The 54,475-nt window shown below is 70.1% G+C and carries 58 protein-coding genes (2 of these 58 only partly in view); 30 read left to right on the top strand and 28 right to left on the bottom strand.

Annotation, left to right across the window (positions count from 1 at the left end; genetic code table 11):
* The 5 genes in view from LPW41_RS01645 to mnhG are tightly spaced (each overlapping or abutting the next) and all read left to right on the top strand, a layout consistent with a single transcriptional unit that may run on beyond the window.
* Window positions 1-176, top strand: the final stretch of a protein-coding gene (locus tag LPW41_RS01645) for a sodium:proton antiporter (protein WP_144830823.1). It extends 454 nt beyond the left edge of the window; only the last 176 of its 630 coding nucleotides appear in the window; the start codon falls outside the window, past its left edge; the stop codon is at window positions 174-176.
* Window positions 173-1,726: a Na+/H+ antiporter subunit D gene (locus tag LPW41_RS01650; RefSeq protein WP_144830820.1), complete on the top strand. Its 1,554-nt coding sequence runs from the start codon at window positions 173-175 to the stop codon at window positions 1,724-1,726. The genes LPW41_RS01645 and LPW41_RS01650 overlap by 4 nt, the downstream gene beginning before the upstream one ends.
* Complete coding sequence (locus LPW41_RS01655; RefSeq protein ID WP_144830818.1) at window positions 1,726-2,340, top strand: Na+/H+ antiporter subunit E; 615 nt, start codon at window positions 1,726-1,728, stop codon at window positions 2,338-2,340. The genes LPW41_RS01650 and LPW41_RS01655 overlap by 1 nt, the downstream gene beginning before the upstream one ends.
* Window positions 2,337-2,603, top strand: a complete 267-nt coding sequence (locus tag LPW41_RS01660) for a monovalent cation/H+ antiporter complex subunit F (RefSeq protein WP_144830815.1) — start codon at window positions 2,337-2,339, stop codon at window positions 2,601-2,603. The genes LPW41_RS01655 and LPW41_RS01660 overlap by 4 nt, the downstream gene beginning before the upstream one ends.
* Entirely contained in the window at window positions 2,600-2,980 is a 381-nt protein-coding gene (gene mnhG, locus LPW41_RS01665) for a monovalent cation/H(+) antiporter subunit G (protein ID WP_144830812.1), read from the top strand. Before LPW41_RS01660 ends, mnhG begins: the two co-directional genes overlap by 4 nt.
* Window positions 2,981-2,987: 7 nt before the next feature.
* Here mnhG and LPW41_RS01670 read toward each other — a convergent pair whose 3' ends face one another.
* The 3 genes from LPW41_RS01670 to LPW41_RS01680 form a co-directional block, all read right to left on the bottom strand.
* Entirely contained in the window at window positions 2,988-3,530 is a 543-nt protein-coding gene (locus LPW41_RS01670) for an SRPBCC family protein (RefSeq protein WP_230703945.1), read from the bottom strand.
* A 254-nt stretch (window positions 3,531-3,784) separates the two neighbouring features.
* Window positions 3,785-4,492, bottom strand: a complete 708-nt coding sequence (locus LPW41_RS01675; RefSeq protein WP_230703946.1) for an ABC transporter ATP-binding protein — start codon at window positions 4,490-4,492, stop codon at window positions 3,785-3,787.
* 32 nt (window positions 4,493-4,524) lie between these two features.
* Window positions 4,525-5,982, bottom strand: coding sequence for an ABC transporter permease (locus tag LPW41_RS01680; RefSeq protein ID WP_230703947.1), 1,458 nt, complete (start codon window positions 5,980-5,982; stop codon window positions 4,525-4,527).
* Between the two features lie 122 nt (window positions 5,983-6,104).
* On the opposite strand from LPW41_RS01680, the gene LPW41_RS01685 reads away from it, so the two are divergent.
* Together LPW41_RS01685 and LPW41_RS01690 are read left to right on the top strand one after the other, a co-directional pair.
* Window positions 6,105-6,839 carry a response regulator transcription factor gene (locus LPW41_RS01685; protein WP_144831977.1) on the top strand — a complete coding sequence of 245 codons (735 nt, stop codon included), beginning with the start codon at window positions 6,105-6,107 and terminating at the stop codon, window positions 6,837-6,839.
* Window positions 6,836-8,290: a cell wall metabolism sensor histidine kinase WalK gene (locus LPW41_RS01690; protein ID WP_154096989.1), complete on the top strand. Its 1,455-nt coding sequence runs from the start codon at window positions 6,836-6,838 to the stop codon at window positions 8,288-8,290. Before LPW41_RS01685 ends, LPW41_RS01690 begins: the two co-directional genes overlap by 4 nt.
* A gap of 220 nt (window positions 8,291-8,510) precedes the next feature.
* Here the strand turns inward: LPW41_RS01690 and LPW41_RS01695 are convergent, their stop codons facing one another.
* From LPW41_RS01695 to LPW41_RS01725, 7 genes are all read right to left on the bottom strand, one after another.
* Window positions 8,511-10,448, bottom strand: coding sequence for a YhgE/Pip domain-containing protein (locus LPW41_RS01695; protein ID WP_230703948.1), 1,938 nt, complete (start codon window positions 10,446-10,448; stop codon window positions 8,511-8,513).
* Entirely contained in the window at window positions 10,445-11,059 is a 615-nt protein-coding gene (locus tag LPW41_RS01700; protein WP_144830797.1) for a hypothetical protein, read from the bottom strand. The genes LPW41_RS01695 and LPW41_RS01700 overlap by 4 nt, the downstream gene beginning before the upstream one ends.
* A complete protein-coding gene (locus LPW41_RS01705) occupies window positions 11,056-11,661 on the bottom strand; it encodes a TetR/AcrR family transcriptional regulator (RefSeq protein WP_230703949.1) in 606 nt (201 codons plus the stop codon). The genes LPW41_RS01700 and LPW41_RS01705 overlap by 4 nt, the downstream gene beginning before the upstream one ends.
* A 330-nt stretch (window positions 11,662-11,991) precedes the next feature.
* Complete coding sequence (gene argG / locus LPW41_RS01710) at window positions 11,992-13,434, bottom strand: argininosuccinate synthase (RefSeq protein WP_154096987.1); 1,443 nt, start codon at window positions 13,432-13,434, stop codon at window positions 11,992-11,994.
* A gap of 80 nt (window positions 13,435-13,514) precedes the next feature.
* Window positions 13,515-14,192, bottom strand: a complete 678-nt coding sequence (locus tag LPW41_RS01715; RefSeq protein WP_230703950.1) for a peptidylprolyl isomerase — start codon at window positions 14,190-14,192, stop codon at window positions 13,515-13,517.
* 32 nt (window positions 14,193-14,224) lie between these two features.
* The gene (locus tag LPW41_RS01720; RefSeq protein ID WP_187358434.1) at window positions 14,225-14,950 is read right to left on the bottom strand and encodes a Pr6Pr family membrane protein; all 726 of its coding nucleotides are present in this window, start codon (window positions 14,948-14,950) and stop codon (window positions 14,225-14,227) included.
* Between the two features lie 53 nt (window positions 14,951-15,003).
* Window positions 15,004-15,951: a sugar kinase gene (locus tag LPW41_RS01725; RefSeq protein WP_154096985.1), complete on the bottom strand. Its 948-nt coding sequence runs from the start codon at window positions 15,949-15,951 to the stop codon at window positions 15,004-15,006.
* A gap of 121 nt (window positions 15,952-16,072) precedes the next feature.
* Here LPW41_RS01725 and LPW41_RS01730 point away from each other — a divergent pair, with 121 nt between their 5' ends.
* From LPW41_RS01730 to LPW41_RS01750, 5 genes are all read left to right on the top strand, one after another.
* On the top strand, window positions 16,073-17,440 hold the full coding sequence (locus LPW41_RS01730) for an ABC transporter substrate-binding protein (protein WP_144783530.1): 1,368 nt from the start codon (window positions 16,073-16,075) through the stop codon (window positions 17,438-17,440).
* Between the two features lie 71 nt (window positions 17,441-17,511).
* Window positions 17,512-18,387, top strand: coding sequence for a carbohydrate ABC transporter permease (locus LPW41_RS01735; RefSeq protein ID WP_150954133.1), 876 nt, complete (start codon window positions 17,512-17,514; stop codon window positions 18,385-18,387).
* The gene (locus tag LPW41_RS01740; RefSeq protein WP_144783526.1) at window positions 18,374-19,264 is read left to right on the top strand and encodes a carbohydrate ABC transporter permease; all 891 of its coding nucleotides are present in this window, start codon (window positions 18,374-18,376) and stop codon (window positions 19,262-19,264) included. The genes LPW41_RS01735 and LPW41_RS01740 overlap by 14 nt, the downstream gene beginning before the upstream one ends.
* A gap of 31 nt (window positions 19,265-19,295) precedes the next feature.
* On the top strand, window positions 19,296-20,459 hold the full coding sequence (locus LPW41_RS01745; RefSeq protein WP_154096984.1) for a mandelate racemase/muconate lactonizing enzyme family protein: 1,164 nt from the start codon (window positions 19,296-19,298) through the stop codon (window positions 20,457-20,459).
* Between the two features lie 10 nt (window positions 20,460-20,469).
* On the top strand, window positions 20,470-21,228 hold the full coding sequence (locus LPW41_RS01750) for a FadR/GntR family transcriptional regulator (RefSeq protein ID WP_144783520.1): 759 nt from the start codon (window positions 20,470-20,472) through the stop codon (window positions 21,226-21,228).
* A 1-nt stretch (window position 21,229) separates the two neighbouring features.
* Here the strand turns inward: LPW41_RS01750 and LPW41_RS01755 are convergent, their stop codons facing one another.
* Window positions 21,230-21,559, bottom strand: a complete 330-nt coding sequence (locus LPW41_RS01755) for an L-rhamnose mutarotase (RefSeq protein ID WP_154096983.1) — start codon at window positions 21,557-21,559, stop codon at window positions 21,230-21,232.
* Window positions 21,560-21,602: 43 nt separating this feature from the next.
* On the opposite strand from LPW41_RS01755, the gene LPW41_RS01760 reads away from it, so the two are divergent.
* Window positions 21,603-22,592, top strand: coding sequence for an aldo/keto reductase (locus tag LPW41_RS01760; protein ID WP_154096982.1), 990 nt, complete (start codon window positions 21,603-21,605; stop codon window positions 22,590-22,592).
* Complete coding sequence (locus LPW41_RS01765) at window positions 22,589-23,434, top strand: amidohydrolase (protein ID WP_154096981.1); 846 nt, start codon at window positions 22,589-22,591, stop codon at window positions 23,432-23,434. The genes LPW41_RS01760 and LPW41_RS01765 overlap by 4 nt, the downstream gene beginning before the upstream one ends.
* Before the next feature lie 3 nt (window positions 23,435-23,437).
* On the opposite strand, the gene LPW41_RS01770 is transcribed toward LPW41_RS01765, so the two are convergent.
* Genes LPW41_RS01770 through LPW41_RS01780 form a run of 3 tightly spaced genes read right to left on the bottom strand, consistent with a single transcriptional unit; the run spans window position 23,438 to window position 25,862 of the window.
* On the bottom strand, window positions 23,438-24,085 hold the full coding sequence (locus tag LPW41_RS01770) for a bifunctional 4-hydroxy-2-oxoglutarate aldolase/2-dehydro-3-deoxy-phosphogluconate aldolase (RefSeq protein ID WP_230703951.1): 648 nt from the start codon (window positions 24,083-24,085) through the stop codon (window positions 23,438-23,440).
* A complete protein-coding gene (locus LPW41_RS01775) occupies window positions 24,082-24,843 on the bottom strand; it encodes an SDR family oxidoreductase (protein ID WP_154096979.1) in 762 nt (253 codons plus the stop codon). Before LPW41_RS01775 ends, LPW41_RS01770 begins: the two co-directional genes overlap by 4 nt.
* On the bottom strand, window positions 24,840-25,862 hold the full coding sequence (locus tag LPW41_RS01780; protein ID WP_154096978.1) for a zinc-binding dehydrogenase: 1,023 nt from the start codon (window positions 25,860-25,862) through the stop codon (window positions 24,840-24,842). Before LPW41_RS01780 ends, LPW41_RS01775 begins: the two co-directional genes overlap by 4 nt.
* Window positions 25,863-26,308: 446 nt before the next feature.
* On the opposite strand from LPW41_RS01780, the gene LPW41_RS01785 reads away from it, so the two are divergent.
* Window positions 26,309-27,595, top strand: coding sequence for an adenylosuccinate synthase (locus LPW41_RS01785; protein ID WP_154096977.1), 1,287 nt, complete (start codon window positions 26,309-26,311; stop codon window positions 27,593-27,595).
* Entirely contained in the window at window positions 27,595-28,794 is a 1,200-nt protein-coding gene (locus LPW41_RS01790; RefSeq protein WP_230703952.1) for a beta-propeller fold lactonase family protein, read from the top strand. The genes LPW41_RS01785 and LPW41_RS01790 overlap by 1 nt, the downstream gene beginning before the upstream one ends.
* A 15-nt stretch (window positions 28,795-28,809) precedes the next feature.
* Here the strand turns inward: LPW41_RS01790 and LPW41_RS01795 are convergent, their stop codons facing one another.
* Window positions 28,810-29,934: an AI-2E family transporter gene (locus tag LPW41_RS01795; protein ID WP_154096975.1), complete on the bottom strand. Its 1,125-nt coding sequence runs from the start codon at window positions 29,932-29,934 to the stop codon at window positions 28,810-28,812.
* An 80-nt stretch (window positions 29,935-30,014) separates the two neighbouring features.
* On the opposite strand from LPW41_RS01795, the gene LPW41_RS01800 reads away from it, so the two are divergent.
* From LPW41_RS01800 to LPW41_RS01815, 4 genes are all read left to right on the top strand, one after another.
* On the top strand, window positions 30,015-30,320 hold the full coding sequence (locus LPW41_RS01800) for a chorismate mutase (protein ID WP_144830779.1): 306 nt from the start codon (window positions 30,015-30,017) through the stop codon (window positions 30,318-30,320).
* A 429-nt stretch (window positions 30,321-30,749) separates the two neighbouring features.
* Window positions 30,750-32,060 (top strand): glycine betaine/L-proline ABC transporter ATP-binding protein, encoded by a 1,311-nt coding sequence (locus LPW41_RS01805; protein WP_230703953.1) that lies wholly within the window; start codon window positions 30,750-30,752, stop codon window positions 32,058-32,060.
* Window positions 32,057-33,034, top strand: coding sequence for a proline/glycine betaine ABC transporter permease (locus LPW41_RS01810; protein ID WP_144830773.1), 978 nt, complete (start codon window positions 32,057-32,059; stop codon window positions 33,032-33,034). The genes LPW41_RS01805 and LPW41_RS01810 overlap by 4 nt, the downstream gene beginning before the upstream one ends.
* 137 nt (window positions 33,035-33,171) lie before the next feature.
* Window positions 33,172-34,077 carry a glycine betaine ABC transporter substrate-binding protein gene (locus tag LPW41_RS01815; protein ID WP_230703954.1) on the top strand — a complete coding sequence of 302 codons (906 nt, stop codon included), beginning with the start codon at window positions 33,172-33,174 and terminating at the stop codon, window positions 34,075-34,077.
* 66 nt (window positions 34,078-34,143) lie between these two features.
* On the opposite strand, the gene LPW41_RS01820 is transcribed toward LPW41_RS01815, so the two are convergent.
* From LPW41_RS01820 to LPW41_RS01830, 3 genes are all read right to left on the bottom strand, one after another.
* Window positions 34,144-34,323, bottom strand: a complete 180-nt coding sequence (locus tag LPW41_RS01820) for a hypothetical protein (RefSeq protein ID WP_144830766.1) — start codon at window positions 34,321-34,323, stop codon at window positions 34,144-34,146.
* A 116-nt stretch (window positions 34,324-34,439) separates the two neighbouring features.
* The gene (locus tag LPW41_RS01825) at window positions 34,440-35,084 is read right to left on the bottom strand and encodes a hypothetical protein (RefSeq protein WP_230703955.1); all 645 of its coding nucleotides are present in this window, start codon (window positions 35,082-35,084) and stop codon (window positions 34,440-34,442) included.
* Between the two features lie 137 nt (window positions 35,085-35,221).
* On the bottom strand, window positions 35,222-35,953 hold the full coding sequence (locus LPW41_RS01830; protein ID WP_144830759.1) for a YqjF family protein: 732 nt from the start codon (window positions 35,951-35,953) through the stop codon (window positions 35,222-35,224).
* Between the two features lie 47 nt (window positions 35,954-36,000).
* On the opposite strand from LPW41_RS01830, the gene LPW41_RS01835 reads away from it, so the two are divergent.
* The gene (locus LPW41_RS01835) at window positions 36,001-36,261 is read left to right on the top strand and encodes a DUF3253 domain-containing protein (RefSeq protein ID WP_230703956.1); all 261 of its coding nucleotides are present in this window, start codon (window positions 36,001-36,003) and stop codon (window positions 36,259-36,261) included.
* A 138-nt stretch (window positions 36,262-36,399) separates the two neighbouring features.
* On the opposite strand, the gene LPW41_RS01840 is transcribed toward LPW41_RS01835, so the two are convergent.
* From LPW41_RS01840 to purL, 4 genes are all read right to left on the bottom strand, one after another.
* The gene (locus LPW41_RS01840; protein WP_154096970.1) at window positions 36,400-37,173 is read right to left on the bottom strand and encodes a hypothetical protein; all 774 of its coding nucleotides are present in this window, start codon (window positions 37,171-37,173) and stop codon (window positions 36,400-36,402) included.
* Window positions 37,174-37,206: 33 nt separating this feature from the next.
* Window positions 37,207-38,196 (bottom strand): hypothetical protein, encoded by a 990-nt coding sequence (locus tag LPW41_RS01845; RefSeq protein ID WP_230703957.1) that lies wholly within the window; start codon window positions 38,194-38,196, stop codon window positions 37,207-37,209.
* Between the two features lie 155 nt (window positions 38,197-38,351).
* On the bottom strand, window positions 38,352-38,489 hold the full coding sequence (locus LPW41_RS01850; protein ID WP_164481587.1) for a hypothetical protein: 138 nt from the start codon (window positions 38,487-38,489) through the stop codon (window positions 38,352-38,354).
* A 54-nt stretch (window positions 38,490-38,543) separates the two neighbouring features.
* Window positions 38,544-40,883 carry a phosphoribosylformylglycinamidine synthase subunit PurL gene (gene purL / locus LPW41_RS01855; protein WP_230703958.1) on the bottom strand — a complete coding sequence of 780 codons (2,340 nt, stop codon included), beginning with the start codon at window positions 40,881-40,883 and terminating at the stop codon, window positions 38,544-38,546.
* 226 nt (window positions 40,884-41,109) lie between these two features.
* Here purL and LPW41_RS01860 point away from each other — a divergent pair, with 226 nt between their 5' ends.
* Window positions 41,110-42,105, top strand: coding sequence for a glycerate kinase (locus LPW41_RS01860; protein WP_230703959.1), 996 nt, complete (start codon window positions 41,110-41,112; stop codon window positions 42,103-42,105).
* 38 nt (window positions 42,106-42,143) lie between these two features.
* On the opposite strand, the gene LPW41_RS01865 is transcribed toward LPW41_RS01860, so the two are convergent.
* Window positions 42,144-44,465: an FdhF/YdeP family oxidoreductase gene (locus LPW41_RS01865; protein ID WP_230703960.1), complete on the bottom strand. Its 2,322-nt coding sequence runs from the start codon at window positions 44,463-44,465 to the stop codon at window positions 42,144-42,146.
* A 50-nt stretch (window positions 44,466-44,515) separates the two neighbouring features.
* Window positions 44,516-45,394: a formate dehydrogenase accessory sulfurtransferase FdhD gene (fdhD, locus tag LPW41_RS01870; protein WP_230703961.1), complete on the bottom strand. Its 879-nt coding sequence runs from the start codon at window positions 45,392-45,394 to the stop codon at window positions 44,516-44,518.
* A gap of 299 nt (window positions 45,395-45,693) precedes the next feature.
* On the opposite strand from fdhD, the gene LPW41_RS01875 reads away from it, so the two are divergent.
* From LPW41_RS01875 to LPW41_RS01900, 6 genes are read left to right on the top strand one after another with little or no spacing between them, the layout of a single operon-like run.
* Window positions 45,694-46,173 (top strand): Asp23/Gls24 family envelope stress response protein, encoded by a 480-nt coding sequence (locus LPW41_RS01875; RefSeq protein WP_144830734.1) that lies wholly within the window; start codon window positions 45,694-45,696, stop codon window positions 46,171-46,173.
* Window positions 46,170-46,358 carry a DUF2273 domain-containing protein gene (locus LPW41_RS01880; RefSeq protein ID WP_144830731.1) on the top strand — a complete coding sequence of 63 codons (189 nt, stop codon included), beginning with the start codon at window positions 46,170-46,172 and terminating at the stop codon, window positions 46,356-46,358. The genes LPW41_RS01875 and LPW41_RS01880 overlap by 4 nt, the downstream gene beginning before the upstream one ends.
* The gene (locus LPW41_RS01885) at window positions 46,355-46,747 is read left to right on the top strand and encodes a hypothetical protein (RefSeq protein WP_144830728.1); all 393 of its coding nucleotides are present in this window, start codon (window positions 46,355-46,357) and stop codon (window positions 46,745-46,747) included. Before LPW41_RS01880 ends, LPW41_RS01885 begins: the two co-directional genes overlap by 4 nt.
* Before the next feature lie 11 nt (window positions 46,748-46,758).
* Entirely contained in the window at window positions 46,759-47,328 is a 570-nt protein-coding gene (locus LPW41_RS01890; RefSeq protein WP_230703962.1) for a DUF6286 domain-containing protein, read from the top strand.
* On the top strand, window positions 47,325-47,912 hold the full coding sequence (locus LPW41_RS01895; protein ID WP_144830722.1) for a hypothetical protein: 588 nt from the start codon (window positions 47,325-47,327) through the stop codon (window positions 47,910-47,912). The genes LPW41_RS01890 and LPW41_RS01895 overlap by 4 nt, the downstream gene beginning before the upstream one ends.
* A gap of 20 nt (window positions 47,913-47,932) precedes the next feature.
* Window positions 47,933-48,820, top strand: coding sequence for an Asp23/Gls24 family envelope stress response protein (locus LPW41_RS01900; RefSeq protein ID WP_230703963.1), 888 nt, complete (start codon window positions 47,933-47,935; stop codon window positions 48,818-48,820).
* A gap of 207 nt (window positions 48,821-49,027) precedes the next feature.
* Here LPW41_RS01900 and LPW41_RS01905 read toward each other — a convergent pair whose 3' ends face one another.
* From LPW41_RS01905 to LPW41_RS01920, 4 genes are all read right to left on the bottom strand, one after another.
* Window positions 49,028-50,389: an ABC transporter substrate-binding protein gene (locus tag LPW41_RS01905; protein ID WP_154096964.1), complete on the bottom strand. Its 1,362-nt coding sequence runs from the start codon at window positions 50,387-50,389 to the stop codon at window positions 49,028-49,030.
* A 27-nt stretch (window positions 50,390-50,416) separates the two neighbouring features.
* On the bottom strand, window positions 50,417-51,358 hold the full coding sequence (locus LPW41_RS01910) for a carbohydrate ABC transporter permease (protein ID WP_154096963.1): 942 nt from the start codon (window positions 51,356-51,358) through the stop codon (window positions 50,417-50,419).
* On the bottom strand, window positions 51,358-52,254 hold the full coding sequence (locus LPW41_RS01915; RefSeq protein ID WP_307207706.1) for a carbohydrate ABC transporter permease: 897 nt from the start codon (window positions 52,252-52,254) through the stop codon (window positions 51,358-51,360). Before LPW41_RS01915 ends, LPW41_RS01910 begins: the two co-directional genes overlap by 1 nt.
* Window positions 52,255-52,471: 217 nt before the next feature.
* On the bottom strand, window positions 52,472-53,056 hold the full coding sequence (locus LPW41_RS01920) for a DUF1990 family protein (RefSeq protein WP_230703965.1): 585 nt from the start codon (window positions 53,054-53,056) through the stop codon (window positions 52,472-52,474).
* A 38-nt stretch (window positions 53,057-53,094) separates the two neighbouring features.
* Between LPW41_RS01920 and LPW41_RS01925 the strand changes: the two genes are divergently transcribed.
* Window positions 53,095-53,559: a GNAT family N-acetyltransferase gene (locus LPW41_RS01925; RefSeq protein WP_230703966.1), complete on the top strand. Its 465-nt coding sequence runs from the start codon at window positions 53,095-53,097 to the stop codon at window positions 53,557-53,559.
* Window positions 53,560-53,627: 68 nt separating this feature from the next.
* Window positions 53,628-54,475 carry the 5' portion of a gephyrin-like molybdotransferase Glp gene (gene glp, locus LPW41_RS01930; protein ID WP_230703967.1) on the top strand. It continues 349 nt past the right edge of the window, so only the first 848 of its 1,197 coding nucleotides appear in the window; the start codon lies at window positions 53,628-53,630; its stop codon lies beyond the right edge, outside the window.

The following is a 54,475-nucleotide window of genomic DNA, read 5'->3' on the forward strand; positions in this document are numbered from 1 at the left end:
TGCTGCACCAGGGCGACCTCTCCCAGCTCGTCGACGACGCCCCCGTCGACCGCGTCGCCGTGCGCCGCGATCGAGCGGGCCGTCCGACCGAGCCGCTCGCCCGAGAGGGCGATGAAACGGTCGAGGTCGACGAGAGCGACGCCCCCCGCGACCCCCAGGACGGTGATCGCTCATGAGCGCCCTCGTGCCCCTGCTCGTCGGCATCCCCCTCATCGGCGCCGCGATCAACCTCATCTTCGGCCGCCGCAAGAGGACGCAGATCGTGGTCTCGGTGGCCTCGCTCACCGCGGTGCTCATCCTGGGCGCGATCCTGCTGGTCGCGGTCGACACGAACGGACCGATCGCCGTCGCGATCGCCGCGTGGCAGATCCCGCTCGGCATCGTGCTCTACGTCGACGTGCTCGCGGCGCTGCTCGTGGTGGTGACGAGCATCGTGCTGCTCGCGGTGCTGCTGTTCTCGATCGGTCAGGGCGCGGCCGACAACGACGAGGACACCCCGGTCTCGATCTTCTACCCGGCGTATCTGATCCTGGGCGCGGGCATCTTCAACGCGTTCATCGCCGGCGACCTGTTCAACCTCTACGTGGGCTTCGAGATCCTGCTGGTCGCCTCGTACGTGCTGATCACCCTCGGCGGCACCGAGTCGCGCATCCGCACCGGCGTCGTCTACATCGTGGTGTCGCTGGTGTCGTCGATCCTGTTCCTCGCGGCGATCGCCATGGTCTACGGCGCCCTCGGCACGGTCAACATGGTGCAGATCAGCGAGCGCATGGCGCTGTTGCCGCAGGACACGCAGACGATCCTGCACCTGATGCTGCTGCTCGCCTTCGCGATCAAGGCGGCGGTGTTCCCGCTGTCGTTCTGGTTGCCGGACTCGTATCCGACGGCGCCCGCGCCCGTCACGGCGGTCTTCGCGGGCTTGCTGACGAAGGTCGGCGTCTACGCGATCATCCGCACCGAGACCCAGCTCTTCGTCGACAACGACATCAACTTCCTGCTGATGATGGTGGCGCTCGCGACGATGATCGTCGGCATCCTGGGTGCCGTCGCGCAGGCAGAGCTCAAGCGCATCCTGTCGTTCACGCTCGTGAGCCACATCGGCTACATGATCTTCGGCCTGGCGATCAACACCCCGCTCGCGGTGGGCGCGACGATCTACTACATCGTCCACCACATCATCGTGCAGACGACCCTCTTCCTCGCCGTGGGGCTCATCGAGCGCCGCGCGGGCAGCACCTCGATCCTCAAGGTGAAGGGCCTGATGCGCGCGGCGCCGTTGCTCGCCGTGCTCTACTTCATTCCGGCGATCAACCTGGGCGGTCTGCCGCCGTTCTCGGGGTTCATCGGCAAGTACGCCCTCTTCGACGCCGCAGCCCAAGTCGGGACGCCCGTGATGATGGTGCTCATCGTCGGCGGCATCGTCACCTCGATCCTCACGCTCTACGCCCTCATGCGGGCCTGGAACCTCTCGTTCTGGCGCGAAGACGACGACTCCGCCGAGACGACGGAGCGCATCGCGTACCTCGGCAACGCCCCCGCGGCCGCCATCTCGACCGAGCGGCGCACGATCCCGAAGATCATGACCATGGCGACGGCGGGCATGGTGATCGTGACGATCTCGCTGACGGTGTTCGCCGGGCCCCTTCTCGATGCCTGCCTCCGCGCGGGTGAGCGGATCTACAGCGGGGTCACCCTCGTTCAGCTGCAGGATGCGGAGGGCGAATGATGAGCCCGACGCGTCGCGCGCAGATGTCGCTCTTTCTGCACCAGTTGCCGCTGCTGGTGTGGCTCGTCGCGCTCTGGATGCTGCTGTGGGGGCAGTTCACCTGGCTCGCCCTCATCACCGGGCTCGTCATGGCGGTCTTCGTCACGCGCGTCTACCGCCTGCCCCCGGTCGAGCTCTCCGGCCGGATCAACCTCTGGTACGGCCTGATCTTCGTGCTCACCTTCATCGGAGCGGTCGTGAAGGGGTCGCTCATCGTCGCCTGGCAGGTGCTCGACTTCCGGCGTCCGCCCGGGGCGGCGATCATCGCCGTGCCGCTGCGCGTCGACGACGACGTGATCATGGCCCACACCGCGGTCACCGCCTCGCTCATCCCCGGGTCGTTGATCGTCGACGTCGATCGCGAGAACCGCACGCTCTTCCTGCACACGATCGGCGTGCGCGACGAGAACGACCTCGAGCACCAGCGCCGTGTCGTGCTCGGGTGGGAGGCCCGCATCACGCGAGCCGTCGGCTCGAAGGAAGAGATGCAGGAGCTGCGCGCGAAGATCGCCGAATCCGAGGCCGACGCCCGTCACGGCGTCGAGACGCCGCGCGACGGGAGGACCCTGACGTGAACGCACTCGTGGTGGTCATCCTCATCGTCTTCGCGGTCGCGGCCGTGCTGGCGCTCATCCGCCTGGTGATCGGCCCGTCCATCCTCGACCGCGCGGTCGCCGCCGACGTGCTGCTGACCGAGGTGCTCTGCATCCTGGGTGCCGACATGGTGATCAACCACCACACCCGGTCGCTCCCGGCGATGCTCGTCATCGCCGCGATCGGCGTGTTCGGATCCATCGCCGTCGCCCGCTTCGTGGCGCGGAAGGAGAACCCGCGATGACCATCGAGTCCGTCCTCGACACGGTCGCGCTCATCCTCGTGCTGATCGGCGCGCTGCTCTGCCTGACCGCGACCATCGGCCTGCTGCGCTGGCCCGACGTCCCCTCGCGCCTGCACGCCGCGACGAAGCCCCAGGTGCTCGGCGTGCTGCTGATCGTGGTCGCCATCGCGCTGTCGCAGCGCACGTGGGAAGCGGTGGCCTTCGGCATCCCGATCATCCTCATCCAGTTCGCGACCGCGCCTCTCGCCGCGCACATGGTCGGCCGCGCGGCCTACCGCAACCGCACCACCGACGAGAAGAACCTCTACGTCGACGAGCTGCAGCACCGGACCGAGCAGCCGGGGTCGACCGGAGCCCAGTCGCGTCCCGAGAGCTGACGACCGCTCAGACGTCGGCCTGCTGCACGTCGCGCTGCGCGCCCGGCGACGGTGTGCCCTCGACCGGGTCGGGCGTCGTCGTGCGGTGATCGAGCTCACACGCCTCGCGCTCTTCGCGCCGCCCCTCGGCGAGGAAGGCCAACCGGTTCAGGCACTCGTGATTGCGGGCGATGAGCAACGGCTTCCACAGCAGCGAGGGGAGGACCGCGGCCGCTCCCGACACCGGCTCCTCGACGATCGTGACGGCGGTGCCGAACTCGTGCGGGCGGGCGTCGATGCGGATCACGCCACGCCCCAGGATGCCGGCCTCGGGCCGCAAACGTATCCGGCGCGGCGGATCCCACTCGACGATCTCGGTCTCGTCGTGGATCATCACGGGCCAGACCCCCAGGGAGTGGTGGATCTGCGACCCCTCCTGGGGCCACTCCTCGTCGACGTCGCGCATGCGCGCCGCCCCCACCACCCAGACGGGATAGAGCCAGCCGTCGGAGAGCACGGCGAACAGGTCGTCGGGCGTGCAGCGCATGAGGCGGGTGTTGCGGGCGGCCATGGCATCCCTCCGGTCGGCGTGGTTCGACTGTAGGGGGCGGGCGTCGAACGCGGCGAACCCCTTGACCGGGGGGCGGGTGGGGGCCGGTCCCTTCGACAGGCTCAGGGACCTCGGGTGAGGCTCAGGGGCCTCGGGTAAGGCTCAGGGACCAGGGGGGAGAGGTCGCTGAGCCTGTCGAAGCGGCCGGACCGGGGCAGGACGGGGAAGACCCGGGGCCCCGCGCAGGGGGGAGGCGGAGCCCCGGGTCGGTCTGATCAGGCGCGTGTGATATCGGTCACGACACCCCTGTCGAGGCGCAGACGCCGGCGGGCGCGGCGGGCCACGGCCGAGTCGTGGGTGACCACGATCAGGGTCAGCCCCTCCGCGTTCAGCGCCTCGAGCACGTCGAGGATCTCGTCGCGCATCGCCTCGTCGAGGTTGCCGGTCGGTTCGTCGGCGAGCAGCACCCGGGGCTGCTTGGCGGTGGCGCGGGCGATCGCGACGCGCTGCTGCTGCCCGCCCGAGAGCTCGCCGGGGCGGTGGTCGGCCCGATCGGCGAGACCCACCCGCGTCAGGGCCTCGGTCACCCGGCGCCGGCGTTCTGCCCGGTCGAGTCCGAGCGGTTCGAGGCCCATGTCGACGTTCTCGGCCGCGGTGAGGGTGGGAATGAGGTTGAACCCCTGGAACACGAAGCCGATCTCCTCGGCACGCAGACGGGAGAGCTGCGTGTTCGAGGCGCGGGCGATGTCGATCTCGCCGAGCACGACGGCGCCGCTCGAGGGACGGTCGAGCGCGCCGAGCATCTGCAGCAGGGTCGACTTGCCGCCGCCGGTCGGCCCCTGGATCGTGACGAAGTTTCCGGCGTCGATCTCGAGGTCGACCCCCGCGAGGGCCTGAACGGTGCGCTCGCGCTGACGGTAGGTGCGCGTGACGCCCTCGAGGCGGTAGGCGGTGGCGGTGCGGGTGGGAACGGTGAGGCTCATGGTCTGTCTCCTTCGAAGGGGGTGGATGCCGCTCACGCGACCGAACGCAGGGCTGCGGCAGGGCTGAGGCGAGCGGCTCGCCACCCGCCGAACGCTCCCGCGAGCACGCCGCCGAGCACCGCGATGCCGACCGCGGCGAGCACGACCGCGGGGGTGATCGGGGCGTTCAGCACGACCTCGGTGGCCTGCGCCGCCGCCTGTCCGAATCCGCCGCCGGCCCCGCCGCCCGGGCCTCCCGCGCCGCGGCCCGGCCCGCTCGTCGTGCTCGCGGCGACCGAGAGGGTCGGCGAGATCACGTTCACCAGCAGGATGCCGCCGAGCCCGAGGATCAGACCCGCGACCCCGCCGAGCAGGCCCTGCGCGAGCGACTCGCCCGCGACCTGGCGCACGATCCGGGCGTTCGACCATCCGATGGCCTTCAGCGTGCCGAACTCGCGGGTGCGACGCGCGACGCCCGAGATGGTGAAGAGCACGGCCAGCGCCAGCGCGACCAGCAGCACGACCAGAGAGAGCCACGTACCCAGGTTCGAGATCATCGACGACGCGCTCGAGAGCGAGCCCGAGACGGTGGAGGCGAGCTGGGACTCCGAGCTGACGGTGGCCTCGGGGAGTGCGGCCGCGATCCGGCTCTGCACCGCGTCGATGGCATCCGACGACTCCGCCTGCACGTACACGGTCGACACCACGTCGCCCACGCCCGCGAGCGACTGGGCGATGTCGAGGGGGAGGTAGACGTTCGCGGCGGTGTCGGCGTCGGCCGAGGCCGAGGCGACGATCCCGACGACCTGCACGGCGGTGCCGGCGACCTCGACGGTGTCACCGACGGCGAGGCCCGCGCTCGCCGCGTAGGTCGCATCGACGACCGCGACGTCGCTGCCCACGTCGTCGCCGGTCAGGGCGCGGCCCTCGCTCACGGTGACCGCCGACAAGGGCCCGACGGATGCCGCGGGGTCGACGCCGAGCACGCTGAACGAGTCGACGCCGAAGCTGCCGCCGCCCTGTCCGTCTGCCGGGGGTTGCCCGCCGCCGTCGGTCGGGGCGGATCCTGTCGTTCCCGTCTCGGTGCCGCGCTGCGGGATCTCGCCCGAGAAGGTCATGTTGGTCAGCGACAGGGCACCGGTCGCCGCCGAGACGCCGTCGATGTCGGCGACGGAGGTCACGGTCGGGGCGTCGAGGGGCGCGCGCTGGCGCTCGGCGACGAGACGTGACTGGTCGAGGGTCGTCGTGCCGTCGGTGGTGGTGCCGTCTTGAGCGCCGAAGTCGAAGCGGGCTCCGCCACCCTCGCCCGGTTGCGTCTGCGCACCGGTGACGGTGAGATCGGTGCCCACGCCGTAGACCGACGACAGCGCCTGCGTCTGCGCGTCGCGCACTCCCGCCGAGAGGGCGTTCACGACGATGACGAGCGCGATGGCGATCGCGAGTCCGACCGCGACGATCACGGTCTGCTTGGTGCGGCCGGCGAGTTCGCGCCGGAGGTACGTGCCGTACATGGGTCTCCTTCCGGACGCGGGGTGCGGCCGTCGGAGCGAAAGTAGGAACGCGACCCTCACCGCCCCCTCACGGTTTCTATGAAGGACGTATGACGCGGTGGCACCGCGTCGCGGGAGCGTGCATGCTGGCATCCGTGACCTCCCGCCCTGCCCCCCTCGCCCGCCCCGACGGCTCGCCGATCCGCGCGCTCGTCGTCGACGACGAGGCGAACCTCAGCGAGCTGCTGCGCATGGCGCTGCAGAACGAGGGCTGGGACACCCGCACGGCAGCGAGCGGTCAGGAGGCGTTGAACGTCATCCGCGACTTCGAGCCCGACCTGATGGTGCTCGACGTCATGATGCCGGGGCTCGACGGAATGGGTCTGCTCGCACGCGTGCGAGCCGCCGGCAACGACGCCCCCGTGCTGTTCCTCACGGCGAAGGATGCCGTGGAGGACCGGATCGCGGGCATCTCGGCCGGCGCCGACGACTACGTCACGAAGCCCTTCAACCTCGAAGAGGTGGTCGTGCGCCTCCGCGGCATGGCCCGCCGGCACGTGGCGGCCGTCGCCGACGCCGACCCGCGGCTGCGCGTGGGCGATCTGAGCCTCGACGAAGACGCGTACGAGGTCGAGCGCGGCGGCATCCCGATCAAACTCACCGCGCGGGAGTTCGAGCTGCTGCGCTACCTGATGCAGAACCCGCGCCGGGTGCTCAGCAAGGCGCAAATTCTCGACGAGGTGTGGAGCTACGACTTCGGCGGCGACGGAAGCGTCGTCGAGATCTACATCTCGTACCTGCGCAAGAAGATCGACACCCTCGGCGACCCGCTGATCCACACGGTTCGCGGCGTCGGCTACACGATCAAAGCCTCATGACCGTCGCGCCCCGCACCGCGCGCCCGCGCCGGTGGACGCTGCGGCGCACGCTCGTCGTCGGCACGAGCGTGCTCGTCGCGCTCGCCTTCGTCATCATGAGCGTCGCCACGATCGTGGCACTACGCTCGTTCGCTTTCGACCGACTCGACCAGCAGGTGCGCGAGAGCCTGTCGTTCGTGGCGGGCTCGTCGCGGTTCGACGCGGGATCGCGGCCGCCCGCGGGCGGGTCGGGCGGACCCGCGCCGCGCATCGGGTCACTGCAGGCCGTCGTCGCCGCCGACGGCACCGTCGAGCGGTCGGGCTACACGCGATCGGACGGCACCGAGGTCGCCCTCACCGACGATCAGGTCGCCCGTCTGACCACCGCGATCGCGACCGACCGGCAGCCCTCGAGCGTCGATCTCGGCGGCGACCTCGGCACCTTTCGCGTCGCGGGAGCGCAACGCGACGGCACGACGGTGTTCGCCGGGGAGTCCGAGGCCGACGTCAGCGCGACCACCTCGGCGTTGACGGTGATCCTCGCGGCGGTCGGGGCCGTCGTGCTCGTCGCCGCGATCCTGGGCCTGTCGCTCTTCGTGCGTCGCAGCCTGCGGCCCCTCGAGCGGGTTGCCGATGTCGCCCAGCGGGTCTCGACGCTTTCGCTCGACGCGGGAAGCGTCGACATCGCCGACCGCGTCGAACCGCCCGACACCGACCCCGCCACCGAGGTGGGCCGGGTGGGGGCGTCGCTGAACGACCTGCTCGCGCACGTGCAGCGCTCGCTCGACGCACGCCAGTACAGCGAGGAGCAGCTGCGCCGCTTCATCGCGGATGCCAGTCACGAACTGCGCACGCCCCTGGCCAGCATCCGCGGGTACGCCCAGCTCTCCCTCGGTGAGGACGCGCCGATGACGCCGACCCAGGCGCGGTCGTTCGACCGGATCGAGTCGGAGGCGCAGCGCATGGCCTCGCTCGTCGACGATCTGCTGCTGTTGGCGCGATTGGATGCCGGACAGCCCCTGCGCCGCGACGAGGTCGAGCTGACACTGCTCGCCGTCGACGCCGTGAGCGATGCGCAGGCGTCGGCGACGACGCACGAGTGGCGGCTCGACGTGAGCGAGGACCTCATCGAGGTGACCGGTGACGAGAACCGCCTGCGGCAGGTGGTGGCGAACCTGCTGCGCAACGCCCAGACGCATACCCCGGCCGGCACGCGGGTGACCCTGTCACTCGCTCGCGACGGCGCCGACGCGGTGCTGAGCGTGACTGACACCGGACCCGGGATCGACCCCGCCGTCGCGGAGCGCCTGTTCGACCGCTTCGCCCGCGCCGACGACGCACGCAATCGCGACGAGGGCAGCACGGGCCTCGGCCTCTCGATCGCGCAGGCGATTGTGACCGCCCATGGCGGGTCGATCACGGTCGACAGCGTGCCTGGTCGGACGGTGTTCGAGGTGCGTCTGCCCGCGTGAGGCGGGCCGGGCGCGGGAGGCGAGGTGGCTGAGCTTGTCGAAGCCACCGGGGTGCCGCGCGGGGCGGGGGACAGGTGGCTGAGCCTGTCGAAGCCACCGGGACCACGCGGGGCCGGTCCCTTCGACAGGCTCAGGGACCTCGGTGGGCTCAGGGACCTCGGTGGGCTCAGGGACCTCGGTGGGCTCAGGGACCTCGGTGCACGAGGTCCCGCCCCGCGCCTCAGCCGATCAGGCTCGGCTGCAGGTCGCGCAGCGTGCGGTGATGTGTCATGCGCGTCACGCCGATCGCCGCCAGCAGCACGCCGCCGACCATCCACGCGCCCAGCACCAGCAGGTCGGGGCCGACCCGCGTGAGGTCTCCGCCGTACATGACCTGCCGCATGGCATCCACCACGTACCCCATCGGCAGCACGTGGTGCAGCGCCGCGAGGGGCGCGGGCAGCGTCTGCCAGGGGAACGTGCCGCCGGCCGTGACGAGCTGCAGCACCATGAGCACGAGTCCGAGGAACTGACCGACCGAACCGAGCCACACGTTCAGCGCGAGCACGATCGCCGCGTACGTCGCCGAGGCGAACAGCAGGATGCCGAGGGCCGCCCACGGATTCGCGAACGAGAACTGCAGCGCGATTGCGAGCACGGTGAACAGGCCGACCATCTGCAGGGCCCCGAGGCCCGCGGGCGTGAGCCAGCCCGCGAGCGTCACGCGGATGGGGGAGCGCAGAGCGGTGATCGCGCGCTTCGACACCGGCTTGACGATGAGGAATAGCGCGTAGATGCCGATCCAGCCGGCCAGGGCCGCGAAGAACGGCGCCAGACCGGCGCCGTAGTTCTGCGCCTTGGTGACCGAGCTCGTGCCGACCGCGACCGGGTCGGAGATCGCTGCGGCCTGCGCTTGGCGCGTCGCGTCGTCGGAGTCGGGGATCTGGTCGACACCGGCGGCGAGCCCGTCGCGCAACTGCGTGGCTCCGGTGGAGAGCTGTCCGATGCCGTCGTCGAGCTGGGTCGCGCCGTCGCGAAGCTGGGCGGATCCGTCGCGCAGCTGAGAGGCTCCGGATGCCGCGGACGCCGCGCCATCGGCGAGAGCCGAGGCCCCGTCGGCGGCGCTGGCGGCTCCGGCGGCCACGGTGGCGCTTCCGGATGCCACCTGGCGCGCGCCGTCGTCGAGCTGGTTGATCTGCGCGACGGTGTCCTGCACCCGCGTGTTGGCGCTCTGCAGGCGGTCGCCGACGGGGTCGAGGCGCGAGAGGATCTCGTTGACGCGGGCCTTGTCGAGCCCGGCGTCGGTCAGGGCCTTCGCGATGTCGGAGCGCGCCTGCGGAAGCTGGGCCGCGGCGTCGCCCGCGATCGAGCCGACCTGGCGGGCGGCGGCGTCGATGCGGTCCACACCGCCGGCGACCTGCTGGGCGCCGTCGGCGACGCGGGCGGATCCGTCGCGCAGCTGCGCGGTGCCGTCCTTCAGCTGGGCGGCGCCGGCCGACAACTGTGCGGTTCCGTCGGCGAGCTGGGCGGATCCGTCGGCGAGCTGCGTCGAGCCGCTCACGAGCTGCGATGATCCGTTCTTCGCGGTGCCGAGACCGTCGACCAGTTGCGTCGCGCCGGTCGTGGCGTCGACGAGCTGCACGCGGATGGTGTGCAGAGCGTCGAGCAGGGTGAGGCCGGCCTCGTCGACGACCTTCTGCGCGACGGAGGCCTGAATGCGCGCCACGGCCTGGGTGCCGATCGTCGACGCGAGGTAATTGTTGGCGTCGTTGGTGCGCAGCTCGATGTCGGCCTGGCGCGGGCTGTCGCTCGAGAGCGAGGCGACGGCATCGGTGAAGTCGGAGGGGAGCGTCACCACGAAGTCGAAGTCGCCGCGCTGCAGGCCCTGGTCGGCCTGCTCGGTCGAGACGCGATGCCATTCGAAGGTGTCGCTGTCGAGCAGCTGGTCGGCCGCTTCGTCGCCGAGGTTGCGCTCGGCTCCGTTGACCTGTGCGCCCTGGTCGTTCACCACGAGGGCGACCGGCACGCTCGAGAGATTGCCGTACGGGTCCTGGTTGGCCCACAGGTAGAGCCCGCCGTAGAGGATGGGCACGGCCAACAGCGCGATGAGCGCGATGACCGACATGCGGGTGGAGGTGAGCCGTCGCAGTTCGGCCGTGATCATCTGGGGGATCTTCATCGCGCGGCCTCCGCGGTCTCGTCGAGGGCGTCGATCGCTGTGCGCGAGGCGTGCCCGGCCACCACGAGCACGGCGTACCCGCGCTCGGCGAACTCCTGTGCGATGCGCCACCAGTCCAGCGGCTCGCCGCCGTGGCGGTCGGGGGCGACCAGTACGAACCCTTCGACGTCGGTGCGGAGCGCGGCGAGCTCGAGCAGCAGGCGCACACGGGCCGCGGGCTCGACGTTGCCGATCGGAAGACCCGCGATCGCGTCGAGGCCGATGCCCTCGAGCCACCGCGCCGCGGCGAAGGGGGTGGGCGCGTGCCCCGCGAACATCAGCTCCTCGGCGACGACGCCGGTGACGGTGACGTTCGCCTCGGGCTCCGACACGATGGGGGCGTCGACCAGGGCGACGCGGCGGCGGAGGGCGCCGGCATCCGCTCGTCCGTCGATCGTGACGGAGCCGCTGTCGATCTTCATGCGGCCGGATGCCACGAGGCCCAGCACCGTGGGGCGCTGCTCGGTCTCGGCGACGACGAGCGTGGCCGAGCCGGTCTCGAAGGCGGTGGTGGTCTCGGGCAGCACGCTCTGCGCGCGGCCCTTCGCCACGGCGGTCAGGACGATTCTCACTGCGCCTCCATATCGGGGTGCTGCTCCAGCAGAGCGCGCGCTTCGGTCCACGAGAGCCCGGCGATGCCGAGCACGGCGCACACCGCGATCGAGCGGGCCGTCGAGGAGCCGGCGTCCACCCGGGCGACGACCATGCGGCCGGTCTCTTCGAGCAGGCGCGCGAGGGTGGGCGCGGGAAGATCCGTGCGCAGTTCGCCGGCGTCCTGCCCGCGGCGCACGATCGCGACGATGCGACGGCGGAGCGGGGCGAGTGCGGCGGAGGTCTCGGCGAGGTGCGCGTCGTCGAGCGCGAGGGCGGCGGCGGCCTGCACGTGGGCGGCTTCGCGCCAGAGCTCGGATGCCAGGCGGGCGAGCGCGACGCGGGAGTCGGCGTCGTCGATCTCGTCGGCGATGGCGTTGAAGCGGGCGGCTCCTGCGGCGATGACCTCGCGCACGATCGCGTTGCGGTCGTCGAAGTGGCCGTAGAGGGCGCGGCGCGAGAGGCCGGCGCGGCGGGCGATCGTGTCGATCGAGGCGCGCGGGTCGTGGCCGATGGCCGCGGTGGCGGCGCTGAGGATGCCGGCGCGGTTCTCGACGGCGTCACGGCGGGTGGGGGTGCTCACGGATGACCAGTGTACGCCGAAAGTGCACGCGGGTGTGCAACTTATCCGCGGAAGTGGCTGAGCTTGTCGAAGCCCCCGGGCGGATGGTGGGGGATCGGGCGGAGGTGGATGAGCTAGTCGAAGTCACCGGGCGGCTGCAGTGGGGCCCGGTCCCTTCGACAGGCTCAGGGACCTCGGTGCTCGCGGGTGCGGGGGTCCGGTCCCTTCGACAGGCTCAGGGACCTGGGTGCGCGGCTCAGGGACCTCGGTGAGCAGTGGGGCAGAGGTGGCTGAGCCTGTCGAAGCCACCGGGCCGATGCGGGCGCCGCGGGCTCTCGTCGAAAGGTGTCGTCAGTCGGTGCCGGAGTCGAACGCGGCGCCTTCGCCCGCGGCATCCGTCGCGTCGGCGAGGCGCTCGCCGGCCGCGTCCAGCGGCGCGGCCGACTCGGTGATCTCCTGCGCGCCACCCGCGGTGACGTCGCCCACGAGCTCGCCAGTGGGTCCGCCGAGCAGGCCCATGGCGGCGTACTGCTCGAGACGCGCGCGCGAGTCGGCGATGTCGAGGTTGCGCATGGTGAGCTGGCCGATGCGGTCGACCGGGCCGAACGCCGCGTCGCCGACGCGCTCCATCGAGAGCTTCTCGGGCGAGTACGACATTCCGGATGCCACGGTGTTCAGGATCGTGTAGTCCTCACCGCGGCGCAGGCGCACGGTGACCGACCCGGTGATGGTCGACCCGACCCACTTCTGGATCGACTCGCGCAGCATGAGCGACTGCGGCTCGAGCCAGCGGCCCTCGTACATGAGGCGACCGAGGCGGCGACCCTGCTCGTGGTAGGTCGCGAGGGTGTCTTCGTTCAGGATGCTGTTGACCAGACGCTCGTAGGTCAGGAACAGCAGGGCCATGCCCGGGGCCTCGTAGACGCCGCGCGACTTGGCCTCGATGATGCGGTTCTCGATCTGGTCGCTCATGCCCAGGCCGTGGCGGCCGCCGATGGTGTTGGCCTCGCGCACGAGTTCGACGGGGTCGGCGAAGCGCGTGCCGTTGATGGCGACGGGGCGACCGGCCTCGAACTCGACGGTGACGTCTTCGGTCTCGATCTCGACCTCGGGGTCCCAGAAGCGCACGCCCATGATGGGCTCGACGATCTCGAGCGAGACGTCGAGGTGCTCGAGGGTCTTGGCCTCGTGCGTGGCGCCCCAGATGTTGGCATCCGTCGAGTACGCCTTCTCGACGCTGTCGCGGTAGGGGAAGTCGTGCGCGACGAGCCACTCGCTCATCTCTTTGCGCCCGCCCAGCTCGGTGACGAAGTCGGCGTCGAGCCAGGGCTTGTAGATGCGCAGCGCGGGGTTGGCGAGCAGGCCGTAGCGGTAGAACCGCTCGATGTCGTTGCCCTTGTACGTGGAGCCGTCGCCCCAGATGTCGACGCCGTCTTCTTTCATCGCGCGCACGAGCAGGGTGCCGGTGACGGCACGGCCCAGCGGCGTGGTGTTGAAGTAGGTGCGTCCGCCCGAGCGGATGTGGAACGCGCCGCACGCGAGGGCGACGAAGCCCTCTTCGACCAGCGCGGTCTTGCAGTCGACCAGGCGCGAGACCTCGGCGCCGTACTGGGTGGCGCGGCCCGGGATCGAGGCGATGTCGTCTTCGTCGTACTGCCCGAGGTCGCCCGTGTAGGTGCAGGGCACGGCGCCCTTGTCGCGCATCCACGCGACGGCCACCGAAGTATCGAGACCACCCGAGAAGGCGATGCCGACGCGCTCGCCGACGGGAAGGGACTGCAAGACCTTGGACATGCCCTCGATTCTAGAGCGGAGGGATGCCGAGCCCCGACTCCGGGGGAGGATCGGGCGCCCCGAAGCGATGGGGAGGAGCGTCAGCCGATCGTCACGGCGCTGATCGTCACCGGGGTGGCGGGGGCACCGTCGGGCGAGCCGCCGGCCGCACCCGCGGCCGCGATGTTCTTCACGACCTGCAGACCCTCGGGCGACATCGTGCCGAACACCGTGTAGTCCGGGGGCAGCTTGGAGTCGGAGTAGACCAGGAAGAACTGGGAGCCGTTCGTGCCGGGGCCCGCGTTCGCCATCGCGACCGTGCCCGCGGGGTAGGTCTCGCTGCCGTCGAGCTCGTCGGAGAAGCGGTAGCCGGGGCCGCCACGGCCGGTGCCGGTCGGGTCTCCGCACTGCAGGACGAAGATGCCCTGGGTGGTGAGGCGGTGGCACTCGGTGTTGCTGAAGTACTGCTGCTGGGCCAGCGAGACAAAGCTCTCGACCGTGCAGGGGGTGCGCTCGCCGTCGAGGGTCATCGGGATCGCCCCGGCCGAGGTCTCGAGCGTCGCGTCGACCGTGCCCGTGGGGCGCTCGGTGCCCGCCGCGGGCGGAGTCACGTCGACGGACGGCTGTCCCGAGGCGGGGTAGGAGCACTCGCCCGAGGCCGTGCTCGCGCTGGACGCGCTCGCCGCGGGTGCGGGGGCGGACGACGTGCCACCGGCGCAGCCGGCGAGCAGGAGCAGGGCGGAAGCGGCGAGGGCCGCAGACATCAGTCGAGTGCGCACGGGTTCCAGGGTAGGACGTCGACCCCGACTCATCAGGGCCGCGCGCGCGTCGCGGGCGTCGGGTCGATCGGCATCCGGATGCCACGTGCCCGACCGATCGCGACGACACCGACCGCGAGGGCGATGATGGCCACGGCGATGACGACGATGTAGACCGCGACGCTGCCCCATCCGCCGGTGTTCGGATCGAGGAAGGGGTACGGGTACCAGAAAGGCGCCCCGGTCGTCGGATTCGTGATCAGGGGCGCGCGCAGGAGCGTGTAGACGATCCACACGATGGGGAAGATCGCCGCGGCGAACGCCGCCGACCAGGCCAAGCGGCGCCGCGTCGGCCCGAGCAGCACGTCGAGCAGCAGGAAGAGCGGACCCCAGACGTGCATGACCTCGTTCGACCAGGGCACGGTCTCGGGCTGGAGGGGGATGCCGCGCAGCAGCAGGTTGTAGACGATGCCGGTCACGATCATGTACGTGGAAACGAAGGCGAGAGCGGTCGCGAGGGCCGGCGTATCGACCTCGACCCGCCGTCCGCGCGCGAAGAACCGCACGCCCAGGAGCGCCAACACGACGGCCGACGAGACGTTGGACAGGATCGTGAAGAAGCTGAAGAAGTTCGCGGTCACGGTCGCCACGTCGCGGTCGCGCGCCACCGCCTCGGTCACCGAGGACGAGAACTGCGCCCCCACCGCGACGAGGATGAGCACCGCGATCGCCACGCGTGCCGCGTTCCACCCGGTCGCCCATCCGCGCGATCTCTGCATCGCCCCAGGGTAGTGAGCGAGCGAACGCGGGGGCAGGGGTTGCGGCGGTCGGCTCAGCGCTCGACGGGGTCCGCTCCGCCCAGCAGCGCCAGATCGGCTCGTCGGGGCAGGCTCTCCCAATCGCCCGGCCCGAGGCACGCGAAAGCGCCGCAGCGTACGCCCAGCGACACGCGTTCGGCGAGAGGAGAGCCGTCGAGGAGGGCCGCGAGGTACCCCGCGACGAAGGCATCGCCCGCGCCGACGGTGTCGACGGGATCGATCCGCACGGCGGGAGAGTGCGCGACCGTCTCGCCCTCCCGGGCGAGAGCGCCGGCGGCTCCACTCTTGACCACCACCTGCGAGGGCCCGAGCGCGAGCAGCTCGGCGGAGAGCGCCAGGGCGTCCCGCTCGTCGTTTCCGAGCAGGAGTCGTGCTTCGTCGTCTCCGGCGAAGACGAGATCACTCGCTCGAGCGAGGTCGAGGTACAGCGCGCGCGGGTCGCGTCCGGCCCATAGGGACGGTCGGTGGTTCACGTCGAAGGCCACGGTGACACCGTTCGCCCTCGCGCGGGCGACCACCGACAGGGCGGCCGCACGGGCCGAGTCCGAGAGCGACGCCGTCACGCCGTTCACCAGCACGACCGAGGCCGTCGCGATCTCGTCATCGCCCACGTCGCTCGGGGCGAGGGCGCTGCCGGCACTTCCGCCACGGTAGAACGTGACGCGGCTGTGCGCGGGTGTCCGTCGTTCTTTGAGCATGAGGCCCGTGGCCCGGGTGCCGTCGACGATGGCCCGGGTGCACACACCCTCGCCACGGATCTCACGCTCGATGCGCCGCCCGAGCGCATCATCGCCGACGCGTCCGATCCACGTCACGTCGACCCCGAGCCGCCGCAGACCGATCGCCACGTTGCTGTCGGCGCCCCCGATGCCCACACGCGCCCGCGAGACGGTCTCCCACCCGCCGAGGTCGTCGCCACGGATCAACCCCATGGTCTCGCCGAATGTCAGTACGGATGCCATCTCACTCCCTCGTGATCGTCGTTGCACGTTCGTGATGTTCTCGTCTTGCTTAAACGTATGACGTATGTTCTATGCTAGCGTACGGTCACCCGACCTCGTCGAAGAAGACAGGAGCTTTGCAATGCCGCAGCACTTCCCCGGCGCTCGCCGCCGCCTCGCCCTCGCCGGCGGTCTCGCCGTCGTTTCCGCCCTCGCGCTCAGCGCGTGCAGCCCGGCCTCGAGTGGGGGCGACGCCGACACGCAGTACGGCTTCACCGCCGCCGAGCAGGACCCGTCCAGCGCCATCACGGTCTGGGTGGATTCTTCCCGTGAGCCCATCGCGAAGGCCTTCGAAACGGCGAATCCCGACGTCAAGCTCAACATCGAGACCTACGACGGAGGCTCGGGCGGCTCCGGATCGTTCCAGCAGAAGGTCGCTCTGTTCGACCAGTCGGGCGAGGGGTGGCCCGACGTGGTCTTCTCGAGCCAGCAGAACGACACGTCCTGGGCTTCGAAGGAGAACAACGGCGTCCAAGCGTTCGCCGCTCCCCTCAACAAGGGGCTGATGGACCAGAGCTTCCTCGACGGTTTCACCAAGGGCGCACTCGGCCCGATGACGGTCGACGACACCGTCTACGGCGTGCGCAACGACCTCGCCCCGGTGGTGTTCTGGTACAACAAGGCCCTGTTCGACCAGTTCGGCTACACCATCCCCACCACGTGGGAGGACTACAAGACGCTCAGCGACAAGGTCGCCGCCGAGCACCCCGGCTACATCCTCGGCTCGGTGGGCGATTCGTTTCAAGCGCCCTACGTCTACTACTGGGGTGGCGAGGCTCCGATCTTCGAGGCCTCCGGCGACACCTTCACGTCGAACTTCTCCGACCCGAACTCCGAGAAGGTCACCGACCTCATCGACCACATGCTCGCAAACAAGACCCTGGTCACCGACAGCGTCTTCGGCACCGACTTCGTCACGAAGTACAAGGACAAGCTGCTCGGCATCCCCGGCCCGGCCTGGTACTCGGGTGCGCTGTTCCAGAACGACAAGAGCCTGAACTACACGGCCGGTACCGTCGGCGTGGGACAGGCTCTCAGCTGGTCGGACGGTGACAAGGTCACCGGCAACGTCGGTGGTGGTGTGTGGTACGGCTCGAGCCACTCGAAGAACCTCGACGCCGTCAAGAAGTTCCTCACCTTCGTGACCAGCTCCGACGACGCGGTGAAGCTGGCGGCAGGTCTGCCGGCCTATCAGTCCGCAGCCGACGCGTGGCTGAAGGAGCAGGCGGCGAGCAACTTCTACGTCGGCGACTTCCAGAAGAACATCTCCGGGGCGGCATCGTCGGTGTGGCAGGGCTGGGGCTACCCGAGCTTCAGCATCGAGGCCGCCTTCTCCAAGGTCGTTCTTCCGGCCATCACCGCGGGTAAGACGGTCGCGAGCGTGACCGACGCCTGGCAGACGGAAATGGACAATCAGGCGCAGGTGCAGGGCTACACGGTCGCCAAGTAAGCGCCCTCCTCCCTCGGGCTGGCCGCAGCCGAACCGCGCTGCGGCCAGCCCTCACCCGAACGGAAGTGACCATGCTCTCCCTACGTCGAGCCCAATCGACGTTCGCCTACCTGATGATCGGTGGCTACGTCCTCCTGCTCCTGGCGTTCGGGGTCTTCCCGACCCTGTACGCCGCCTTCCTCGCCTTCACCCGCGACGGCGCGTTCGTGTGGTTCGAGAACTTCCAGCGCGTCGTCGCCGACTACCGCTTCCTCCCCGCGGTCGGACATGTCGCCGCGTTCGTGGCCATCTGGCTCACCAGCCTCGTGATCATCGTCGTGATCCTCGCGGTCATCGTGCACGCGATCCGCGTCCGCTGGCTCTCGTCCGCCGCTCGGTTCATCTTCTACATCCCCGGCGCGCTCGCCGGAGCGTCGAGCGTGCTCCTGTGGTTGTTCATGCTCGATCCGACGGTCAGCCCGGTCAGCGGCTTGCTCCGCGCCCTCGGGTTCAACACCTTCGTCGACGTGGTCGGCAACGAGGGGAACCTCCCCGTCGTGTTCACCGTGATCGCCTTCTGGGCGGGCGCCGGCGGCTGGATCGTCATCATGTACGGAGCGCTGAACAACATCAGCGTCGAGGTCATGGAAGCCGCGCGGATCGACGGCGCCGGACCGATCGCCACCGCGTGGCACATCCAGATCCCGCTCCTGCGCAAGTGGATCTCCTACATGGCCGTCATGTCACTCGCGGCGGGCACCCAACTCTTCGTCGAGCCGCGGGTGCTGTCTCAGGCCAGCAAGGGGGTCGTCGGCCTCGACTACTCCCTGAACCAGGTGGCGTACCTCTACGCCTTCCGCCAGAACGACTTCAACGGCTCGGCCGCCATCTCGCTGCTCCTGCTCGTCGTCGCGGCCGGTCTCGCCGCCTTCTTCGTCTTCCGAGGAGGACTCTTTGAACGCGACTAAGCGCGCCGTGACCCCCGCCCGTTTCCTGGGCCGGTCGCTGGTCACCGTCGTCATTCTGTTCTTCGCGGTGGTCTTCGGCCTGCCGATCGTGTGGCTGCTGCTGGCCCCGACCAAATCCTCCACCGAACTGACGGGCCAGCCGCCCTTCAGCTTCGGCTCGTTCGCCACGATCGCCGACAACTGGGCGCGGCTCGCCGAGTTCCAGAACGGCGTCATCTGGCAGTGGACCGGCAATGCCGCGTTGTACACGGGAGTGGCGCTCGTGCTCACCCTCGTGGTGACGATTCCCGCCGGCTACGCCCTCGCCATGACGAAGTTCCGCGGGCGCGGGGTTCTGCTCGTCGTGACGCTCGTTGTCATGCTCATCCCGAACACCGCTCTCGTCCTCCCGGTCTTCCTCGAGATGAGCGCCCTCAAGCTCGTCGGCACGCCGTGGGCCGTCATCCTGCCCTTCTCGTTCTTCCCGTTCGGGGTGTACCTCACGTACATCTACTTCACGACGAGCGTGTCGAAGGATCTGCTCAACGCGGCGCGTATCGACGGCGCCAGCGAACTGCGCGTGTTCCGGTCCGTGGCGCTCCCGCTCGCGACGCCCGTGATCGCGCTCGTGGGGTTCTTCAACCTCGTCGGCAACTGGAACAACTACTTCCTGCCGTTCGTGATGGAGCCCGGCCGCAAAGCGCCCATCCAGGTGGGTCTCGCGGAGCTGCTGTCGAACGTGCCCCTGTTCAATCCGACCTCCGCCGCCTCGGTCACGCTCGACCTGCCCGTCATGGCGCTGGCGACCCTCGTTTCGGTCGCGCCCATCCTCATCGTGTTCCTCTTCTCGCAGAGGTTCCTCGTCGAGGGCATGACGGCCGGCGGAACCAAAGAATGACCCCGCAGCGCGGGATGAAAGAAGCACAGCCATGAAGATCACCGGCTACCGGCTCATCAACACCACCCTCGACTGGGGTCGCCCGGTCGGCGACGTCAACGGCTTCATCGAGTCCGGTCGGACGGCTCTGCCGATCGTCGTCGTCGAGACCGACGAAGGCATCGAGGGCATCGGAATGGGTATGCACGACGGCATCCCCCAGCTCTTCGAGGCCGTCGAGGGCGAAGATCCTCGTGCGACGTCGTCGCTGTACGACCGGATGATCTCGCGCATGTTCAAGAACGGTCACGGTGGGGCGGTCTTCGGCGGTATCGGCGCGCTCGACTCGGCCTTCTGGGACATCAAGGCGAAGGCGGCCGGCCAGCCTCTCTGGCGTCTGTTGGGCGGGCGCGACCGTTTCGTTCCGGGGTACGCCTCGGGGCTGGACATCGCCCTGAACGCAGAGGGGCTCGACGCCTACTACCTCGACATGAGCGAGCGCGGCTTCACGTCCGCGAAGCTCAAAGGCGGGCGCGATGTCGCGCACGACGCCGACCGTCTCGCCCTCGTGCGCGACATCCTGGGGCGAACGACCGATGAGCCGCTGCTCATGCTCGACGCGAACGAGTCGTGGAACCTGCCGCAGGCCGTGCGGTACATCCGGCACCTCGAAGAGACCGTCGAGCTCTCGTGGATCGAGGAGCCGTTGCGTCGGTGGGATGCCCAGGGCCTGCGTCGTCTGCGCGACACCATCGCCCCGGCGGTGGCGACCGGCGAGAATCTCACCGGGCTCGAGCAGTATCGGCAGCTCTTCGACGCGCAGGCGGTCGACATCGTCCAGTCCTCCGCGGTGTGGGGCGTCACGCACGCACTGCGTGTGGCGATCGCCGCCCACGCGCGTGATCTGCCGGTGAGCCCCATCGGGATGACGTCCAACTACGCGGTGGCGAACGTCGCGACGGCTCTGCCGAACCATCTCCTCACCGAGGTGACGTCGCCGCGGGTTCCGGACGGCGTGAGCGTCGACTTCGAGATCGCCGAGGGCGGTCTGGTCCTGGGGGACCAGCCCGGTGGCGGTGTCGTGCTGGACTCGTCGGTCCTCGACGGGACGACGAATTTCGTGTGGGGCGGGGCCGGTGGGCCGCACGTGCGCAGCAGTCGAGCGGGGCTGGAACTGGGTGTGCGCCTCCCGCCCCGGGAGACGGCGCCGGAGTAAAGTGCTCATCATGCCCTCCGCCCCCTTCGATGCGCAGCTCGCGAATCCGAAGCGGGGCCAGATCGACCGCATCGGCGTGCGTGTGCTCGAAGAGATGGTCGAGATGATCGTCACTGGCACGGTGGCGGTGGGCGAGTTCCTTCCCCCCGAGCAAGCGCTCTGCGACGAATTCGGCGTCAGCCGCACGGTCATCCGCGAGTGCATCAAGCGCATTCAGGAGAAGGGGCTGGTCGTCGTGGCTCAGGGTCGCGGCACCCAGGTGCGTCACTTCAACGACTGGAACGTCCTCGACCCCGATGTTTTCGACGCGCTGGTGCGGCACGACGAATCCCTGGGCGTGCTCGACGAGGTGAGCGTGGTGCGGGCGGCCCTCGAGGGCGTGATGGCGAGCGAAGTCGCCAGCAGCGGGAACGCGGATTCCCTGCTCGTGATCCGCGGTCACCTCGAAGACATGCGTCGGTTGCAGGACGACAACCCGGCTTTCCTCGAGGCCGACAAGGACTTCCATCTCGCCACGATGTCCGCCAGCCGGAACCGCATCGCGGCGACCATCGCGCGTTCGTTCTTCGTGCGGCCCCGGCAGTCGCTCCGCTGGGAGGGGAACAACCCCGAGGATGCCGTCGAGCGCACGCTGACGGAGCACGAGCGGGTCTTCGCCGCCATGGAGGCGGGAGACGCCACCGCCGCTCGAGTCGCGATGGAGGAGCACATCCTCGGCTCGTGGCGTCGCCGCCGACTGCCCGACGGCGATCACCACCTCCACCCCTGAGTCAGTCGAGGTGGAAGACCTCGGGTACCGGAAGCCACGCTCGAGGCCGCGCTCCGTCGACGGGAACCTGGAGCGTCGCCATCAGGTCGTTCCAGCGCACGCACGCGGGAACCCGATCGATCGCCGCGAGGTCGCCCTCGTAATTGTCTCCCTCGTATTCCCAGTACGAGAACAGCAGGGTGCCGTATCGGTAGATGGAGTAGTTCCGGATGCCGGCGGCCGAGATCGCGGCGAGGACCTCGGGCCACACCTCTCGGTGATGCCTTTCGTACTCCTCGATCGCCGACTCGCGAAGACCGATCACCGAACCGCTGCGCTGCACCTTTGCCATAACAGACATACTACGTATGATTTTATCGAACAAGGGAGTTTCCATGACCGCGACCCGTCTCTCGCGCCTGCCTTTGACCCCTCTCGGCGTGGGGGGAGCGCAGTTCGGCAACCTCTTCCGCGAGACCACCGACGAAGAGACGGTCGCAGCCGTCGACGCGGCGTGGGAGCGCGGCATCCGGTACTTCGACACCGCTCCGCACTATGGGCTGGGGCTCTCGGAGAGACGTATGGGCGCCGCCCTGCGGAACCGGCCCCGCGACGAGTACGTCTTGTCGACCAAGGCCGGTCGGCTGCTGGTCGACAACCCCGCCAGGCGGGGCGAGCTCGACGATGACGGCTTCATCGTCCCCGCGGCGACGAAGCGCGTGTGGGACTTCAGCCGCGACGGAATCCGGCGATCGATCGACGAGAGTCTCGAGCGGCTCGGTGTCGACCGGATCGACATCGCCTACCTCCACGACCCCGACCAGCACTGGGAGTCCGCGTCCACCACGGGCATCGAGGCCCTCCGGGAACTGCGCGACGAGGGCGTCGTCGGTGCGATCGGTGTCGGGATGAACCAGGCCGAGATGCCCGCCGCATTCATCCGGCAGTGTGACATCGACATCGTGATGATCGCGGGGCGCTACACGCTTCTCGACCGCACCGCGGAACGCGAGCTTCTCCCGTTGGCTCTGGAGCACGACGTCGCCGTGGTGGCCGCCGGCGTGTACAACTCCGGCCTGCTCAGCTCCGCGGTCGTCCCGGAGGACGCGCGCTTCAACTACGCGCAGGCGCCGCAGGCGCTCATCGACGGAGCGCGCGACATGGCGGACCTGTGCCGCGAGTACGGCGTCACCCTCCCCGACGCGGCCGTGCAGTTCGCGCTGCGCCACCCCGCCGTGCGCTCCGTCGTCCTCGGGGCCAGGACCGTCGATCACATCGTCAGCGGGGTCGACCGGGTCGAGGCCGAGATCCCCGGGGAACTCTGGGAGCGCTTGGACGCACGGGCCGCCGCGCTCGCCGCTGCGACCGAGGCCGCCGAACGATGATCATCGACTCCCACGTCCACGTCTGGGATCTCGAACGCGTCCCCTACGACTGGCCGGATGCCTCGGTGCCGCAGATCCATCGCACGATGGCGGTCGCGGACCTGGGGCCGACCCTCGATGCGCACGGCATCGGCGGCGTCGTGCTCGTCCAAGCCGCCGACACGGCGGCCGACACCGACAACATGCTCGACCAGGCGCGCCGCGACTCGCGCGTGCGCGGAGTCGTGGGGTGGGCCGACCTGGGGGCTCGGCCGGACGCCTTCGCCGAGCAGCTCGGGGCATTGCGCCGGCAGCCCGCGATCGTGGGCCTGCGCAACCTCATGCACGTGAAGGGCACACGCGGGTGGATCCTCGGCGATCACCAGGTCGAGAACGTCGCACAGGTCGCGCGCGCGGGTCTGGCCCTCGACGTCGTCACGTCGGCGCACGACGAGATCTCCGACATCGTCCGGCTCCGTGATCGTGTCGCGGACCTCCGGATCGTGCTCGACCACCTCGGCAAGCCGCCGGTGGGTGGGTGCGCCCAGGAGCGACGGGAGTGGCGGGCGGCCCTCGCTGATGTCGCCGCCGACGAGCGGAGCGTCGCCAAGCTCTCGGGTCTGTCGTCGTCGGTGGGGCCGCTCGATGCATGGACACCCGCCCAGGTGGCGCCGTTCATCGACGACGCGCTCGATGTCTTCGGCCCGAACCGGCTGATGTACGGCGGGGACTGGCCGGTCGTCATCCTCGCGGGCGGCTACGAGCGCGCCTGGAGCGCGATCGCCGACGCGATCTCTTCGCTCGGCGAAGACGAGCGCGCCGCCGTGCTCGGTGCAACGGCGGCGCGCGTCTACGGACTCTGAGCCCTACCCGGCGCGGCGCGGCGCAGTGATCTCCGTCGCCACGAGCGCGGAGACGGCGGCGGACGCGGCCTTCTCGATCGCCCCCGCGTCTTCCGCGGCCACCGCCAACGGGGGAGCGACCCACGAACCGCTGACGGCGGCGATGGAGGGATGCCGGAGGTACTCCGCCGCATTGCCGTCGCCGATTCCACCGCTGGGGACGAATCGCACGCGGGGGAAGGGGGCCGCGAGGGCGCGAATCGTGTCGAGGCCGCCCAGACGATCGGCCGGGAAGAACTTGACGGTGTCGATTCCCATTCGCAGCGCTCGCTGGAGCTCGGTGGCCGTGGCGACCCCGGGCAGCGATGCCAGGCCCGCCGCCCTCGTCGCTTCGACGACCTCCTCGTCGAGCCCGGGGCTCACCACGAAACGCGCTCCCGCGGCCGACACCGCAGCAACCTCCGCGGCAGTGAGCACCGTGCCCGCGCCGACGATCAGACCGGTCTCGCGGGACAGGGCGGCGACGGCATCCCTTCCCGCATCCGTGCGGAGAGTGACCTCGACGCAGGTGATCCCCGCGCGCTCGAGGGCGTGCCCGGCGACGAGCGCGGCCGAGACGGAGGGGGCGGTGAGGACCGTGACGATCTGCACACCGTCGAGCACCGACGTCATCGAGCGAGCCATCCGCCGTCGACGGCGAGGACGATGCCCGACACGTAGGCCGCCGCGGCCGACGCGAGGAAGACCGTGGCCCCGCCCAGGTCGTCGGCACGACCCCACCGCCCGGCCGGGATGCGCTCGAGGATGCTGCGCGAACGGTCGGGGTCGTCCTGCAGCGCCTGCGTGTTGTCGGTGGCGATGTAGCCCGGCGCGATGGCGTTCACGGTGACCCCGCGACCGACCCACTCGTTGCTCAGCGCGCGCGTGAGGCCGGCGATGCCCGACTTCGCGGCCGCGTACCCGGGGACGGTGATGCCGCCCTGGAAGCTCAGCAGGCTCGCGGTGAAGATGACACGCCCGTCGCCGCGGTCGAGCATGGGGCCTGCGAGCTTCTGCGTGAGCGCGAAGTGGCTGGTGAGGTCGACGTCGATGACACGTCGCCACGCGTCGAGAGGATGTTCGGCCGCCGCGGCGCGTTCGATCGTGCCGGCGTTGTTCACGAGGATGTCGATGTCGAGACCGGAGAGCTCCTCGCCGAGGGCGACCACGGCGTCGACGTCCGAGAAGTCGGCGTGGCGGGCCGTGAAGCGGCGGCCGTGCGCGGTGACGGCCTGCTCGACGGCGCTGCCCTCGGGCAGGGGGCGGGATGCGACGGCGATCACGTCGGCCCCGGCCGCGGCCAGGGCGTCGGCCATGCCCAGGCCGATGCCCCGGGAAGCGCCGGTGACGACGGCGGTGCGACCCGACAGGTCGAACGGCGAGGCGCTCATGCGTCGGCCTGCACGTCGATGAGGACCTTCAGGGCGCGCCCGCTCTGCAACTCGGCCAGGGCGTCGGTGACACCGGTCAACGGGTACACCGAGGTGATGACCGCCTCGGCGTCGATGGCATCCGAGTCCAGGAGTTCGATGGCGCGCTCGAAGTCGATGCGCTGATAGACGCGCGCGCCGAGGAGGCGGAGCTCGCGCCAGAAGACGCGCTGCAGGTCGATTTCGCGCGGCGTCGGGTGGATCGCCACGATGACGATCGTGCCGCGCACGCGCGCGAAGGTGGTCGCCGAGCGCACCGCGGCGGCGGCCCCCGACACCTCGAAGACGACGTCGGCCCCGGCGCCGCCGGTCCATTCCTCGACCCATGCCGTGGCGTCCGTGGCGCTCGGGTCGACCGTGGTGAAGCCCAGCTGTTCGATCATCAGGCGACGGGCGGGATCCAGCTCGAGCACCACGATCTCGGCCCCGGCCTGGCGGGCGACCGAGGCGATGAGCACGCCGATCGGACCCCCGCCGATGATGACCGCGCGATCGCCCGCACGCAGCTCGGAGCGGCGCACGTCGTGCACGGCCACGGCGACGGGCTCGATGATGGCCGCGGTGCGCAGCGACAGGCTCGCCGGAAGCGGGACGAGAGTGGATGCCGGCACGGTCCAGGTCTGCTGGAGGGCGCCGGGGGAGTCGATGCCGATGAAGTCCAGGTTCTGGCAGATGTGCTGGTTGCCGTTGCGGCACGCGGGGCAGGTGCCGTCCCAGTCCAGGGGCATCACGGTCACGCTGTCGCCGACGTTCCACCCCGTGACGTCGGTCCCGAGCGCGCGGATCGTGCCGCTCATCTCGTGACCGAAGACGAGCGGTCGCGAGACGCGGGCGTCCATCGAGCCGTGGATGATGTGCAGATCGGTGCCGCACACCCCCACATAGGCGACGTCGATGACGACGTCGTCGGGTCCGGGATCGGTCGGGGTGGCGTCGGTGACGGAGACGACTCCGTCTCCGGTGTACGCGGCTGCGCGCATGGCTTCTCCTTGGGTTGTCAGATGAAAAGGACTCGGGTCCGGTGGGGGCGGCATCATCACGACGATGTCGCCGCGGCGAGCGTCGCCGGAGCGTGCGCGACCCCGCGACAAGGCCGTCGATGTGGGCGCCCGGTCCGCTCGAGCAGCCGGGACGCGAGAGGAAAGACGATTGCCTCGATGCCACCGCGGTCGTCGCGCGTGGTCTCGAGCGGAGCGCGCGTCGGTGTGACGGCGTCGGTACGGGGGAGGTCGGTCGGCCGCGTCATCGGGGTCCTCCTTCGTCCTGCGCGGAAAGCGCGAGCGGTGGATCGGCAAAATCATACTACGTATGATGCTTAAGTCTTACGATCTCCTCGGGTCTACCGCGAGCGACCGCGCGCACAGGCCGTGTCGGACCCGCTCGATAGGATGGGGTGTACCGCCGGAATCAGACGCGAGGAGCGCACATGCCCGGAATCGTGATCGTCGGCGTCCAGTGGGGCGACGAAGGCAAGGGCAAGGCCACCGACCTGCTCGGTGAGCGCACCGACTGGGTGGTGAAGTTCAACGGCGGCAACAACGCCGGGCACACCGTCGTCATCGGCGACGAGAAGTATGCGCTCCACCTGCTGCCCAGCGGCATCCTGTCTCCGGGCGTCAACCCCGTGATCGGCAACGGCGTCGTCGTCGACCTCGAGGTGCTCTTCAACGAGCTCGAGGCGCTCAATGCGCGCGGCCTCGACACGAGCCGCCTGAAGATCAGCGCCAACGCGCACATCATCACGCAGTACCACCGCACGCTCGACAAGGTCACCGAGCGCTTCCTCGGCAAGCGCATGATCGGCACCACCGGTCGCGGCATCGGTCCGGCCTACGCCGACAAGATCAACCGCGTCGGCATCCGCGTGCAAGACCTCTTCGACGAGAACATCCTTCGTCAAAAGGTCGAGGGCGCCCTCGACCAGAAGAACCACCTGCTGGTGAAGATCTTCAACCGCCGCTCGATCACGGCCGACGAGGTCGTCGACGACCTGCTCTCGTACGCCGAGCGCGTGCGCCCCATGGTCGCCGACACGTCGCTGCTGCTCAACGACGCGCTCGAGGCGGGCGACGTGGTGGTGTTCGAGGGCGGCCAGGCCACCATGCTCGACATCGACCACGGCACCTACCCGTTCGTGACCTCGTCGTCGGCGACCGCCGGTGGCGCCTCGACAGGCTCGGGCGTCGGCCCGAACCGCCTCGACCGCATCGTGGGCATCGTCAAGGCCTACACGACGCGTGTCGGCTCCGGCCCCTTCCCGACCGAGCTGTTCGACGAGAGCGGCGACTGGCTGCGCTCGCGCGGGTTCGAGTTCGGCACGACCACCGGGCGCCCGCGCCGCGTCGGCTGGTATGACGCGCCCATCACGCGCTACGCGACGCGCATCAACGGCATCACCGACCTCGTGCTGACCAAGCTCGACATCCTCGGCGGTCTCGAGCAGATCCCCGTGTGCGTGGCCTACGACGTCGACGGCGTTCGGTACGACGACCTCCCGGTCAACCAGACCGACTTCCATCACGCGAAGCCGATCCTCGAGAACTTCCCCGGCTGGAGCGAAGACATCTCGTCGGCCCGCACGTTCGAAGACCTGCCGCAGACCGCTCAGGACTACGTGCTGGCGCTCGAGAAGATGAGCGGTACCCGCATCTCGGTCATCGGCGTGGGCCCCGCCCGCGACCAGGTGATCGTGCGCCACGACCTCATCGACTGATGCGTTTCTGGGTCGGCGCGTACGCCTCCGACGCGGGCTCGGCCGAGGGCATCGGCATCCTGCAGGCGGGCGAGGCCGACGCGCAGAGTGCCGGTGGCCCGCTGGGCATGGTCAGCACGGCCGTGGCCGCGCCCGGCTCGCCGTCGTGGATCGTGACGCACCCGACGCACGACCTTCTCTATGCGGCCCTCGAGTCCGACGGCACGGTGCAGGCCTACCGGCGGACGTCCGAGACGCGGCTCGCGGCGGTCGGCGCGCCCGTCGACGCGGGTGCCGCGGTGTGTCACGTCGCCGTCTCTCCCGACGCGTCATTGCTGATCGCGAGCTGCTGGGGCGACGGACGCATCGTGCGCATCGACCTCGACCCCGCCGGGCGACCGTCCCGCCCGCAGATCGCCGCCGAGGCGGTCGACCCGTACGGCTCGTCGACCGAGGGGCCGACCCTCTCGACGGGCGCACGTGTCTCGGGCGCGGTCGTGCCCGATCTGGCCGCGGCCGCGCGCGCGGTGCGCGAAGCGGTCGGCGAGGAGTTCTCGCACCTCGTGCCCGGCTACGACGACGCGCCCGAGACGGATGCCGAGTCGGAAGAGGCTCTCGCGGGGGAGCGCGTCTCGCGGGCCCACCAGGCCACGTTCCTGCCGGGCGGCCTCATCGCCACCACCGACATGGGTCTCGACCTCGTGCGGTTCTGGCGCTCCGGCGCCCAGGGCCTGCGTCTGGTGCAAGAGGTCGTGCTGCCGAAAGGCAGCGGACCACGACACGGTCTGTGGCATCCGTCGGGCTTTTTCTACGTCGTGACCGAGCTGAGCCGCGAGGTCTTCGTGCTGGGTGCCGACCGCGAGGGACGCTGGAGCGTCGTGTCGGGGGAGCCGCTGCTCGGTTCGCTCGAGACCGACACCGCCGCGGAGCTCAGCATGGGCCGCGACGGAACGACGCTCTACGCCGGTGTGCGCGGCAGCGACACCGTCGGCGTCCTGTCGGTGCGCGGCGGCGGCGAGGCCCTGCAGCTGCTCGCGCTCGCCGAAACCGGCACGCACTGGCCCCGACACCACGTGGTCGTCGACGACATGCTGCTCGTCGCGGGTCAGCTCGCCGACGAGATCGTCTCGCTCCCGCTCGACGCCCGCACCGGGGTGCCCGGTCGCGTGCGCCACCGCACGCCGTCGCCGTCGCCGACGCGGCTGCTGCCCCGGCGCTGAGCCGTCGCGCGCGGGCTACTTCTTCGCGTCCTGGCGGGGGATGACGATCTGCTTGATGATCAGCAGAACCGAGGCCGTCACCGGGATCGCGACGAGGGCACCGAGCAGGCCGAGTAGCGTGCCTCCGACGAGTGCGCCGATGACGACGAGCGCGCCGGGGATCGAGATCGTGCGGTTCATCACGCGGGGCGTGAGGATGTATGCCTCAACCTGCATGTACGCGAGATAGATGACCGCGAACCACAGACCGGCCGTCGGGCTCACCAGCAGGGTGAACAGCGTCGCCGTCGCCCAGAAGAGCACGGAGCCGACGAGGGGGATCAGCGTGATGCCGAAGGCGAGCGCTGCGAGCAGGGCGGCGAACGGCTGCTGCAGGATCGTCAACACGATGAACGCGAACACCGCGTTGCACAGGGCCAGCACGACCATGCCGGCGAGGTAGCCACCGACCGAGTCGGTGATCTGCCCCGTCATGTCGGCGACGGTCTCGCGGCTTCGAGCGGGGCTGAGGCGCACGAGGCTGTTCTTCATCTTCGGCAGCGAGGCGAGGAAGTACAGGCTCAGGACCAGCACGATGATCGCGCCCGAGATGAACTCGCCGATCCCGATGCCGACCTGCAGGAGGCCGCCGCCGATCGCGGCGATGTTCGACGGGTTCGTGGCGAAGTTCTGGATCTCTTTGAGGATGTCGCCGAGGCTGTCGCCGAAGTTGGTCTCGACCCAGCGCACGGCCTCGCTGTCGATCAGGTCGTTCACGAACGAGGGGATGTCACCGACGAACTGCTCGACCTGCCGCACGACCGGCGGGATCAGCAGCCAGAGCGCCCCCGCGAGGATGACGGCCAGGCCGCCGAACACGATGACGATCGACCACGCGCGCGAGAGCCCGCGGCGCACGAGGAGGCGCACCAGGGGGTCGAGCGCGAGGGCCACGAACAGCGCGATCGCGATATAGATCAGCACCGTCGAGAGCTTGCCCAGAGCCAGGGCGAGAAGAAGGGCGGTCAGACCGCCGAGCGTGAGGAAGAACCCCGCCGCATAGGGCCGTGACAGCGCCGACCACATCGGTCGGTCGCGCGAGGTGGACGCCCCGGCGTCCGCGCCTTCGGCGGTGGGGTCGGGGCGCGTCGATCGGCTCATGGTGCCACTGTAGGACTCCCTGGGAGCCGCGCTCGGGGGCGCGCGCGGCGCGGTAGGGTCGGAGCGATCTGGGAGGCCACATGACCGACGCCGACGCTTCGACCATCCTGCAGGGGCTGCGGGGCAGCATCGACAACATCGACGCCGCGTTGATCTTCTTGCTGGCCGAGCGCTTCCGCTGCACCAAGCAGGTCGGGGTGCTCAAGGCGAAGCACGGCATGCCGGCATCCGACCCCGCCCGCGAAGAGCAGCAGATCGCTCGGCTGATGCGTCTGGCCGAAGACGCCGACCTCGATCCGGTCTTCGCCGAGAAGTGGTTCAACTTCGTCGTCGCCGAGGTCATCCGCCACCACCGCTCGGCCGCGGAGCAGCCCGCCGCCGACTGACGCCCCGCCCGGTTTGGCCCTGCCGCCGGGCGCGGAAGGTTCCGGATGCCACATCCCCGAGCCTTCGCGCAAGAGGCGTCGCGACACGCCCGGGCCTCGAGCAGCGACGGTCGACCCCCACCACCGGACCGCACCGATTCACACGTGCGCGCGTGCCACACGGCATCCGGGATCTCAAGCCGACCGGCGATTTGCCAGGCGATCCATGGGCGTGAAACCTTGGTGGAGGCCCTTGACGGGGCCGCCCACCCGACCAGTCCGCGGTCGCCGGTGACGACTCGGGGGAGTCGAACCGGTGAGCGTACGGTCGGCGGCCTGGGCGCCGGATCCGATGTCCGGCGCTGACGCGCTCCTCCCCCCGGAGAGCGCAGACGGCTGCCACCCGGGCGTGACCGCTGCGGCCACCCGAAGGCCGCTGAGGTGCACACAGTGACCCACCCGCCTGCCCTATCGACACCCGCCCTTGCGGCGAAGAACCTGTTCAAGGTCTTCGGCCGCGCTCCTCAGGCCGCCGTCGAGAAACTTCGCGCCGGTTCCTCGCGCAGCGAGGTCTCCGAGCAGGGGACCGCCGCCGTGATCGACGCGAGCTTCGAGGTCCAGCCCGGCGAGATCTTCGTCATCATGGGCCTGTCCGGCTCCGGCAAGTCCACGATCATCCGCATGCTGAACGGCCTGCACGAGGCCACCGCGGGAACCGTCGAGGTGCAGGGCGACGCCCTCACCGGCGTGAGCTCGTCGCGTCTGCGCTCGCTGCGCCGCGACCGTCTCGCGATGGTCTTCCAGCACTTCGCGCTCCTCCCGCACCGGACGGTCGCGGCCAACGTCGCCTACCCGCTCGAACTGCGCGGCGTCGACAAGGCCGAGCGGCTCGCGAAGGCGAACGAGATCCTCGCCCTCGTGGGCCTCGAGGGCTGGGGCGACAAGCTCCCCTCGGCGCTGTCGGGCGGAATGCAGCAGCGCGTCGGCATCGCCCGCGCCCTCGCCGCCGACACCGACGTGCTCCTGATGGACGAGGCGTTCAGCGCCCTCGACCCCCTGATCCGTCGCGAGATGCAGGAGCAGTTGCTCGAGCTGCAGCGCACGCTGAAGAAGACGATCGTCTTCATCACCCACGACCTCAACGAGGCCATGTTCCTCGGCGACCGCATCGCCGTCATGCGCGACGGGCGCATCGTGCAGATCGGCACGCCCGAAGACATCCTCACCGACCCCGCCAATGACTACGTCGAGCAGTTCGTGCAAGACGTCGACCGTGCCCGCGTGCTCACCGCGGGCAACGTCATGGAGCGTCCGCGTCCGCGCGTCGAGGCCTCGGCCGGCCCGCGCACGGCGCTGCGCCAGATGCGCGACGCCTACATGTCGGCCGTCTACGTCACCGACCGCGACCGCAAGCCGCTCGGCATCATCACCGACCGCGACGCCATGAAGCTCGTGCGTGCCGGCGAGAGCTCGCTGCTGTCGAAGCTCAAGCCGCTGCCGCAGAGCGTGCACGAAGACGAGGTGCTGATGAACCTGTTCGTCCCCTCGGTCGAGTCGCCGCTCCCGCTGGCCGTGCTCGACACCGAGGGCCGTCTGAGCGGCGTCATCCCGCGCGTGACGCTGCTCGCCGCGCTCGGCCCCGGACCCACCTCGACCGAGGAGCTCACCGTGCTGCCCCAGCCCCTGCCCTCCGCCGAGATCGACGCGGTGCTCGATGCGCCGGATGCCACGTCGCTCGAGAACCAGGAGGTCGCCCGATGAACGGCTTCCGCATTCCCGTCGGCGTCTGGGTCGACTCCGGAGTCGACTGGCTCCGCGACAACCTCTCCGGCCTGTTCGACGTGATCGCCCTCGTGGTGCGCTTCCTCGTCGGCGGTCTCAGCGACATGCTGCTCGCCGCCCCCATCGTCGTCGTCATCGTCGTGGCGGCTCTGCTCGCCTGGCTTCTGCGCTCGTGGAAGCTCGCGCTCGGCACCGTGATCGGCTTCGCGCTGATCCTCGCGATGGGCCAGTGGGTCACCGCGATGCAGACCCTCGCCCTCGTGCTCGTCGCGACGGTCGTCGCCGTGGCGATCTCGGTGCCGCTCGGCATTTGGTCGGCGCGAAACTCCACGGTGCGGGCAGTGCTGAAGCCGATCCTCGACTTCATGCAGACGATGCCCGCCTTCGTCTACCTCATCCCCGCCATCACGTTCTTCAGCATCGGCGTCGTGCCCGGCGTCGTGTCGACGGTGATCTTCGCGCTGCCCCCGGGCGTGCGTCTGACCGAGCTCGGCATCCGGGGCGTCGACTCCGAGACCGTCGAGGCCGGTCACGCGTTCGGTGCGACACCGGGCCAGATCCTGCGCGGCATCCAGCTGCCGCTCGCGATGCCCACGATCATGGCCGGCATCAACCAGGTCATCATGCTCGCGCTGTCGATGGCGGTCGTCGCCGGCATCGTCGGAGCCGACGGCCTCGGCAAGGAAGTCGTCGAGTCGATTTCGACGGTCAACCTGCCCAAGGGCGTCGAAGCCGGCCTCAGCGTCGTCGTGCTCGCGGTCTACCTCGACCGCCTCACCGCCGCGCTCGGCAACCGCGCCGACAACACCGGATCGCTGCTCGGCGTGCTGGGCCGTCGCCGTGCCGCGCGCGCGGCTGACGCGACGTCCGCGGCCTCGACTCCGGATGCCGCTGACTCCATCGAGCGCGACCAGACGCCGACCCGCCGCACCCCGGTGTCGGCCGGGCGCTGAGCTCCGGCATCCGCCCCCTTCTTCTCCGCGCGAGGGGTCATCTTCTGTCGCTTCGGCACGCGATAGGCGACAGGAATCGACCCCTCACGCGGGAAGGCACCCACGGAATCACATACGAAACGGAAGAGAACACAGCAATGAACACGCGACACCTCACCTCAGCCCTCGCCCTCGGCGCCGTGGGCGCCCTCGCCCTCGCAGGCTGCGCCAGCGGAAACCAGGCCGAAGGCGGCACCGGCGGCGGCGGCGAGAAGGGCACGATCACGCTCGGCTTCCTGCCCTCGTGGACCGACGGTCTGAGCACGGCGTACCTGCTCGAGGACCAGCTCGGCAAGCTCGGCTACGACGTCGAGATGCAGACGCTCACCGAGGCCGGCCCCCTGTACACCGGTCTCGCCCAGGGCGACGTCGACATCTACCCCTCGGCGTGGCCCGAGCTCACGCACACGTCGTACATGGACCGCTACGGCGACAAGATCGAAGACCTCGGCGCGTACTACGACAACGCAAAGCTCACGATCGCGGTGCCCAGCTACGTCGACATCGACTCGATCGAGGAGCTCAAGGCCAACGCGGCCCGCTTCGACGGCCGCATCTACGGCATCGAGCCGGGCGCGGGCCTGACGAAGCAGACGCAGGAGACCATGCTGCCCGGCTATGGCCTCGACGGCGATTTCGAACTCGTCACCTCGTCGACCGCGGCGATGCTCACCGAGCTCGACAACGCCATCTCGGCGCAGAACGACATCGCCGTCACGCTGTGGCGTCCGTTCTGGGCCAACGACGCCTACGACGTGAAAGACCTCGAAGACCCCCAGGGCCTGATGGGCGACCCCGAGGCGCTGCACTTCCTCGGCACGTCGGGCTTCGCGGAGAAGTACCCGGATGCCGCTGAGCTCATCGAGGGCATCCAGCTCGACGACGAGCAGTACGGCGCGCTCGAAGACCTCGTGGTGAACGAGTACGGCGAGGGCCGTGAGGCCGAGGCCGTCGACGCCTGGCTCGAGAAGTACCCCGAGGCGTTCTCGACGCAGCGCGACTGACGCGTTCCGCCCGAAGCGCGATGGCCCCCTCCTGACACGGAGGGGGCCATCGGCGTCAACCGGTGTTCACTCGACGAGGACGGCGTCGTCGGAGAACGTGCCTTCGAACTGCGCAGCGGCGACGTAGCTCGTCAGGTGGACGCAGATCACGGCCCCGACGACGACGATGACGGCCGCCGCGATCACACGCGTCGTTCGATCGCGAGCGACGCAGAGGGCCACGACAGCGAGGACGACGGCCGCCATTTGGAGAAGACCGTTCCAGCCGGTGGGCAGTGGAGCAACCAGTGCGACCATCGCGACGGCAGTCAGGCCTACTGGCCACCAGCGCAAACGGGTCACGCTAGCGCGGCTCTGTGCTGTCATGCCGTGTAGATTCTGCCGTCGACCCGGGCGGGATTGCCGGCTTGCGTGGTGACCGAGTGCACCTTGGTGAACTGGAAGGGCACCCCCTTCACGAAGACGCTCGCCTTCGTGCGAATCTCGCATGTTCCTCGGCCTTGCGAGATCCAAGTCGAAGGAGAGGACGATGCGCTGATCACGCCTGAGGCCGCTCCGTTGCACGCGATGTTTCTTGTGACAGAGCCACCGCGCGCCTCGTAGGTGTAGCTCAGACTGAATGTGATCAGCGTGACGCCGGCGATCTCGACGTCCTGCCGGTTGATCACCTGGAGAGTTCGGACAGCCGGGCCCGAGAACAGGGAAACCCGATGCTCGTCCGAGGACGTAGTCGAGACTTGGCTCACAGTCGAGCTCGGCTCCGGGTAGGTGAAGAGTGTCGAGGGGTCTGCTGCTGCTGCTTCCTGCGTTGCCTTGGGCAGGGACGCGAAATAGTTCTCAATCTCCTCTTTCCCGGCGGGGGCAAGCGCGAGGTCGTCAACGAACTCGTTGAAGGTCTCCTGCGGAGTTGACGATGCGGTTTCAGCGGCAAGGGCGGGATGAGGGGCGAAGGCGACGAACGCCAGAGCGACGACGATCCCGAGTGTTGTGTGCTTGAGGGTGGGCATGACATTCCTTCCATATCAGGGGAGTGTCAGCGCCTGTAGTCGCTGTTTCTTCCATCTCGAACGTATACATCCCGTCACTGGGGTGGGTAGATGAAGTTGACCCGCAGGCGGGTGAAAGACTTTTGCCAGTCCTCGCCTCAGGCGATCGCGTGCGCCCCCGTGAAACGCGTGATGAAACCGGGGTGGCCGGCGGGCATGGCCAGCACCGAGTCGGGCGTGCGTCCCGCCAGCTGGGGGAAGCCGGAGTCGGCGACGAGGTCGTCGTCGAGCGCCTCGAGCTCGGCGGTCACGAGCGGCCAGGGCTCGTGCGCGTTGGCCGCCCAGATCGTGCGGCCGAGGTGTCGCTCGTGGAACCCCCACCGCGCGGTGAGGAAGCGCGACAGCGGGGTGTCGACCGTCTCGGTGCCGAGAGTCGCCCGCACCCGGGTCGACGGATGCCGACCCCCGTGGCGCCGCGAGCGGTACTCGATCCGCGCGCCGTCGGCGCGCACCCCCGCGCGCGCCCAGCGGTAGGGCAGGCCGAACAATGCCTGCGCCGCGAGCACCGGGGCGAGGTGCTCGGCCTCGAGCGTGCGGAACACGACCCCGCGACGGCCCTCGTCGTCGACGGCATAGGTGCGCACGTTGATCTCGGTGAACGAGCCCACGAACGGCACCGGGGGCAGCGGGAGGAACCGGAACTCGCTCAGCACGAAGGGGACGAGCCCGACCCAGGCGGAACCGTCGTGCACATCGGGACGCGTCCCCGGGGGCAGCAGGGGGGCGACCTCCGCCGGATCGATGCGCCAGTGCACGAAGATCGCGCGGTTCCAGCGCTGCGCGATGACGGCGCGTCCGGGCAGGTCGGGGGCGTGGCGCTCGGTGATCACCGGGACAGTCTGGCCCCGGCCCCTTTTCGCGGGGGGACACTGGACACATGGCCTCGTCATCTGCTGCGGATCCCCGCCTCGTGGCATCCATCCGCGAACTGCTCGCCGCGCGCGACGCCGACAAGACCATCTGCCCCTCCGAGGCGGCGCGAGCGGTCGGCGGCGACGACTGGCGCGACCTCATGCAGTCCGCGCGCGACGCCGCGCGATCGCTGGTCGAGCTCGGCGAGGTCGAGGTCACGCAGAAGGGCGAGGTGGTCGACGTGACCACGGCTCGGGGGCCGGTGCGCATTCGTCGGGCGCGCTGACAGGGACTGTCTCCGCGCCGATTCACCTGGTAAATCAGGGCCCGCATGCCCGCGTGTGCGCCCATGGGGTGCCGGGGAACCGACGGTCCGATTCTGTGGCGGTTCTCCGGTCCCGATGAGGCCCCGTGCGGCGGTCGCTCAGGCGACGGAGCCGGGCGCGGCCTCGGCCGAGGGTCCGGATGCCGGGGGCGTCGAGCGCTCGCGGGGGAGCTCGAGCGCGACCTTCTTCTCGAGCACGTCGACGGCGTCGTCGGACAGCAGGATGAGGCCGTCGAGCTCTTCGCGCACGCGGCGGTAGGCGAGCTGTCGCTCGTTGCGGGTCGCGGCTTGGTCGGTGGCGACCGTGAGCAGCTTCTTCGCGGTGTCGAGGCGTTTGCGCTCATCGGCGGTGAAGGCGGCATCCTTCACGCGGCGGGCGTCGCGCTCGGCCACCTCGAAGGCGACCTCGTAGTCGGTGACGGCGTCGCGGTACTCCTTGAGTTGCTCGGGCGAAAGGATCTCGCCGTCGGCGGGACGCAGGTTGTCGGCGACCTTCTTCGCGCGCAGGAAGGCGGCCGTGAGCGGCTGGCGCCCGTCGCTCATCGCGGGGTAGCTGATGAGCTTGGCGGCGTCGAGTTCGTACTCCAGCCACCGGTGGGTCACCTGGTCTTGCGCGGCGACGACGCGCTTCTGGGTGCTTTCGCTGGAGGCGACGGATGCCGCACCGATCGGCGCGGCCGCACCGGCACCGCCGGCGGCCGAGACGGCCATCGCTCCGCCCTGGGCCTTCAGCAGTTCGAGCTGCTCGCGGTGGCGGCGTCGAGCCGTGACCTCGCGATGCTTCACGCGCGCGTTGATGGCGCCCATCGTCATCCCGAAGACGGGGAACACGAGCCACCAGTAGTGCCCGGCGAAGGTCCAGAACTCATTCACGGCGCCATGCTACGCCGCTGTTCTCGGCCCCTCTCAGGAAGCGGGCGGACGCGGCCGGTCTCGTGCGGGAGGCGGCCAGACCGAGCCGTCTTGCGGCCGGGGGGCCTCGGCATCCGGAGTCTTCTTCTGCGCGCGCTTGGCGCCGCGCTCGCTCCAGCTGCGAGCGGCTGCCCGACCGACCGACTCCATCGACCGTGCGAGAGCGCGCTGCGCGGTCTCGGCGAGGTCGGATGCCATGCGGCCCCACGCGTCGTCGGCCTCGAGCCGCGGCTGCTCTCCGCCACGGCGCGCGGCACGCTCGGCGCGATCGAAGGCGTGGGCGGTGCGGCGCACGGCGTCGCGATAAGCGAGGAAGTCGGCGGGAGCCAGGCGCGTTTGCACCGAGGCCGGCCGGAGCCACTGCGCCCGCTCGTGCGCGCGCAGGAACTCGGCGAGCAGGGGAGAGCGGGAGTCGCTCATCTGGGGGTAGTCGATCGCGAGGGCCGGGTCGGTCTCGTAGGTCATCCAGCGCATCAGGATCGCGTCGTGCTCGGCGAGCAAGCGCGCGACAGGCAGGGGCGCGCTGCCCGAGCGGATCGCCGGGAGCATCGCCTTCGCCGCCTTCACGCCCGCGCGCCGCGCCCGCACCTCGGCCATCGCCGCGCGCAGGTCGCGCTGCGCGTCGGCGAGTCGTGCCCGGGCGGCAGCCACCTGGTCGTTCGAGACGCGCGATGCCGCGCGCTCGGCCTGCGCGCGCACGACCTCGGCGTCGGCGACCTTGATCTCGGCGCGGCCGCGCATGACCGCCGTGCGGGCGGTCTGCAGGTCGAGCATCGCCGCGTCGAGCTCGAGACGGCGGGCGGCCGACTTGCCCAGCGGACGCGAGGCCCACGCACGGGCGGCGCGATCGGTGGTGGTCGTGGTGCCGGCGGGAAGCGCGCGCTGGCGTGAGCGGCGCACGCCGATCCAGCCGACGGTGCCCGCACCGGCCGCCGCGGGGCCGATCCACCACCAGTCGACCAACAGGGCCATCAGCGGTTCCACGTGCCCATGCTACGACGGGCCTCCGACACCACGCTGGGCGTCAGGCCGGAATCCGCAAGCCACCCGCAACGCCGCAACGCGTGAGGGGTCATCTTCTGTCGCCGAGGCGCTCGCCAGGCGACAGCAGATGACCCCTCACGCGGGGATCGCGGGGCTCAGCCCAGGATCAGCGAGATGACCGTCGCGCCGCCGCCGGTGAGCACGAGCGCGCCGATCACGACCCACGCGGTGATCTTGACGCGCTTCTGACGCTTGTCGCTGAACACGGTCATGTCGTCGTCTTCATCGGTCATCGCGCGTCTCCTCTCGTCGTTGCGGGGGTGCGGGGCAGGGCCGGGGCCCGGGGCTCAGGCCACCGGCTCCGACACGGTGGGCCCGAAGACCGCGGGGAGCGTCTCGTTCGAGAGGCGGCGCAGCTCCGAGACGGGAACGGTGAGGACGTCCTGGATCTCGAGGGTGGCCTCGGTGCCGGGCTCGACGTCGGTCACGCCGATGCGCAGCACCGGGTAGCCGCGGCCGTCGCAGAGTCCGCGGAACTTCACGTCTTCTTCGCGGGGCACGCTGACCAGCACGCGGCCGGTCGACTCGCTGAACAGGGCGGCCGTGGCATCCACCCCGTCGCGCTCCATGAGCTCGGTGATCCAGACGCGGGCACCGACGCCGAAGCGCATGACGCCCTCGGCGAGGGTCTGCGCAAGACCGCCCGACGACAGGTCGTGCGCGCTCGAGACCAGCGACTGGGATCCTGCGGCCTGCAGCAGCTCGGCGAGCTTGCGCTCCATGGCGAGGTCGACCTTCGGCGGGCGTCCGCCGAGGTGATCGTGGATCGTGCCCGCCCACTGCGAGCCGTCGAGCTCGTCGGCGGTGACGCCGAGCAGGTACAGGTTCTCGCCGGCGTCCTGCCATCCGCTGGGGATGCGGGCCGCGACGTCGTCGATGATGCCCAGGACGCCCACGACGGGGGTCGGGTGGATCGGCTGGTCACCGGTCTGGTTGTAGAACGAGACGTTGCCGCCGGTGACCGGGATGCCGAGTTCGAGGCAGCCGTCGCTCAGGCCCTCGACGGCCTGGCTGAACTGCCACATGACCTCGGGGTTCTCGGGACTGCCGAAGTTGAGGCAGTCGGTGACGGCCGTGGGCACGGCACCCGTGACGGCGACATTGCGGTACGCCTCGGCGAGGGCGAGCTTCGCGCCGTTGTAGGGGTCGAGCTGGTTGTAGCGGCCGTTGCAGTCGGTCGCGATCGCGAAGCCGAGACCGGTCTCCTCGTCGACGCGGATCATGCCGGCGTCGTCGGGGAAGCTCAGCGCCGTGTTGCCGAGCACGTAGTAGTCGTACTGGTTCGTGATCCACGAGGTGTCGGCGAGGTTGGGGCTCGCGACGAGGGTCGTGAACTGGTCGCGGAGGGTGTCGGCATCCGTCGCCCGTTCCAGCTTCGCGGCGCTGTCGTCGTTGAGCGCGTCGATCCACGTGGGGTACGCGACCGGGCGCTCGTAGACGGGGCCGTCGACCGCGACGGTCGAGGGGTCGACGTCGACGATGCGCTCGCCGTACCAGTCGATGACGAGGCGGCCGTCTCCGGTGACCTCGCCGAGCACGCTGGTCTCGACGTCCCACTTGCCGACGACGGCGAGGAACGCGTCGAGCTTCTCGGGCGCGACGATCGCCATCATGCGCTCCTGCGACTCCGACATGAGGATCTCTTCGGGCGTCAGCGAGGGGTCGCGCAGCAGCACCTTCGACAGCTCGACCTTCATGCCGCTGTCGCCGTTGGCGGCGAGCTCGCTCGTGGCGCACGAGATGCCCGCGGCGCCGAGGTCTTGGATCGCCTCGACCAGGTCGTCGCGGTACAGCTCGAGGCAGCACTCGATGAGCACCTTCTCGGCGAACGGGTCGCCCACCTGCACCGCGGGGCGCTTGGTGGGTCCGCCGTCGGCGAAGGTGTCGGATGCCAGGATGCTCGCGCCGCCGATGCCGTCGCCACCCGTGCGGGCGCCGAACAGCACGACCTTGTTGCCCACGCCGGTGGCGTTGGCGAGCTTGATGTCTTCGTGGCGCATGACGCCCACCGCGAGGGCGTTGACGAGCGGGTTGCCCTGGTAGACCGCGTCGAACACGGTCTCGCCGCCGATGTTCGGCAGGCCCAGGCAGTTGCCGTAGAACGAGATGCCGCTGGTCACGCCGTGCACGACGCGCGGGGTGTCGGGGTGGTCGATCGCGCCGAAGCGCAGCTGGTCCATGACCGCGACCGGGCGCGCGCCCATCGAGATGATGTCGCGCACGATGCCGCCGACGCCGGTGGCCGCGCCCTGGAAGGGCTCGATGTAGCTGGGGTGGTTGTGCGACTCGACCTTGAAGGTGACCGCCCAGCCGTCGCCCACGTCGACGACGCCGGCGTTCTGACCCATGCCCACCATGAGGCGGGTCTTCATCTCGTCGCTGACCTTCTGGCCGAACTGACGGAGGTAGATCTTGCTCGACTTGTAGGAGCAGTGCTCGCTCCACATGACCGAGTACATCGCGAGCTCGCCGCTGGTGGGGCGGCGGCCCAGGATCTCGCGGATCTTCGCGTACTCGTCGCTCTTGAGACCGAGGGCGCCGTAGGGCTGCTCTTTCTCGGGCGTGGCGATCGCGTTGTCGACGGTGTCCGCAAGAGCGGTACGGGCGGCGGGGTTCGGGGTGGTCACGCGGCTGAGCTCCAAGATCGCAGGGGCCGGACGCCAGTCAGTCTAGTTGGGACCGCCGACATGCCCGGGGTCTCCCGCAGCGTCGGAGCGCTACCTCAGCGATCTGCAGAGAATCGGTCGGGTTCGCGGCCTCCGGGCTGACGATGTGCGGATCGCTGAGCCTGCGCGACAGCTCGGGGCAAGATGGACGGGGCTGCGCCGTCAGCAGTCCGCTGAGAGGACGCCCATGCGCATCGTCATCGCCCCCGACAAGTTCAAGGGCACGCTGACCGCGCGAGAGGCGGCGGATGCCATGGCCCGGGCCGTGCGCGACCGATGGCCCGGCGCGGAGATCGCGATCGTGCCGATGGCCGACGGCGGAGACGGAACGCTCGACGCCCTCGGCGGGGCCAACGTCCACGACGAGGTGACCGGACCGCTCGGCGAACCCGTGCACGCGGCCTGGCGCCTCGACGGTCGAGCCGCCGTGATCGAGTCGGCAGCGGCATCCGGACTCGTCCTCGCCGGAGGAGCGGAGGCCAATGACCCCTGGGGTGCGACGACGCGGGGTGTCGGCGAGCTCATCGGGCTCGCGCTCGACTCGGGGTCGATCCGCATCGTGGTGGGCACGGGCGGCGTCGCGGCGACCGACGGCGGCCGCGGGGCGATCGAGGCGCTCGGCGACCACGTGCCGTTCGCCCCCGGCCAGGTGACGGTACTCACCGACACGACCACCACGTTCGTGCACGCGGCCGAGGTGTTCGGCCCCCAGAAGGGCGCCGACGCCGAACTCGTCGAGCGCCTGACGGAAAGATTGCGGGCGGATGCCGCGGACTGGGCCGAGCGCTTCGGGCTCGACGTCTCGGTCGTGCCGAGGTCGGGCGCCGCGGGCGGTCTCTCCGGCGCGTTGCTCGCGGCCGGCGCCGAGGTGGTCGACGGCGCGGCCTGCGTCGCGCAGGCGCTCGAGCTGGGCGAGGCGCTCGCCGAGTCGGACCTCGCCCTCACCGGGGAAGGGGCCTTCGATGCCACGAGCATCGCGGGCAAGGGGCCGGGGCACGTGCTCTCGGTCGCCGCTCGCCACCGGGTGCTGGCGGTCGTCATCGCCGGGGCCGTCGGCGCGGACGCCGTCGGATCGCGCGTCTTCTCGATGAGCGAGGTCGTGGGCGCGGAGCGCGCGCTCGCCGACGCCGCCGACGCGCTGCGCGTCACGACGACCCAGGCGCTCTGGCAGCTCGATCTCTGAGGGGTCGCAGGCTCCGCGGGTCTCGACCCCTCCCGGCGTCAGGCCGTCTTCGCGATGCGCACTCGGATGTCCTTCATCAGCGGCTGGTCGCTCTGACGGCTGTAGTCGTCGGGGCCGAGCAGCACGTTCATCTCGGGGAAGTACCCGGCGGCGCTGCCGCGCGGGGTGTCGTACTCCAGTGCGCGGAACGCCGTGACGCTGCGCACCGAGCCGTCGCGCGAAGTGGCGACGATGTCGACGAGGTCGCCCTCGGCGATGCCGCGCTCCTTCATGTCGCGCCGGTTCATGAAGACGAGCTCGCGGATGTTGCGCACGCCGCGGTAGCGGTCGTCGGCCGAGTAGATGGTGGTGTTCCACTGGTCGTGCGAGCGCATGGTCTGCAGCACCAGCACGTCGGCCTCTTCGGGGATGACGTTCGGCAGCTCGGCGTGCGAGAACTCGGCCTTGCCCGACGGCGTCTGGAAGTCGCGCTCGCGCGCGGGCTGCGGGATGCGGAAGCCGTAGGGCTGGCGCACCAGCTGGTTGAAGCCCTCGAAGCCGGGCAGCGCCTTGGCCATCGTGTCGCGGATGCGGTCGTAGTCGCCGACGTACCACTCCCACGGCGTCGCCGACTCGGGCATGGTCGCGCGGGCGATGCGCGCGATGATCTCGGGCTCGCTCAGCAGGTGCGGGGAGGCGGGCTTGCGAGAGCCGAGCGAGAGCATGACGGAGCTCATGGCATCCTCGGTCGAGATCGACTGGGGCCCCGACTCCTGCTCGTCGCGCTCGGTGCGGCCGAGGCACGGGAGAATAAGCGCCGCCTTGCCGTGGGTGAGGTGGCTGCGGTTGAGCTTCGTGCTCACGTGCGCGGTCAGCTCGCAGCGTCCCATGCCCTCGGCGGTGAGCTTGGTGTCGGGAGCGGCCCGCACGAAGTTGCCGCCCATGCCGAGGAAGACCTTGAGGTCGCCGCGGTGCAGCGCCGCGACCGTGTGCACGGTGTCGAGGCCGGGCTCGCGGGGCGAGGTGATGCCGCAGACCTCGTCGAGCTTCTCGAGCCAGTCCTCGGTGGGCTTGTGGTTGATGCCGCAGGTGCGGTTGCCCTGCACGTTGCTGTGGCCGCGCACGGGTGAGGGGCCGGTGCCCTTCCGACCCACGTTCCCGCGCAGCAGCAGCAGGTTGACGATCTCGCGCACGGTGTCGACGCCGTGCTGGTGCTGGCTGACGCCGAGGCACCAGCTGATGACGCAGCGCTCCGAGGCGAGGTAGACCGCCGCGGCCTGGCGGATCTCGGTCTCGGTCAGACCCGCCTGCTCGACGAGTTCGGCCCACGTCGTCGCCTCGACCATCGCGCGGTACTCGTCGAGCCCGCTCGTGTACTGGTCGAGGAACGCCTGATCGATCGCGGTGGGGTCGGTCGCCGAGGCCTCGAAGACCACCTTGGCCATGCCGCGGATGAGGGCGAGGTCGCCGCCGGGGCGCACCTGCAGGTTCATCGTGCTGGTCGGGGTGGAGTGGAAGGTCGCCATGTCGACGATCTCGTGCGGCACGATCGTGCGGGTGCCGGCGACCTCGCGCAGCGGGTTCACGTGCACGACCTGAGCGCCCCGGTCGATCGCCTCGGCGAGGCTGGTGAGCATGCGCGGGGCGTTCGAGGCCGCGTTGACGCCGAGGATGAACAGCGCGTCGGCGTTCTCCCAGTCCTCGAGGTCTGCGGTGCCCTTGCCGGTGGCGAGGGATGCCGTGAGCCCACGACCCGAGCCCTCGTGGCACATGTTCGAGCAGTCGGGGAGGTTGTTCGTCCCGAGCTCGCGCGCGAACAGCTGGTAGAGGAACGAGGCCTCGTTGCTGAGGCGCCCCGACGTGTAGAAGGCCGCCTGATCGGGGGATTCCAGCGCGGTGAGGTGCTGCGCGATCATGCGGAACGCGTCGTTCCACGAGATCGGCACGTAGTGGTCGGTCTCGGCGTCGTAGACCATCGGGCCGACGAGGCGACCGGCGTCTTCGAGTTCGAAGTCGCTCCACTGCGACAGCTCGCTCACGGAGTTCTCGGCGAAGAACTCTTTACCGACCCGCTTGTGGGTCATCTCCCACGTGACGTGCTTGATGCCGTTCTCGCAGATGTCGAGGGTGACGCCTTTGTCGTCGGGCCAGGCGCACCCGGGGCAGTCGAAACCGCTCTTCGGGTGGTTCATCGTGAACATCGCCTTGGTGCCCGCGATCGGCTGGCGCTGTTCGTAGAGCACCTTGCCGACGGTGAGGGCGGCGCCCCAGCCGGCGGCCGGGTGCTCGTAGGCACCGGTGCTCGACCAGTCGCCGTCGACCTGCGGGCCGAGGCCCCCCTGGCGCGGCTCTTCGGTCATCAATCCGAACGACTCACCCATAACAGTTCCTCCGATGGTCGTGGCGCCGGGCTCGTGGCATCCGGTCGTCGTCAGCGTACGCTCGCGAGGTCGGTCGTCGCGGGGGTTGTGGACGGTGCAATGATGCGATCCGTCCGCGTGTACAGATTCATGCTGTTGCCCCGCACGAAGGCGGCGAGGGTGAGACCCGCGCGCTCGGCGAGCTCGATCGCGAGCGACGAGGGCGCCGAGACGGCGGAGAGCATCGGGATGCCGGCCATCACGGCCTTCTGCACGAGCTCGAAGCTCACGCGGCCCGACACCTGTAGCACGGTACCGCGCAGCGGCAGACGGTCGTTCAGCAGGGCCCAGCCGACCACCTTGTCGACCGCGTTGTGGCGTCCCACGTCTTCGCGGGCGACGAGCAGCTCGCCGGTGGCGACGTCGAAGAGCGCCGCGCCGTGGAGTCCGCCGGTCTTGTCGAAGGTCTTCTGCTGCTCGCGCAGGCGATCGGGGAAGGCGGCGACGTCGTGGGCCGAGACCCGGATGCCGTCGGAGGCGACGTCGTAGCTCGACACCTTCTCGACGGCCTCGATCGACGCCGTGCCGCAGACCCCGCACGAGCTCGTCGTGTAGAAGGAGCGCGCGATGTCGGGGGAGGGCAGGTCCACTCCCGGCGCGAGGGTCAGGTCGAGGACGTTGTAGGTGTTGCCCTCGGCGCCGCCCGTCCCGGGCCCCCCGCAGTGGATCGCGCGAGAGAACTGGTCGCCACGGCTGATGACGCCCTCCGAGACGAGGAACCCGGCGGCGAGTTCGACGTCGTGACCGGGCGTGCGCATGGTCACCGACAGGGGGGTGCCGGCGACGCGGATCTCGAGCGGTTCCTCCACCGCCACGGCATCCGGTCTCTGCCTGTTCACGCCGTCGAGGGTGAGACGCGTGACGCGACGGGAGGCGGTGAGGCGGCCCACGTCAGGACCTGGCCGCGAGCGAGATGGGGGGCATGGGTCGAGCGTACGCCCGCGTTCGGGCCCCACGGGCGGCGGAAAGACCGTCGATTCCGCGCGATTCCGCGGCGCACCGCATCGGGCGGTGGGACCGCGCTCATCTCCGCAATCCTGCGGGAATCGGCCTTTCCCATTCTGTCGAATACAGATTCTTCGAGATTTTTCAAGCGCGGCGTGACGATTCCCCCACCCACTACGTCTTAGTCATGTAGGCCGAAGCGCCACCCCGGAGCAACCGGGTCCAGACATCGAAAGGCACGGACATGGCTACCGACACCACCACCACTCCCGCTGCGCAGAACGTCCCCCAGGCGGCGTCGCGCGTGAACCGCCCCCTCGGCGGACGCGGCCCGGAGGCCCACACCGAAGGCAAGACCACGATCGCCGAAGGCGTCGTCGCCAAGGTCGCCGGCATCGCGGCCCGCGAGGTCACCGGCGTGTACGCCCTCGGTGGCGGCGGAGCCCGCGCCCTCGGCGCCATCCGCGACGCCATGAACGCCACCGACCTGACGCAGGGCGTCAAGGTCGAGGTGGGCGAGACCCAGGCCGCCGCCGACGTCACCATCGTCGTCGAGTACGGCGCCCCCATCCAGGAGGTCGCCGACCAGGTGCGCGCCCGCGTCGCCGGTGCGATCAACCGTCTCGTCGGCCTCGAGGTCGTCGAGGTCAACGTCGACGTGAACGACGTCCACATCCCGGGCGACGAGAACAACGACGCCGAGTCCGAGAAGCGCGTCCAGTGAGCGTCAGCACGAAGGGCGCGCTCGCCGGCCTGGTGCTGGCCCTCAGCGCCCTGATCTTCGGCTTCTGGGGATTCATCCTCGTCGCCCTGTTCATGGCGATCGGTGTGGTCGTCGCCCGCATGACCGCGGGTGAGATCGACGTCCGCAACGTCGTCAACGCCTTCAAGGGTCGGAGCACATCGTGACCACCGTCACCGCTTCCCCCGGGGTCGGCAACCGCACCACGGTTGCCGGCCCCGGCCTCCCCGCCGGTCGGGTGAACATCGCCGACCGCGTGCTGCAGAAGACGGCCGAGCGGGCCGCCGCCGACATCGTCGGCGTGGATGCCAAGAACGTCCACGTCGAGATCGTCTCGTCCCGCGACTCCGCCGTGGTGCGCGTGTCGACGCCCTTCCCCGTCCCCCGCCTCGACGACACCGAGGCCGTCCGCGCCGCGACCCCGGTGCTCGACGCAGCACGCGCGGCCCAGGGCGAACTGCGCACGCGTCTGACCCGGCTGTTCGGCCGCGAGGTCTCGCGCGTCGACCTGACCATCACGGGCGCCAGCGCCCCCCAGCGAAAGCGAGTGCTGTGATGAGCGATAGCGTGCTCCGCACCGTCGTGCGCCGCGAGACCCACTCCCCGCGCACCGTGGCCATGCTCATCGTGGTCGTGCTGCTGCTGCTCGCGCTGGCGTACGCCGCGGTCGAGATCATCCTCCACCTCGCGGGAGCCCAGCCGCTGCTGGTCGGTCCCGGCGAGGCCCTGAACGCCCTCGTGGCGGCTCCGACTGCGCTCATGCCGGTCGCCTTCATCGTCGCCGGCGTCGTGCTGGCCATCCTCGGCCTGATCGTGCTGATCCTCGCCCTCAAGCCCGGGCGCCTCTCGCGCCACGAGATGGAGTGGGGCGACCGTGCCGTCGTCGTCGACAACGGCGTCGTGGCATCCGCCCTCGCCCAGCACCTCAGCAACGAATCGGGCATCGCCCGTGACGACATCGTCGTGGGCGTCGCCCACCGCGCCGTCGACGTGACGGTGCGTCCCCCGGTCGGCATCCCGGTCGATGAGGCGCAGCTGCGTCGCATCGTCGACGAGGAGGTCGCCGCCTACAAGCTCACCCCCGCCGTGCGCACTCACCTGCGCGTCGAGCGCCCCGACACCAAGGAGTCCCGATGAACGCCACGCGTCGCGGTCTGAACCGCTTCATCCTCTTCGTGGTCGCCCTCGTGCTGCTGGCGCTCGCGACCCTCGCGCTGCTGGTCGGGCTCGTGCCCGGCGGCGCCGACACCTGGACCACCGTCATGGGCGGATTCCAGGGCTGGCTCGAGTCGCTCGGACGCGAATCCGCCGGCTGGGGAGCCGTCGCCGCCTTCGTGGTGATCGCCATCGTGCTCATCGTCATCGCCTCGTCCGCCGTCCGCGGTCGGCGTCAGGCGCCCCTGCAGTCCACCGGCAGCGCCAGCGACGAAGGTCGCATCACGGTGACCGACGGGTTCGCCTCGGAGGCGCTGAAGAACGCGCTCGCTGAGCGCGACGAGATCCTGTCGTCGCGCGTCAGCGCCGGCGAGATCCAGCACGAGTCCGTGCTGCACGTCGCGGTGACCCCGCGACAGAACACCTCGCCGCGCCAGGTGGCCGAGCACGTCGACACGCTCGTGACGAACCTCGCCGCCCTCACCGGACAGAACCTGCGCGCCTACATCTCGATCCACTCGGGTCTGCGCGCCAAGCTCGCTCGCGACAACACCCGCGTGCACTGACACCCCCACGAGGAGACGTGATGTCCAGCATCGATGCGACCATCGACCCGCCCGACCTCGAGGCCGCGGCTACGCTCGCGGCGACGGCCGCAAGCTCCGTGCCGGGCGTTCACGCGCTCGGCAGCCTGCTCGGCCGCGCGTCCGACGCTGTCCGCGAGCGGGTCGGCCTCGCCCGCACCGCCCCGGGCGTGAAGATCGACACCGACCGCGCCGACGGAGTCACCGCGACCATCTCGCTGGTCGTCGACTACCCGCACAAGCTGCGCGAGGTGTCGGACGAGGTCCGCCGGGCCGTCCGCACCGCGCTCGAGCCGATGGGCCGCGGCCGGGTCGACGTCGACGTGGTGGTGACGGGGGTCTTCGGACCGAACGACCGCGATGTCGTAGTCGAGGCCGAAGAGCGGGCGGATGCCGTGGCCGCACGGGCCTCGGACCTCGCAGACGACGCGAAGGCCAAGGCGAAGGACGTCGCGGATCGCGCCTCGGCCGTGGCCGACGACGCGAAGGCCCGGGCGTCGGACGTGGCGGACGAGGTGCGCACGCGGTCGCAGGACCTCGCGGCCAGCGCCTCGGAGACGATCGACACCGCCGTGTCGAAGACCAAGGACGTCGCGGCCGGAGCCGCCGCCGCCGTCGACGAGACGGTCCGCCAGGCGCGCGAGCGCGTGGCCGCCGCCGACGCGGAGTCGGACATCGCCGCAGCGGATCGCGTGACCGAGGGTCTCGAGCCCGAGCGCACGGCGCCCGCCGCGGATGACCGTGGAGACGTGAGCGACGTCGTCGCGGAGGCTCTCGAAGACGCCGCGATCGACATCGCGATCGCCGCCGACGAGGTGCGCGCCGACGACAAGACCCCCGCGACCGACAGCGTGCAGTCGGTCGTCGAGGACGAGCGTCCGCGGTCCTGAACCGACTGGTATCTGAAGGCCCCGCTCCGGCGGGGCCTTCGGTCTGTCCGCCGGCCTACCCGCGTGAACAACTCCGGAACTCCGCAGCGACCAGGGGCGCGGGACGCCGGAATCGCGGGAGGGCACGTGCGCGGGGCGACGGTTCTTCCGGAGTCGTGCACGCGGCGGGGGCGGACGCCGGGCGGCGCCCGCCCCCAGCGTGCCCGGCTAGTTCGCGGTGGCGTTGTCGTAGGCCCGCTGCGCGGCCTGTTGCGCGTCGGCCAGGGCCTGCTCGGTCGTCTTGTCGCCGAGGAGGACCGCGGTGATCGCGTTGTTGAGCTCGTTCTGGATGTCCTGCCCGGCGGGCGACGAACCGAACGACTTCCCGCTCTCGACCACGTCGTAGTACGTCGAGATCACCTGATCGAAGCCACTGTCGCCGGTCGGCACCACGAACTGATCGCGGATCATCGCGTCGGCCTCGGGCGAACCGGTGAACAGGCCGGTGTTGAGCCCGCCCTTGCTCTCGATCGTCGCGGCGCGCGCAGCGCCGGCCGCCATCCAGGCGTCGGTCGAGGTGAGGTCAGTCATCCAGGCGCAGGCCGCCGCGGGGTTCTTCGCCCCCACGGGGATCGCGAACGCGGTGCCCGATGCGAGCGAGAACGGCTGCCCTTCTGCATCGCGGAACGGGACCGCCTGCAGCGAGACCTGGTCGCGGTAGGCGCCGAGCACGTTCGGGTACCACTGGTTGGCCACCTGCGCGCCGACCTGGTTCTTCACGAACTGGTTGGCGTCGCCGAACGTGTCGAAGGAGTCGGTGAAGCTCTTCACCGCCGCGTAGCCGCCCTGGGCGTCGGTGATCTGCTTCAGCGCGTCGATGCCCGCCGCGTTGGCGGGATCGTCGAGGGTCGGCTTGCCCTCGGCATCCGTCAGCTGTCCGCCCATGCCGAGAACCCAGAGTCCGCCCTGTCCCGTCGCGACGGGATCGAAGCCGAGACGCGACGGGGTGCCGCCGGAGGCCTGGTAGATCTTGCCGACCGCGGCGAGCAGCCCGTCCATCTTCGAGGTGTCGAACTCAGCGGGTGTCACCCCGGCCTCGTTCAGCACGTTCATGTTCAGCAGGATCGCGGGCGGCTGGTAGAACTGCGACACCGCGTAGACGCCGTCGTCGTAGGTCACGTCGTCGACGACGTTCTGGTACCAGCGCTCGTTCGGGGTGACGCCTTCGGCCTCGAAGCACGCGTCGAGGGGGATCAGCAAACCCTGCGCGGCGTAGGTGGTGACGTAGCGGCGGTCCATCTGCACCACGTCGGGGACGTCGCCGCTCGCGATGCGGGTCGTGAACTTCTGGGCGTCGAAGGCCGTGGCATCCAGGGTCACCTCGACGTCGGGGAGTTGGCCGGCGGCGTAGTCGAGGCGCGATTGCCCCACGTCATCCGCGTTCTCGAAGCCCCACGCGGCGAGAGCGCCCGTCGGTGCGGCGGAGAAGTCGACGTCGGCGGCGGGGTCGTCGGAGCCCGCGCTGCACGAGGTGAGGGCGATGGCGGATGCCGCGACGACCGCGGCGCCGGCGAGGGAGCGCTTTCGCATGATGTGTCCTTTCGAGAGGGGGGAGTGTCAGCCTTTGCGGCCCTGGGTTGCGACGCCCTCGATGAAGTAGCGCTGACCGAAGGCGAAGATGATCAGCATCGGGAGGGTCACCAGCAGCGACGCGACCATCACGTACTGGTAGTCGCCCTGACCGCCCGCGCTGGGGCTGTATTTCGTCATGGCGTATGCGATGCCCAGCGGCGCGGTGAACTCCTCGACGCTGCCGGCGTTGAGGTAGATGAGCGCGGCCTGGAGGTTGTTCCAGCTCGCCTGGAACTCGAACAGGAACACGATGATGAACGACGGGATCGACAGCGGCATGGCGATGCGCCAGAACAGGCCCCAGGCGCTGGCGCCGTCGAGCCGCGCCGCCTCGAACAACTCCCGGGGGACGCCGAGGAAGAACTGCCGCTGCAGGAAGATGTAGAAGGCCGAGCCGAACAGATTCATGCCCCACAGCGGCACCCAGGTGCCGAGCAGCCCGGTCTCCTTCCAGATGAGGTAGATCGGGATCATCGTGACCGCACCGGGCAGCATCATCGTCGCGAGCACGAGCCCGAACAGCAGCCCGCGGCCGGGAAAGCGGAAGTACGCGAAGCCGAAGGCGACGATCGAGCTCATCACCGCGACGGTCGTCGCCGCCAGCAGGGCGATCGCGACGCTGTTGAACATCCAGCTGAGCAGCGGGAGCTGGGTCCACACCTCGGCGTAGTTGCCCGGGGTGAAGGTCTTCGGGATCAGGGCGTTGTCGAACACCTCGCCGCGCGGCTTGAGGCTCGCCGCGAGCAGCCACGCGAAGGGGTAGAGGAACAGCAGCGCGAAGACGACCAGCACTGCCGCGAGGACCACGCGGCCCGCCAGGGTCTTGGGCTGCTTCAGCGCACGGCGCCATCGCGGCGCCCTCGTGACGGATGCCGCCAGCTCGGGCCGGGCCTGCGCGACGCCCGGGGTCTGCAGGGTGTCGGCCATCAGCGATCCCCCTCGTAGTAGACGAAGCGGTTGCCGAGGCGCACCTGCACGATCGTGATGAGCAGGATGATCACGAACAGCAGCCACGCCATCGCCGCGGCGAAGCCGAAGTTGAACTGCCGGAACGCCTGCTGGAAGAGGTAGATCGCGTAGAAGAGCGACGCCTCGGGCGAGGCGTTGCTCTGGTCGCGCCAGAACAGCAGGTAGGCCTGGTCGAACACCTGGAAGGCCGCGATCGTCAGCACGATGACGTTGAAGAACATCGCGCCCGAGATCATCGGCAGAGTGATGGAGAAGAAGCGGCGGACGGGACCTGCGCCGTCGATCTGCGCAACCTCGTAGAGGTCGACGGGCACGTTCTTGATGGCCGCGAGGAAGATGACCATGGTGCCGCTGACGGTCCACAGTGCCATCAGGACGATGCTCGGCTTCACCCACGCCGGGTCGACGAGCCACTGCGGACCGGGGATGCCGACGGCTCGGAGCGCCTGATTGATCGCGCCGGAATTGCCGTTCAGCAGTAGGAAGAACACCGCGGCGGTGGCGACCGCCGGCGTCATCTTCGGCAGGTAGTAGAGCGTGCGGAAGATGCCGGCCCCGCGGCCGACCCGGCTCAGCAGCAACGCGAGGACCAGGGCGAACGCGATCTCGAGCGGCACCGCCATGACGGCGTAGAACAGCGTGTTGCCGAGCGAGACGGCGACCCGCGGATCTTCGAACAGTTGAGAGTAGTTCGTGACGCCGACCGGTCGGGCGGCCCCCGTCGCGAGGTTGTAGCTCGAGAACGAGATGACGAGGCTGTAGATCATCGCCCCCGCCGTGAAGACGAGGAACCCGATGATCCAGGGCGAGATGAACAGGTAGCCGGCGATCGCCTCGCGGCGGTTGTACTTCACCTTCTGCCGCGGAGGGCGGCGTTTCGTGAGGGGAGTGCGAGGCCGGGCGGGGGAGAGCGTCACCGGAAGGACCGGTCGGCGGCGGTGGTCTCGATGCTCATGGGGTCTCCTCTCGCGCGCGCCCTCGTCGTCGAGAAGCGCTTCGCCAGGGTCGAGAAGCCGCGAGAAGAGGTCCAGGGCGTTGCCAAGGGCGGCCGAACGTGGGATACAGGCCGGTTCAGCGCGCGTCGAGGGCGCGCAGGTAGCGCCCGGTCATCCACGCCTGCACGCGACGACCGAGAGGGGCGCCGATGCGGGTGAACCAGCGGCCCGGCTTCGAGAAGGCGGCGATCTCGAAGACCACCTCGTGGTCCGGCCGAAGAGTCAGGGTGAAGCGTTCCTCCCCGCGCTCCGGGTGACCTGGCAGCGTTCCGTAGGCGAAACCCGCGACGGTGGCCGACCGCTCGGCCCACACGACCAGGCAGGGGATCCGGAAGCTCAGGATGCCGAGACCCAGGCGCATCGTGACGCGCGTGCCCACGCGCATCGGCGTCTCCGACAGCGTCACCCGCGCCCCCGCGCGTCGCTGCGCCGCTCCCGACAGCAGCAGGTCGGCCGCGCGCTCGAAGTCCGCGTGACCACGGCCGATCACGCGCCGCGCGCGCACGTGGTGGTAGCCCGCGGGCATGGTGCCGCCGGTCGCGCCGACCTCGGCGTACGTCAGGCCGTCCATGCGATCACGGTAGGGCAGCGGCATCCGGATGCCGTCGGGCTTGCGGGTCGATCGGAGCGCCGTCGCGGTCGGGTGAGAGGCGCGTGGCACGCCGACATGCGCATCAGAAGCAGTGCAAGGATGACCGCATGATCGAGTTCCGCGACGCGCGCCCCGAAGATCTCGACGACATGGTCGAGGTGCAGAACTCCATCCACCGGGCGGGGCTGCGCGCGTGGGCGGTCGACGCCGACTTCGTGCGCGAGCGCTATCTCGACGACGAGCACACGATCGCCCTCACGGTGGCGGTGCGCGACGGGGTGGTGATCGGCTTCCAGTCGCTCAAGCGCGCCTGGGCGGAGAACCCGTACGGCGTGGAGGAGGGCTGGGGCATCATCGGCACCCACATCCACCCCGACATGGGGCGCAGCGGCATCGGCCGGAGCCTGTTCGCGCGGTCGATCGCCGCGGCGCAGGACGCCGGACTCCGTCACATCGACGCCACGATCGGCGCCGACAACGCCCCCGGACTCGCCTATTACGTCGCGATGGGCTTCGTGCCGTATCGCGAGGGCGACGGCGAGAGCGGCATTCCGCACCGGTTCGACCTCTGACGCGCGGGCGGTGTCGGTGGCCACGCCTACGCTGAAGGCATGGTCTCGACAGTCCCCGGTCCGCTCGCGTGATCGACGTCGCCGAGCACCTCGCCGCGATCCTCGAGGCGGTCGTGCCGCTGGAATCCGAGCCGCGTGACGTCGCGGCCGCGCGCGGCCGCGTGCTGCGGGCCGCGGTCCACGCCGCGGTCGATGTGCCGGGGTTCGACTGCTCCGCGATGGATGGCTTCGCCGTGCGCGCCGACGACATCACCGCAGGGCCGACGACCCTGCGGGTGGTGGCCGATCTGCCGGCCGGCTCCGAGCTCGACCCGCCGATCGGGCCTGGTGACGGGGTGCGCATCATGACCGGAGCCCCCGTGCCCACCGACGCGACCGCCGTGGTGCCGTTCGAAGAGACCGCCGAGGGGCTCGAGGGCGGTCTCGGCCCGGTGGCGGTGCTCACGGCGCCCCGCGGCCCCGGCGCGCACATCCGTCGACGCGGCTCCGACGTGCGGGCCGGATCGCTCGTCGCCGCCGCCGGGGTGCGACTGACCGCGGGACGGGTCGGTGCGATCGCGGCATCCGGAGTCGGGACCGTCTCGGTCGCGCGCGCCGCGCGGGTGGCGATCGTGTCGACGGGATCCGAGCTGCGACCGGCGGGAACACCGCTGCGGCGCGGACAGATCCCCGAATCGAACAGCGTGCTGCTCGCCGGTCTCGCCGAGGAGGCGGGGGCCGAGGTCGTGCTGCGCACGAGCGTCGACGACAGCGGCGACGGCCCGCGTCGCGCGATCGCCGCCGCCGAGGCCGCGGGCGCCGACGTCGTCGTGTTCTCGGGCGGGGTGAGCGCGGGCGCCTACGAGGTCGTGAAGAACACCCTCGGCGACCTCATGCGATTCGAGCCCGTGCGCATGCAGCCCGGAAAGCCGCAGGG

Origin of the sequence: Microbacterium sp. JC 701, assembly GCF_021026215.1 — a bacterium.
Lineage (GTDB): Bacteria > Actinomycetota > Actinomycetes > Actinomycetales > Microbacteriaceae > Microbacterium > Microbacterium algihabitans.

What these genes read in the sequence shown, in the direction of transcription:
- LPW41_RS01780 (WP_154096978.1), bottom strand. Translation starts at nt 25,862, where the DNA reads ATGCGCGCAGCCGCGTACACCGGAGACGGAGTCGTCTCCGTCACCGAC.
- LPW41_RS01795 (WP_154096975.1), bottom strand. Translation starts at nt 29,934, where the DNA reads ATGAGCCGATCGACGCGCCCCGACCCCACCGCCGAAGGCGCGGACGCC.
- LPW41_RS01735 (WP_150954133.1), top strand. Translation starts at nt 17,512, where the DNA reads ATGCTCTCCCTACGTCGAGCCCAATCGACGTTCGCCTACCTGATGATC.
- LPW41_RS01725 (WP_154096985.1), bottom strand. Translation starts at nt 15,951, where the DNA reads ATGGCATCCGTACTGACATTCGGCGAGACCATGGGGTTGATCCGTGGC.
- LPW41_RS01790 (WP_230703952.1), top strand. Translation starts at nt 27,595, where the DNA reads ATGCGTTTCTGGGTCGGCGCGTACGCCTCCGACGCGGGCTCGGCCGAG.
- LPW41_RS01750 (WP_144783520.1), top strand. Translation starts at nt 20,470, where the DNA reads ATGCCCTCCGCCCCCTTCGATGCGCAGCTCGCGAATCCGAAGCGGGGC.
- LPW41_RS01765 (WP_154096981.1), top strand. Translation starts at nt 22,589, where the DNA reads ATGATCATCGACTCCCACGTCCACGTCTGGGATCTCGAACGCGTCCCC.
- LPW41_RS01690 (WP_154096989.1), top strand. Translation starts at nt 6,836, where the DNA reads ATGACCGTCGCGCCCCGCACCGCGCGCCCGCGCCGGTGGACGCTGCGG.
- LPW41_RS01925 (WP_230703966.1), top strand. Translation starts at nt 53,095, where the DNA reads ATGATCGAGTTCCGCGACGCGCGCCCCGAAGATCTCGACGACATGGTC.
- LPW41_RS01670 (WP_230703945.1), bottom strand. Translation starts at nt 3,530, where the DNA reads ATGGCCGCCCGCAACACCCGCCTCATGCGCTGCACGCCCGACGACCTG.
- LPW41_RS01860 (WP_230703959.1), top strand. Translation starts at nt 41,110, where the DNA reads ATGCGCATCGTCATCGCCCCCGACAAGTTCAAGGGCACGCTGACCGCG.
- LPW41_RS01770 (WP_230703951.1), bottom strand. Translation starts at nt 24,085, where the DNA reads ATGACGTCGGTGCTCGACGGTGTGCAGATCGTCACGGTCCTCACCGCC.
- LPW41_RS01900 (WP_230703963.1), top strand. Translation starts at nt 47,933, where the DNA reads ATGTCCAGCATCGATGCGACCATCGACCCGCCCGACCTCGAGGCCGCG.
- LPW41_RS01760 (WP_154096982.1), top strand. Translation starts at nt 21,603, where the DNA reads ATGACCGCGACCCGTCTCTCGCGCCTGCCTTTGACCCCTCTCGGCGTG.
- LPW41_RS01865 (WP_230703960.1), bottom strand. Translation starts at nt 44,465, where the DNA reads ATGGGTGAGTCGTTCGGATTGATGACCGAAGAGCCGCGCCAGGGGGGC.
- LPW41_RS01675 (WP_230703946.1), bottom strand. Translation starts at nt 4,492, where the DNA reads ATGAGCCTCACCGTTCCCACCCGCACCGCCACCGCCTACCGCCTCGAG.
- LPW41_RS01720 (WP_187358434.1), bottom strand. Translation starts at nt 14,950, where the DNA reads ATGCAGAGATCGCGCGGATGGGCGACCGGGTGGAACGCGGCACGCGTG.
- LPW41_RS01730 (WP_144783530.1), top strand. Translation starts at nt 16,073, where the DNA reads ATGCCGCAGCACTTCCCCGGCGCTCGCCGCCGCCTCGCCCTCGCCGGC.
- LPW41_RS01815 (WP_230703954.1), top strand. Translation starts at nt 33,172, where the DNA reads ATGAACACGCGACACCTCACCTCAGCCCTCGCCCTCGGCGCCGTGGGC.
- LPW41_RS01825 (WP_230703955.1), bottom strand. Translation starts at nt 35,084, where the DNA reads ATGCCCACCCTCAAGCACACAACACTCGGGATCGTCGTCGCTCTGGCG.
- LPW41_RS01775 (WP_154096979.1), bottom strand. Translation starts at nt 24,843, where the DNA reads ATGAGCGCCTCGCCGTTCGACCTGTCGGGTCGCACCGCCGTCGTCACC.
- LPW41_RS01810 (WP_144830773.1), top strand. Translation starts at nt 32,057, where the DNA reads ATGAACGGCTTCCGCATTCCCGTCGGCGTCTGGGTCGACTCCGGAGTC.
- LPW41_RS01695 (WP_230703948.1), bottom strand. Translation starts at nt 10,448, where the DNA reads ATGAAGATCCCCCAGATGATCACGGCCGAACTGCGACGGCTCACCTCC.
- LPW41_RS01905 (WP_154096964.1), bottom strand. Translation starts at nt 50,389, where the DNA reads ATGCGAAAGCGCTCCCTCGCCGGCGCCGCGGTCGTCGCGGCATCCGCC.
- LPW41_RS01895 (WP_144830722.1), top strand. Translation starts at nt 47,325, where the DNA reads ATGAACGCCACGCGTCGCGGTCTGAACCGCTTCATCCTCTTCGTGGTC.
- mnhG (WP_144830812.1), top strand. Translation starts at nt 2,600, where the DNA reads ATGACCATCGAGTCCGTCCTCGACACGGTCGCGCTCATCCTCGTGCTG.
- LPW41_RS01685 (WP_144831977.1), top strand. Translation starts at nt 6,105, where the DNA reads ATGCTGGCATCCGTGACCTCCCGCCCTGCCCCCCTCGCCCGCCCCGAC.
- LPW41_RS01650 (WP_144830820.1), top strand. Translation starts at nt 173, where the DNA reads ATGAGCGCCCTCGTGCCCCTGCTCGTCGGCATCCCCCTCATCGGCGCC.
- LPW41_RS01850 (WP_164481587.1), bottom strand. Translation starts at nt 38,489, where the DNA reads ATGACCGATGAAGACGACGACATGACCGTGTTCAGCGACAAGCGTCAG.
- LPW41_RS01835 (WP_230703956.1), top strand. Translation starts at nt 36,001, where the DNA reads ATGGCCTCGTCATCTGCTGCGGATCCCCGCCTCGTGGCATCCATCCGC.
- LPW41_RS01680 (WP_230703947.1), bottom strand. Translation starts at nt 5,982, where the DNA reads ATGTACGGCACGTACCTCCGGCGCGAACTCGCCGGCCGCACCAAGCAG.
- LPW41_RS01875 (WP_144830734.1), top strand. Translation starts at nt 45,694, where the DNA reads ATGGCTACCGACACCACCACCACTCCCGCTGCGCAGAACGTCCCCCAG.
- LPW41_RS01910 (WP_154096963.1), bottom strand. Translation starts at nt 51,358, where the DNA reads ATGGCCGACACCCTGCAGACCCCGGGCGTCGCGCAGGCCCGGCCCGAG.
- LPW41_RS01755 (WP_154096983.1), bottom strand. Translation starts at nt 21,559, where the DNA reads ATGGCAAAGGTGCAGCGCAGCGGTTCGGTGATCGGTCTTCGCGAGTCG.
- LPW41_RS01800 (WP_144830779.1), top strand. Translation starts at nt 30,015, where the DNA reads ATGACCGACGCCGACGCTTCGACCATCCTGCAGGGGCTGCGGGGCAGC.
- LPW41_RS01655 (WP_144830818.1), top strand. Translation starts at nt 1,726, where the DNA reads ATGAGCCCGACGCGTCGCGCGCAGATGTCGCTCTTTCTGCACCAGTTG.
- argG (WP_154096987.1), bottom strand. Translation starts at nt 13,434, where the DNA reads ATGTCCAAGGTCTTGCAGTCCCTTCCCGTCGGCGAGCGCGTCGGCATC.
- LPW41_RS01785 (WP_154096977.1), top strand. Translation starts at nt 26,309, where the DNA reads ATGCCCGGAATCGTGATCGTCGGCGTCCAGTGGGGCGACGAAGGCAAG.
- LPW41_RS01745 (WP_154096984.1), top strand. Translation starts at nt 19,296, where the DNA reads ATGAAGATCACCGGCTACCGGCTCATCAACACCACCCTCGACTGGGGT.
- LPW41_RS01820 (WP_144830766.1), bottom strand. Translation starts at nt 34,323, where the DNA reads ATGGCGGCCGTCGTCCTCGCTGTCGTGGCCCTCTGCGTCGCTCGCGAT.